Annotated in this window: 50 protein-coding genes and 1 tRNA gene (2 of these 51 running past the window's edge); 23 read left to right on the plus strand and 28 right to left on the minus strand. The window is 33.2% G+C overall.

Going from position 1 to position 57,671, the window contains the following annotated elements:
- Both topA and AWE51_RS01185 read right to left on the minus strand, forming a co-directional pair.
- Window positions 1-1,838, minus strand: partial view of a type I DNA topoisomerase gene (gene topA / locus AWE51_RS01180; protein ID WP_066308275.1) — the 5' portion only. Its footprint begins 670 nt before the window's first position; 1,838 of the gene's 2,508 nt are visible here — the first part of the coding sequence; it begins with the start codon at window positions 1,836-1,838; its stop codon lies off the left edge, out of view.
- Between the two features lie 107 nt (window positions 1,839-1,945).
- Window positions 1,946-2,725 (minus strand): hypothetical protein, encoded by a 780-nt coding sequence (locus AWE51_RS01185; RefSeq protein ID WP_066308278.1) that lies wholly within the window; start codon window positions 2,723-2,725, stop codon window positions 1,946-1,948.
- Window positions 2,726-2,854: 129 nt separating this feature from the next.
- Between AWE51_RS01185 and miaB the strand changes: the two genes are divergently transcribed.
- From miaB to AWE51_RS01225, 8 genes are all read left to right on the plus strand, one after another.
- Window positions 2,855-4,300: a tRNA (N6-isopentenyl adenosine(37)-C2)-methylthiotransferase MiaB gene (gene miaB, locus AWE51_RS01190; protein ID WP_066308281.1), complete on the plus strand. Its 1,446-nt coding sequence runs from the start codon at window positions 2,855-2,857 to the stop codon at window positions 4,298-4,300.
- 41 nt (window positions 4,301-4,341) lie between these two features.
- Window positions 4,342-5,598 (plus strand): sigma-54 interaction domain-containing protein, encoded by a 1,257-nt coding sequence (locus AWE51_RS01195; protein WP_066308284.1) that lies wholly within the window; start codon window positions 4,342-4,344, stop codon window positions 5,596-5,598.
- Window positions 5,599-5,642: 44 nt separating this feature from the next.
- Window positions 5,643-6,149, plus strand: coding sequence for an LptE family protein (locus AWE51_RS01200; RefSeq protein WP_066308288.1), 507 nt, complete (start codon window positions 5,643-5,645; stop codon window positions 6,147-6,149).
- A gap of 40 nt (window positions 6,150-6,189) precedes the next feature.
- On the plus strand, window positions 6,190-7,119 hold the full coding sequence (locus AWE51_RS01205) for a hypothetical protein (RefSeq protein WP_066308291.1): 930 nt from the start codon (window positions 6,190-6,192) through the stop codon (window positions 7,117-7,119).
- Between the two features lie 9 nt (window positions 7,120-7,128).
- The gene (gene secG, locus AWE51_RS01210; protein ID WP_066308293.1) at window positions 7,129-7,464 is read left to right on the plus strand and encodes a preprotein translocase subunit SecG; all 336 of its coding nucleotides are present in this window, start codon (window positions 7,129-7,131) and stop codon (window positions 7,462-7,464) included.
- A 150-nt stretch (window positions 7,465-7,614) separates the two neighbouring features.
- Entirely contained in the window at window positions 7,615-7,890 is a 276-nt protein-coding gene (locus AWE51_RS01215) for a co-chaperone GroES (RefSeq protein WP_066308295.1), read from the plus strand.
- 102 nt (window positions 7,891-7,992) lie between these two features.
- Window positions 7,993-9,633, plus strand: a complete 1,641-nt coding sequence (groL, locus tag AWE51_RS01220; protein WP_066308298.1) for a chaperonin GroEL — start codon at window positions 7,993-7,995, stop codon at window positions 9,631-9,633.
- A gap of 1,116 nt (window positions 9,634-10,749) precedes the next feature.
- Window positions 10,750-11,766: a zinc metalloprotease gene (locus tag AWE51_RS01225; RefSeq protein ID WP_066308301.1), complete on the plus strand. Its 1,017-nt coding sequence runs from the start codon at window positions 10,750-10,752 to the stop codon at window positions 11,764-11,766.
- A gap of 244 nt (window positions 11,767-12,010) precedes the next feature.
- Here AWE51_RS01225 and AWE51_RS01230 read toward each other — a convergent pair whose 3' ends face one another.
- The gene (locus AWE51_RS01230; protein WP_066308543.1) at window positions 12,011-13,486 is read right to left on the minus strand and encodes a helix-turn-helix domain-containing protein; all 1,476 of its coding nucleotides are present in this window, start codon (window positions 13,484-13,486) and stop codon (window positions 12,011-12,013) included.
- Between the two features lie 126 nt (window positions 13,487-13,612).
- Here AWE51_RS01230 and aceB point away from each other — a divergent pair, with 126 nt between their 5' ends.
- On the plus strand, window positions 13,613-15,211 hold the full coding sequence (gene aceB, locus AWE51_RS01235) for a malate synthase A (RefSeq protein ID WP_066308304.1): 1,599 nt from the start codon (window positions 13,613-13,615) through the stop codon (window positions 15,209-15,211).
- A 136-nt stretch (window positions 15,212-15,347) separates the two neighbouring features.
- On the opposite strand, the gene AWE51_RS01240 is transcribed toward aceB, so the two are convergent.
- Complete coding sequence (locus tag AWE51_RS01240) at window positions 15,348-16,106, minus strand: M15 family metallopeptidase (protein WP_232517318.1); 759 nt, start codon at window positions 16,104-16,106, stop codon at window positions 15,348-15,350.
- Between the two features lie 165 nt (window positions 16,107-16,271).
- Window positions 16,272-16,805: a DUF3347 domain-containing protein gene (locus AWE51_RS01245; RefSeq protein ID WP_066308307.1), complete on the minus strand. Its 534-nt coding sequence runs from the start codon at window positions 16,803-16,805 to the stop codon at window positions 16,272-16,274.
- Window positions 16,806-17,008: 203 nt separating this feature from the next.
- On the opposite strand from AWE51_RS01245, the gene AWE51_RS01250 reads away from it, so the two are divergent.
- Entirely contained in the window at window positions 17,009-17,464 is a 456-nt protein-coding gene (locus tag AWE51_RS01250) for a GAF domain-containing protein (protein WP_066308548.1), read from the plus strand.
- A gap of 11 nt (window positions 17,465-17,475) precedes the next feature.
- Here AWE51_RS01250 and AWE51_RS01255 read toward each other — a convergent pair whose 3' ends face one another.
- Window positions 17,476-18,516, minus strand: coding sequence for a UDP-glucose--hexose-1-phosphate uridylyltransferase (locus tag AWE51_RS01255; protein WP_066308309.1), 1,041 nt, complete (start codon window positions 18,514-18,516; stop codon window positions 17,476-17,478).
- Window positions 18,517-18,520: 4 nt separating this feature from the next.
- The gene (gene galK / locus AWE51_RS01260) at window positions 18,521-19,693 is read right to left on the minus strand and encodes a galactokinase (protein ID WP_082832266.1); all 1,173 of its coding nucleotides are present in this window, start codon (window positions 19,691-19,693) and stop codon (window positions 18,521-18,523) included.
- Between the two features lie 159 nt (window positions 19,694-19,852).
- Here galK and AWE51_RS01265 point away from each other — a divergent pair, with 159 nt between their 5' ends.
- From AWE51_RS01265 to galE, 9 genes are all read left to right on the plus strand, one after another.
- Window positions 19,853-20,539, plus strand: a complete 687-nt coding sequence (locus tag AWE51_RS01265; RefSeq protein WP_066308312.1) for an NUDIX hydrolase — start codon at window positions 19,853-19,855, stop codon at window positions 20,537-20,539.
- 35 nt (window positions 20,540-20,574) lie between these two features.
- Window positions 20,575-21,591, plus strand: a complete 1,017-nt coding sequence (locus tag AWE51_RS01270) for a GntR family transcriptional regulator (protein ID WP_066308315.1) — start codon at window positions 20,575-20,577, stop codon at window positions 21,589-21,591.
- A 345-nt stretch (window positions 21,592-21,936) separates the two neighbouring features.
- Window positions 21,937-25,002, plus strand: coding sequence for a SusC/RagA family TonB-linked outer membrane protein (locus AWE51_RS01275; RefSeq protein ID WP_066308316.1), 3,066 nt, complete (start codon window positions 21,937-21,939; stop codon window positions 25,000-25,002).
- A 38-nt stretch (window positions 25,003-25,040) separates the two neighbouring features.
- Window positions 25,041-26,639: a RagB/SusD family nutrient uptake outer membrane protein gene (locus AWE51_RS01280; protein ID WP_066308319.1), complete on the plus strand. Its 1,599-nt coding sequence runs from the start codon at window positions 25,041-25,043 to the stop codon at window positions 26,637-26,639.
- Window positions 26,640-26,736: 97 nt separating this feature from the next.
- Entirely contained in the window at window positions 26,737-30,084 is a 3,348-nt protein-coding gene (locus tag AWE51_RS01285; RefSeq protein ID WP_066308322.1) for a VCBS repeat-containing protein, read from the plus strand.
- A gap of 66 nt (window positions 30,085-30,150) precedes the next feature.
- Window positions 30,151-31,911, plus strand: a complete 1,761-nt coding sequence (locus tag AWE51_RS01290; protein ID WP_066308325.1) for a glycoside hydrolase family 36 protein — start codon at window positions 30,151-30,153, stop codon at window positions 31,909-31,911.
- Window positions 31,912-32,043: 132 nt separating this feature from the next.
- Window positions 32,044-33,690, plus strand: a complete 1,647-nt coding sequence (locus tag AWE51_RS01295; RefSeq protein ID WP_066308328.1) for a solute:sodium symporter family transporter — start codon at window positions 32,044-32,046, stop codon at window positions 33,688-33,690.
- An 83-nt stretch (window positions 33,691-33,773) separates the two neighbouring features.
- Window positions 33,774-34,559, plus strand: coding sequence for an HAD-IIA family hydrolase (locus AWE51_RS01300; RefSeq protein ID WP_066308330.1), 786 nt, complete (start codon window positions 33,774-33,776; stop codon window positions 34,557-34,559).
- Window positions 34,560-34,594: 35 nt separating this feature from the next.
- The gene (gene galE, locus AWE51_RS01305) at window positions 34,595-35,611 is read left to right on the plus strand and encodes a UDP-glucose 4-epimerase GalE (RefSeq protein WP_066308331.1); all 1,017 of its coding nucleotides are present in this window, start codon (window positions 34,595-34,597) and stop codon (window positions 35,609-35,611) included.
- A gap of 89 nt (window positions 35,612-35,700) precedes the next feature.
- Here the strand turns inward: galE and AWE51_RS01310 are convergent, their stop codons facing one another.
- The 7 genes from AWE51_RS01310 to AWE51_RS01340 all read right to left on the minus strand — a co-directional run bounded on the left by AWE51_RS01310 (window position 35,701) and on the right by AWE51_RS01340 (window position 43,495).
- Complete coding sequence (locus AWE51_RS01310) at window positions 35,701-37,821, minus strand: peptidylprolyl isomerase (RefSeq protein ID WP_066308335.1); 2,121 nt, start codon at window positions 37,819-37,821, stop codon at window positions 35,701-35,703.
- 177 nt (window positions 37,822-37,998) lie between these two features.
- Window positions 37,999-39,288 carry a hemolysin family protein gene (locus AWE51_RS01315; RefSeq protein ID WP_066308337.1) on the minus strand — a complete coding sequence of 430 codons (1,290 nt, stop codon included), beginning with the start codon at window positions 39,286-39,288 and terminating at the stop codon, window positions 37,999-38,001.
- Between the two features lie 3 nt (window positions 39,289-39,291).
- Window positions 39,292-39,483, minus strand: coding sequence for a hypothetical protein (locus AWE51_RS01320; protein WP_066308339.1), 192 nt, complete (start codon window positions 39,481-39,483; stop codon window positions 39,292-39,294).
- A gap of 96 nt (window positions 39,484-39,579) precedes the next feature.
- The gene (gene lptC / locus AWE51_RS01325; protein WP_066308341.1) at window positions 39,580-40,137 is read right to left on the minus strand and encodes an LPS export ABC transporter periplasmic protein LptC; all 558 of its coding nucleotides are present in this window, start codon (window positions 40,135-40,137) and stop codon (window positions 39,580-39,582) included.
- A complete protein-coding gene (locus AWE51_RS01330; protein ID WP_066308347.1) occupies window positions 40,137-41,507 on the minus strand; it encodes a tetratricopeptide repeat protein in 1,371 nt (456 codons plus the stop codon). The genes lptC and AWE51_RS01330 overlap by 1 nt, the downstream gene beginning before the upstream one ends.
- A gap of 15 nt (window positions 41,508-41,522) precedes the next feature.
- On the minus strand, window positions 41,523-42,767 hold the full coding sequence (locus AWE51_RS01335) for a porin family protein (protein WP_066308348.1): 1,245 nt from the start codon (window positions 42,765-42,767) through the stop codon (window positions 41,523-41,525).
- Complete coding sequence (locus tag AWE51_RS01340; RefSeq protein ID WP_066308349.1) at window positions 42,764-43,495, minus strand: type III pantothenate kinase; 732 nt, start codon at window positions 43,493-43,495, stop codon at window positions 42,764-42,766. The genes AWE51_RS01335 and AWE51_RS01340 overlap by 4 nt, the downstream gene beginning before the upstream one ends.
- Window positions 43,496-43,593: 98 nt before the next feature.
- Here AWE51_RS01340 and AWE51_RS01345 point away from each other — a divergent pair.
- From AWE51_RS01345 to AWE51_RS26330, 4 genes are all read left to right on the plus strand, one after another.
- Window positions 43,594-43,666: transfer RNA gene (locus tag AWE51_RS01345), tRNA-Phe, on the plus strand.
- A 931-nt stretch (window positions 43,667-44,597) separates the two neighbouring features.
- Window positions 44,598-44,780 (plus strand): hypothetical protein, encoded by a 183-nt coding sequence (locus AWE51_RS01350; RefSeq protein WP_066308352.1) that lies wholly within the window; start codon window positions 44,598-44,600, stop codon window positions 44,778-44,780.
- Window positions 44,781-44,825: 45 nt separating this feature from the next.
- Window positions 44,826-45,917, plus strand: a complete 1,092-nt coding sequence (locus AWE51_RS01355) for a DUF1611 domain-containing protein (RefSeq protein WP_066308354.1) — start codon at window positions 44,826-44,828, stop codon at window positions 45,915-45,917.
- Window positions 45,899-47,692: an alanine racemase gene (locus tag AWE51_RS26330; RefSeq protein ID WP_066308356.1), complete on the plus strand. Its 1,794-nt coding sequence runs from the start codon at window positions 45,899-45,901 to the stop codon at window positions 47,690-47,692. The genes AWE51_RS01355 and AWE51_RS26330 overlap by 19 nt, the downstream gene beginning before the upstream one ends.
- 117 nt (window positions 47,693-47,809) lie before the next feature.
- On the opposite strand, the gene AWE51_RS01365 is transcribed toward AWE51_RS26330, so the two are convergent.
- The 14 genes from AWE51_RS01365 to AWE51_RS01425 form a co-directional block, all read right to left on the minus strand.
- Window positions 47,810-48,112 (minus strand): co-chaperone GroES, encoded by a 303-nt coding sequence (locus tag AWE51_RS01365; protein ID WP_066308359.1) that lies wholly within the window; start codon window positions 48,110-48,112, stop codon window positions 47,810-47,812.
- A gap of 24 nt (window positions 48,113-48,136) precedes the next feature.
- The gene (locus AWE51_RS01370) at window positions 48,137-48,346 is read right to left on the minus strand and encodes a hypothetical protein (protein WP_066308362.1); all 210 of its coding nucleotides are present in this window, start codon (window positions 48,344-48,346) and stop codon (window positions 48,137-48,139) included.
- Window positions 48,324-49,376: a beta-1,6-N-acetylglucosaminyltransferase gene (locus AWE51_RS01375; protein WP_066308364.1), complete on the minus strand. Its 1,053-nt coding sequence runs from the start codon at window positions 49,374-49,376 to the stop codon at window positions 48,324-48,326. Before AWE51_RS01375 ends, AWE51_RS01370 begins: the two co-directional genes overlap by 23 nt.
- Before the next feature lie 49 nt (window positions 49,377-49,425).
- Entirely contained in the window at window positions 49,426-49,593 is a 168-nt protein-coding gene (locus AWE51_RS26830; RefSeq protein WP_198403784.1) for a hypothetical protein, read from the minus strand.
- 18 nt (window positions 49,594-49,611) lie between these two features.
- A complete protein-coding gene (locus tag AWE51_RS01380; protein WP_066308366.1) occupies window positions 49,612-49,962 on the minus strand; it encodes a cupin domain-containing protein in 351 nt (116 codons plus the stop codon).
- Window positions 49,963-50,324: 362 nt separating this feature from the next.
- A complete protein-coding gene (locus tag AWE51_RS01385) occupies window positions 50,325-50,891 on the minus strand; it encodes a helix-turn-helix domain-containing protein (protein WP_232517320.1) in 567 nt (188 codons plus the stop codon).
- Window positions 50,892-50,935: 44 nt separating this feature from the next.
- Window positions 50,936-51,283 (minus strand): hypothetical protein, encoded by a 348-nt coding sequence (locus tag AWE51_RS01390; RefSeq protein ID WP_157765995.1) that lies wholly within the window; start codon window positions 51,281-51,283, stop codon window positions 50,936-50,938.
- 168 nt (window positions 51,284-51,451) lie between these two features.
- Complete coding sequence (locus AWE51_RS01395; protein ID WP_066308376.1) at window positions 51,452-51,646, minus strand: cold-shock protein; 195 nt, start codon at window positions 51,644-51,646, stop codon at window positions 51,452-51,454.
- 907 nt (window positions 51,647-52,553) lie between these two features.
- Window positions 52,554-53,378, minus strand: a complete 825-nt coding sequence (locus AWE51_RS01400) for an SDR family NAD(P)-dependent oxidoreductase (protein ID WP_066308379.1) — start codon at window positions 53,376-53,378, stop codon at window positions 52,554-52,556.
- Window positions 53,379-53,383: 5 nt separating this feature from the next.
- Complete coding sequence (locus tag AWE51_RS01405; protein WP_066308381.1) at window positions 53,384-54,067, minus strand: histidine phosphatase family protein; 684 nt, start codon at window positions 54,065-54,067, stop codon at window positions 53,384-53,386.
- A gap of 9 nt (window positions 54,068-54,076) precedes the next feature.
- Window positions 54,077-55,144, minus strand: coding sequence for a phosphotransferase family protein (locus AWE51_RS01410; protein ID WP_066308383.1), 1,068 nt, complete (start codon window positions 55,142-55,144; stop codon window positions 54,077-54,079).
- Window positions 55,144-56,367, minus strand: a complete 1,224-nt coding sequence (locus AWE51_RS01415; protein WP_066308385.1) for an acyl-CoA dehydrogenase family protein — start codon at window positions 56,365-56,367, stop codon at window positions 55,144-55,146. Before AWE51_RS01415 ends, AWE51_RS01410 begins: the two co-directional genes overlap by 1 nt.
- Before the next feature lie 9 nt (window positions 56,368-56,376).
- A complete protein-coding gene (locus AWE51_RS01420) occupies window positions 56,377-57,138 on the minus strand; it encodes an SDR family oxidoreductase (protein ID WP_066308388.1) in 762 nt (253 codons plus the stop codon).
- Between the two features lie 79 nt (window positions 57,139-57,217).
- Window positions 57,218-57,671, minus strand: partial view of a Crp/Fnr family transcriptional regulator gene (locus AWE51_RS01425; RefSeq protein ID WP_082832267.1) — the 3' portion only. The gene runs 101 nt beyond the window's last position; 454 of the gene's 555 nt are visible here — the last part of the coding sequence; its start codon lies off the right edge, out of view; it ends in the stop codon at window positions 57,218-57,220.

Consider the following 57,671-nt stretch of genomic DNA (forward strand, 5'->3'; position numbering starts at 1 on the left):
GTACCTATCTGTACCATAGGACCAAATTTACCTAAACGTACACTTACCGGTTTGCCTGACGCAGGGTCTTCTCCTAAAATACGCTCCCCTACTTCTCGTTCTGCATTTTGCGCAACATCTTCTACTCGCGGATGAAACTCGTCATAAAATTCTTTCATGACATTTGTCCAGTCTTCCTGACCATCTGCTATACCATCAAAATCCTGTTCTACTTTTGCTGTAAAATTATAATCCAAAATACCAGCAAAGTGATTTACAAGAAAATCATTAACCACCATCCCAACATCAGTCGGAATAAGTTTACCTTTATCGCTACCTACTTTTTCTGATAGGTTTTTTTCGTTCACTGCATCTCCAGAGAGTACCATTTGAATATAATCTCTTTGCTCACCTTCTTTAGCTCCTTTTTCTACATAATTTCTATTCTGGATGGTAGAAATCGTTGGTGCATACGTAGATGGTCTTCCTATACCAAGCTCCTCTAATTTTTTAACCAGTGCTGCTTCTGTATATCTACTTGGAGGACGAGTAAATCGCTCTGTAGCCGAAATATATTTATTATAAAGAACTTCTTGAACTTTCATTGCAGGAAGAATACCTTGTTGTTCTTCATCCTCATCATCATTACCTTCTAAATACACCTTTAGAAATCCTTCAAATTTGATCACTTCTCCATTTGCAGTAAATTGCTCAGTATGATTATTTGATGCTATTCTTACATTTGTTCTCTCAAGCTTAGCATCACTCATTTGCGAAGCAATTGCTCTTTTCCAAATCAACTCATACAGTCGTTGTTGATCATAATCCACCTGAACACTATGCCTAGAAAAATCGGTTGGTCTTATTGCTTCGTGAGCTTCTTGCGCCCCCTTAGACTTACCTTTATATTGTCTTGGATTACTATATTCATTTCCATAAGCAGAATCTATCTCTGCTTTTGCTCCTTTTTGAGCTTCATCAGAAAGATTAACGCTATCAGTTCTCATATATGTAATCAAACCTGCCTCATACAATCGTTGAGCCATAGTCATGGTCTTACTTACTGAAAAGTATAATTTTCTTGAAGCTTCCTGCTGCAATGTTGATGTTGTAAAAGGTGGTGCAGGTGATTTTTTTGCAGGCTTAGTAGTAAGATCTGCTACGTTAAAAGAAGCCCCTATATTTTTATCTAAAAAAGATTTAGCTTCTTCTTTAGTCTTGAAATTCTTAGGCAATTTTGCTTTAAAAGACTTACCAGCTTCATTAGAAAATTCTGCATCGATTCTATAAGAACCTTCTGGTTTAAAATTTAAAATATCACGTTCTCTCTCAACAATTAAACGTACAGAAACAGACTGCACTCTTCCTGCAGACAATCCTCCTTTTACTTTACGCCATAACACGGGAGACAACTCATACCCTACTAGTCTATCTAAAACACGTCTAGCCTGTTGCGCATTAACCAAATTATAATCTATCGATCTTGGGTTTTCAATAGCCTTTAGTATTGCTTTTTTGGTTATCTCATGAAAAACAATTCTTCTTGTTCTCTTTTCATCTAGCTTAAGGGTTTCTGCCAAATGCCATGCAATGGCCTCTCCTTCTCGATCCTCATCACTAGCTAGCCATACCATCTCGGCTTTCTTAGAAAGATCTTTTAGTTTTTTTACTACTTCTTTTTTGTCTTTTGAGACAATATATTTAGGTTTAAAACCTCCATCAACATCAACACCCAACTCCTTAGAAGGTAAGTCTGCAATATGCCCAAAACTGGACGCTACCTTAAACTCTTTTCCAAGAAATTTCTCTATTGTTTTAGCCTTAGCTGGTGACTCTACAATCACTAAATTCTTAGCCATAGTCCTTTAATTTCTGACCACAAAAGTATATCAATTTTTTGATATCAAGATTCATTATCAAAAAATTAGTTTAAAAAAAACCTGCCGATCAGCAGGTTCTTTAATTTTTATTTTACAAATAACGTCTGTTCCCCCTCAGGCTCACCATGTTCAAAACCAACTGTATCTTTATACACATAATATGATACGACATAAGAGAAAAACATTGTGAAAATAATTCCAACATAACATGCTATAACCCCAAGTGCTGACAACATTCCTGAAATAAATATCAACCCAAAAAGAACAAGCCAATATTTATTTCCCAATTTAAAAGCTGCCTTAATAATATCTCCAACACTCATCTCTTGATTGAAAATAAAAATAGGGATAACTAACTGAAACGGTACCATCACATAAAATATTGGAAAGTAACATGCCAAGGTAGCTAACAATGCTATTCCCATAGTCGCTAGAGAAATCAGTATAATTTTTCCGAAATGTTGTTTTGCAATTGTAAAGTACCCTCCTATATCATCATTCGTATTTAAATCTATTTTTTTTAACGCTTTTAAAAAATGCCCATAAACAGAAAAGTTTAAAACCTGGAGCAGAAAAGACATTATAAATATGACTAAAACCCAAATCACAATCATTACAGGTGAAATATCTTCAAAAAATGATGGTTGATAATACGGGTCTCCTGCATTTTGAATCATTTCTATATAACCAGGTAAAACAGGAACATATACAATCAATAAAAAAGGAATCATTATTACCAGACTAATCAAACTATGTGTTACTCCCATAGAAAAAGTTTTTTTGTACAATTCAAAACTTTTAGATAGTACCTCTCCAAAATCTGGTTTTTTAGAGTTTTCAATTTTATTAAAAATAGGATGCTCCATTGCTAATGATTTTTTAGTTAGAACACAAATGTATATTTTTTTCAAAAAAACCCATGACACTTTGTCATAAATCGTATTAAAAATTATCTTTGCACACTATTTGACCTTAATTGGTAAGGAATTATTTTTATGGAGAAGATCATTGACGAAAGCATACAAGGGCAATCACTTGACCTTGAACAAAAAAAGGAAAATCAACGAAAGCTTTTTATCGAAAGCTATGGTTGCCAAATGAATTTTAGTGATAGCGAAATTGTTGCTTCAATTTTAGCCAAAGAAGGATTCAACACTACTCAAAACCTAGAAGATGCGGATTTGGTTTTAGTAAACACATGCTCTATTCGTGAGAAAGCAGAACTAACCGTTCGAAAACGGTTAGAGAAGTACAATGCTGTTAAAAGAACAAATCCAAAGATGAAAGTCGGCGTACTAGGATGCATGGCTGAACGTTTAAAAAGCAAGTTTCTAGAAGAAGAAAAAATAGTTGATCTGGTTGTTGGTCCAGATGCATATAAAGACCTACCTAATTTAATTGAAGAAGTTGACGCAGGTCGTAATGCCGTAAATGTAGTTCTTTCTAAAGAAGAAACTTATGGAGACATCGCTCCTGTTCGTTTACAAAGTAACGGTGTATCTGCCTTTGTATCCATTACTAGAGGGTGTGACAACATGTGCACATTCTGTGTTGTACCTTTTACCAGAGGAAGAGAGCGTAGTAGAGAACCACAAAGCATTTTAAAAGAAATCGACGAACTAGTAGCTCAAAATTTTAAAGAAATCACTTTACTTGGACAAAATGTTGATAGCTATTTATGGTATGGTGGAGGACTAAAGAAAGATTTTGTAAAAGCTTCTGATTTTCAAAAAGCAACTGCTGTAGATTTTGCAAAGCTACTAGATATGACTGCACAACGTCATCCAAAACTCAGGATTCGTTTTTCGACGTCTAATCCACAGGACATGACCCTAGACGTTATAGAGGTAATGGCAAAACACAAAAATATTTGTAAACACATTCATCTTCCGATACAAAGCGGTAGTGATCGTATTTTAAAAGAGATGAATCGTTTACATACTCGAGAGGAGTACATTAAATTAATCGATAATATCAAAAAAATAATCCCTGATTGTGCTATAACTCAAGATATGATTATTGGTTTTCCAACAGAAACAGAAGAAGACCATCAGGATACATTATCATTACTAGAACATGTTAAATATGAACATGGATATATGTACGCCTATTCAGAAAGACCTGGTACTTTGGCAGAACGCAAATTAGAAGATGATGTCCCTGAAGATGTAAAAAAACGAAGACTGGCAGAGGTTATTGCAGTACAGAGAAAGCATTGTGCTTATAGACATGAAAGCTATATCGGAAAAACTTATGAAGTTTTAATTGAGAAAGAATCCAAAAAATCTGATCAACATTGGAGCGGAAGAACAACTACAAACATTGTAGCCATTTTTCCAAAAGGAGAACACAAAATTGGTGATTTTGTAATGGTACGAATAGATGATTGTACTAGTGCAACTTTATTAGGTGAAGCAGTAGGTATATCTCAAAATAATTAAACTTTACTTAAGACTAAAAGAAATCGAATAAAAAACATAAGATGGAATCAATTCAAGCCATAAAACAACGATTTGGGATCATAGGAAATGACCCTAAACTAAATCGTGCGGTAGAAAAAGCCATCCAGGTAGCTCCTACAGATATTTCAGTTTTAGTTACTGGAGAAAGTGGTGTCGGTAAAGAAAGTATTCCAAAAATTATACACTCTCTATCTCATCGTAAGCACGGAAAATACATAGCGGTAAACTGTGGTGCTATACCCGAAGGAACCATAGATAGTGAGCTTTTTGGACATGAAAAAGGAGCTTTTACAGGAGCAACACAAACACGAAATGGTTATTTTGAAGTTGCCGATGGGGGAACCATATTTTTAGATGAAGTAGGAGAACTTCCACTAACCACTCAAGTGCGTTTATTAAGGGTTCTGGAAAATGGCGAATTTATAAAAGTCGGATCTTCAAAAGTTCAAAAAACAGATGTTCGAATTGTAGCTGCAACAAATGTAAACATGTTCGAAGCTATAAAAAAAGAGAAATTTAGAGAAGATTTATACTACCGTCTTAGTACTGTTGAAATTTTACTACCGCCTCTTAGAGATCGAAAAGAAGACATTCATTTATTATTTAGGAAATTTGCCTCTGATTTTGCAACCAAATACAAAATGCCTACCATTCGCTTAGCAGATGATGCTGTTGGATTACTAGAGAAGTATCATTGGAGTGGTAATATCAGACAATTACGCAACATCGCAGAACAAATATCAGTCCTTGAACAAAACAGATTAATTTCAGCCATCACGCTACGTAGTTATCTACCAAACATAGGTAGCAATTTACCAGCAGTAATTTCTTCTGACAAAAAAGAGAGTGACTTTAGTAACGAAAGAGAAATATTGTACAAAGTTCTTTTTGATATGAAAAGCGATCTTAATGATCTCAAAAAATTAACAATGGAGTTAATGGAAAGCGGCAATAATCAACAAGTACAAAAAGATAATGAGAGCTTGATACAAAAAATATATAGAGAAGAGGAACAAGATATTAGATTTGAAGATACGACTGCCCCTACAGCAGAAGTACTACAAATACCACCTCCAACTATTCAAGAAACCGAAGAAGATAAGTATCATTTTGCAGAAGAAATTCAAGAAGAAGAAACCTTATCGCTTCATGACAAAGAACTAGAGTTAATTAAAAAATCATTGGATAGACATAGAGGAAAACGCAAAGCCGCTGCCGAAGAGTTAGGTATAAGCGAACGCACCTTGTATAGAAAAATCAAGCAATATGATTTATAATAAACTATAAATTAAATATGTCACACAAAAGCACCAGTAATTTAATGAAAAAAATAAAATACACCATAGTAGCAATAGTTGGATTAATACTACTTCAAGGATGTGGTGCATATTCCTTTAGTGGGATTTCAATAGGTCCTGAAACCAAAACTTTTCAGGTGAATTTCTTTCAAAATCAATCTCCAAGAATTTTTCCGGGAGCAGATCAAACATTCACTAATCAATTACAAGATTTAATCCTTAATCAAACCAATCTTGATCTTGTTACTTCTAGTGGAGACATTATTTACGAAGGAGAAATAGTGCAAGATTATGTTTCTCCTAATACAGCAACCTCTCAAATTACTGCCGCTCAAAACCGATTAACAATAGCAGTAAATATGCGATTTTATGACGCCAAAGATTCTAAACAAGATTTAGAACAACGTTTTTCGTTTTTCTTTGATTACCCTGCCGCTGCATCTGAAAATGCAATACGAGATGAGGCGCTACAAGTTATTTTTGAACGTATCACTCAAGACATTTTTAATGCCACGTTAGCCAGATGGTAAATACGATGAAGTACACAAAAAACAAATAAATCAATATAGTTTGAACACTAAAGAACTCACATATTTATTAAAAAACCCTGCTCAACTTAGCAAAGAACAGGCTTATTCTCTTGAAAAAATCTCTCGTGAGTTTCCCTATTTTCAATCTATAAAACCGCTGTTACTAAAAACATTAAAAGACAACGAAAGTTTTAGATACAATCAAGAACTAAAGACTACAGCAGCATATACAATAGACAGAACAGTTCTATTTGACTTTATAACCTCTGATCTTTTCAAAAAAAATAACGATCAAAATGTTACCCCAAAGAAAACCAAATCAGACATAGATGTTGTAGATCCAACAGAAGTCAAGGTATTACAAAGAATGGCTATGGATGATGCCGTTAGAATGAAAATAAAAGAAGCTGAAGATGTTTTAGACCCTGCTTTATTTGCTGCCAGAAATGAAGAAAGTCTTTTAAACCAAATTTCTAAAACAGAAGAAATAGCATCAGAAGCAAATGAAGAAAAAAAGAGCAAACAAGAAAGCAAAACCACCGAGCAAATATTAGGGATAAACAAACCTCTTGATTTTGACAAAAAAGAGACACATTCTTTTGCCGAATGGCTAAAGCTAAGCTCTTTAAATCCTATAGCCCCTGAACCTAAAAATTCTGAAACAGAAAAAAAAGAAGACAAGAAACTGTTAGATCAAAAAGATAAATTTGATTTAATCGATGAGTTTATTGCTAGCAACCCTAAGATCAAACCTGCAATAAAAAATGCACCTACACGCAATTTAGCTAAGCAAAACGTCGTTCCTACAGATGAATTAATGACCGAAACTTTGGCTAGGGTTTATCTTGCTCAAAAAAATTACAAAAAAGCAATTCAAGCTTATAATATATTAATTTTGAAAAATCCCGAAAAAAGTGGTTTCTTTGCAGACCAAATTCGCGCAATAAAAAAATTACAAGAAAATAAATAACAATATATAATGACAACGTTTTCAATCTTTTTAATATTAATCGTTATCGTATCTTTTCTACTAATAGTAGTAATCATGGTACAGAACCCTAAAGGTGGAGGTTTATCTTCTTCTTTTGGAGGAGGAGGAACACAACAACTAGGAGGTGTTAAAAAAACAACAGACTTTTTAGATAAAAGTACCTGGACTTTAGCCACACTTTTACTAGTGCTTATCTTATTATCTAATATAGATTTGATGGGTGGAAATAGTATCCAAGAATCAAAGGTAAATACTGACAATGTTCAAATAGAAACTCCTGTTACTCCGGATGCTCCTGCTGCGGATGATGACAGTAACGAATAGTATTTTTCGAAAAAACAACAATATAAATGTCGACTTGTCATACAGTCGACATTTTTTTATTTCAATTTGTCAGTATACTGTTACTGGCATAATTTCTGAAATAAACGCTTCAAACATTTCATTTAAAATTTAAAAAATAAACTAGTCACAATGGGAGTAAATATTAAACCTCTTTCAGATCGTGTGGTTGTAGAACCACTTCCTGCTGAAACACAAACGGCTTCTGGATTATTCATTCCTGATTCTGCTCAGGAAAAACAACAAAAAGGTAAAGTAGCAGCTGTAGGTGCTGGTAAAAAAGACCACGAAATGACCGTTCAGGTTGGTGATACTGTTCTTTATGGTAAATATTCTGGTACAGAATTAAAATTAGATGGAAAAGACTATTTAATCATGCGCGAGGACGATATTCTTGCAATAGTTTAATCGGTAATCACAAAAATCAAATTACAAATTCCATCTTTTTCTTCGACAACTCAAGAAATCAAGTTTTGGAATTTAATTTTTTAAAGTTTAAAAAAATAAATTATGGCAAAAGATATAAAATTTGACATAGAAGCACGTGACGGTATAAAACGTGGTGTGGATGCATTAGCCAATGCAGTAAAAGTAACTCTAGGACCAAAAGGACGTAATGTAATTATCAGTAAATCTTTTGGCGCTCCTACTGTAACTAAAGATGGAGTTTCTGTAGCAAAAGAAGTTGAGCTTGAAGATGCTCTTGAAAACATGGGAGCTCAAATGGTAAAAGAAGTAGCTTCAAAAACCAATGACCTTGCTGGTGATGGTACGACTACTGCAACCGTATTGGCCCAAGCAATTGTAAAAGAAGGACTTAAAAACGTAGCAGCTGGTGCCAACCCAATGGATCTTAAACGTGGGATTGACAAAGCTGTAGAAGCTATTACTGCTGATCTTGCAAAACAAACTAAAGAAGTTGGTGATTCTTCTGATAAAATTAAACAAGTAGCTGCTATTTCGGCTAATAATGATGAAACTATCGGTGACCTTATCGCTCAAGCTTTTGGCAAAGTAGGTAAAGAAGGTGTAATCACTGTCGAAGAAGCAAAAGGTACTGATACTACTGTGGACATCGTAGAAGGTATGCAATTTGACAGAGGATACCTTTCACCTTATTTCGTTACAAATAGCGAAAAAATGACTGCTGATCTTGAGACTCCATACATCTTATTGTATGATAAGAAAATTTCTGCTATGAAAGATTTGTTACCAGTGCTTGAGCCTGTTGCTCAAACTGGGAAACCTCTTTTAATCATTGCAGAAGATGTAGACGGAGAAGCATTAGCTACACTTGTAGTTAACAAATTACGTGGCGCATTAAAAATAGCTGCTGTTAAAGCTCCTGGTTTTGGCGACAGACGTAAAGCTATGTTAGAGGATATCGCTATTCTAACTGGAGGTACTGTGATTTCTGAAGAGCGTGGGTTCACATTAGAAAACACTACTATTGAGCACTTAGGTACCGCAGAAAAAGTAGCTATTGACAAAGACAATACTACTGTAGTAAACGGTTCTGGTGCAGAAGATTTAATCAAAAACAGAGTAAATCAGATCAAAGCTCAAATAGAAACTACTACTTCTGATTACGACAAAGAAAAACTACAAGAGCGTCTTGCTAAATTAGCAGGAGGTGTAGCCGTGCTATATGTAGGTGCTGCTTCTGAAGTAGAAATGAAAGAAAAGAAAGATCGTGTAGATGATGCATTACACGCTACTCGTGCCGCAGTAGAAGAAGGAATTGTTGCCGGTGGTGGTGTTGCTTTAGTAAGAGCTAAATCCGTACTAGGTGACGTGAAAACTGAAAATGCAGACGAAGCAACAGGTGTACAAATTGTAAACCGTGCAATTGAAGCTCCATTAAGAACTATAGTTGAAAACGCAGGTGGAGAAGGATCTGTAGTTATTGCCAAAGTACTTGAAGGAAAAGCTGATTTTGGTTATGACGCTAAATCAGAAGCATATGTTGACATGCTTAAAGCAGGGATTATTGATCCTAAAAAAGTAACACGTATTGCTTTAGAAAATGCAGCATCTGTATCAGGAATGATCCTTACAACAGAATGTTCATTAACAGACATCAAAGAAGAAGCTCCTGCTGCAGGAGGTGGTATGCCACCAATGGGCGGAGGAATGCCTGGTATGATGTAATCAGCAATGAATCGAAATAAGGTTTTAATTCTTATTTACAAATAACAATAAAAACCCATCTTGGTAACTTCAAGATGGGTTTTATTTTGTTATGACTTTATGGTTGAAATTTATAAATCCCAAGAATCTTTTCTTGCATACCAGTCCACCTCTACACTAACTTTAAAACAAATAATCTTTAATACCTTAGAACTTATGAAGAAAAGCATTTTAAATTTAGAAGGCGTGAAAATAATTAAAAAAAAAGCGCAACGCCAAGTTAATGGTGGATCAGGTTGCAATTGTGGTAGCCATGAAACATCGCCTGGATCGTGCCTTTGTCACACGAGTGTATAATAGTAAAGTATTGTGTATGTGATGTAAAAAACATTACATACACAATGTTTCTTTTTTAAAACTACTTTTACGAATATTTCTTTACAATTTCCTGAACTAAAGCGGCAGTTTTCTTATGTTTTTTCTTGACCAACAATCGTTTTGGCGGTGCAATTCTTACTTCACAATCCATTATCCAACATAATCCATATCTAACTCTCTATAATTTTATTTGAATTTTTAAAAGACAAGGCAACACTTTTCCACCAATTTAAGGTACTACTGCATCAATAAAATTCATAAATTAAATAACACTAAATCCAAGTTTCTGGTTTCTTTTAAAAGATCAAAAACTCTATACTAAACATCCTCATCAAGGTCGAATAAATAACTCATAACAATTACACCCTTCCTCTGTTTGCCACTAATACCTTTCAAAAACTTGATTACAACGTATTTACCTACAACTTAAACTAGGATAAAAAATCTTGTTCAACCTCCTAAAAAGCAATACCCCTTAAAAGATTAGTTGTAATTCCTCTGGATTTTATTCTACGCAAAGTTCTTTTTAAGTTTTAATAAACAATGCATTCCTCTAACTTTATTTTAGAGCGATAAATTATTAGAATAAGAACCATGAAAAAATTCAAATACTCATACAATTCAATGTGAAATATTTCAGAAAAAAGTTAACCTTATAAAAAAAAAACGATTTTTCTCGAAATTTAGGATAGGGTAAATCTAAAATGAAGTGTTCTACAATTAACAATCAATTTAATATATCACATAAATTCAAAATGTATGAAAAACGATTTTTTAAAAGGAATTCTGTTAATTGCTATCTCACTATCATTAACATATTGCTCCAAAGATAGTTCAACAGAGGCAATACCTGAAACACAAAACACACAACAAAATCCTAAAGTCTACCGAAACTGTGGCACCTCAGAACACATGGCAAAGGCTATTGCCAAAAATCCCAAATACAAAAACACAAAAAATGCTATTGAAAAGCAAGTTAAACAGTATGAAACAGACCTAGAAAATGGCGCAAAACAAAGAAACATTACATTCACTATCCCAGTAGTTGTTCATGTAATTTACAAAGACAAGAAAGACAATATTAGTAAAGAACAAATACAATCGCAGATTGACGTACTTAATCAAGATTTTAGTAAAAAAAATACTGATGCTGGTCAAGTGCCTAAGTCTTTTTCTTCTTTGGTTGCTGATGCTGGAATACAATTTAAATTAGATAAAGTTAACCGAGTATCAACCAAAGTGGATAGATGGAATGGAGATGATATGAAATCATCTAAAAAAGGTGGAGCAGATGCTATTGACCCTAAAACTAAATTAAATATTTGGGTATGTAAAATAGCTCTCGATCGTGGTCAAGAAATTTTAGGTTTTGCATATTTTCCGGGTACTGTAAACTCAAAAATTGACGGTGCTGTAATCCAACCACAATTTTTTGGAACTACAGGTACGGTAAGCGCACCGTTTAACAAAGGAAGGACAGGAACTCATGAGATCGGGCACTGGCTAAATCTAGAACATATGTGGGGTCCTGACGCAACGAATAATCAAAAGCAATGCGATCTTGACGACGCTGTTGCTGACACACCCAATACTGGTGGACCCAATTTTGGATGTCCAACATTCCCCACAAAAAGTTGCAAAACCACAGACATGACTATGAATTATATGGATTATGTGGATGATAAATGCATGTACATGTTTTCAAAAGGCCAGAGTAGCAGAATGCGATCTACACTTGTCAAAGGTGGAGCAAGAGTAAGTTATGTCTCTAAATAAAAACCTTTATACCATTACATAAGTAAATAGTATTTAAAAAAAGAGGGCGCCTGAAGAGTATTAACCTTCTCAGTCCATCACATTGCGCTAAGTCAAAATGCATTAATTCCCGATTAGTATATACTGCGGCTTTGAAACACACTCAGGGCGATAAAAACGATAGAGAAATAAACTTTTCAGCCTTCCTCTTTTAAGCAAAATGATCCCGCCTTTCTATTATGAACAGTTTTTTTGAAAATATAGTCTAAGAATATTTCTTTACAATTTCCTGAACTAAAGCTGCGGTTTTCTTATGTTTTTTCTTGGCCAACAATCGTTTTGGCGGTGCAACTCTTACTTCACAATCCATTATAGAACATGACTCACAAGTAACACCCACCTGTTCTTTTGGTATTTTAGCGTCTTTTACAAAACCTATTTTTTTCTCTAATGCAGATGAGATTAAAAACCCTATCCCAATACTTCTATAATAATCTTTTCTAAAAGGATCTTTTGTTGCCGATGTAAACACCAAGTATTGTTGGTCAGTATCTGTATAATCAGAAATCTGAATATCAAAAGCATATTCTAAATCATTATTAGCAGTCCTTTGTAATGTCTTAATAGCCATCCAACGTCTACAATAATGCTCATTTACCTCATTTGCATGAGGTTGCTGTTGATGCGTAATATGCAGTTCTTTAACTAAATTAAACTTTTCTACTCCTAACTTATGCGTAAACCTAAGAAAGAATACATTTTGCATTCCGAAATCTTTAGGAAGAATATTCGTAAGTCGTTGATAAAAAGATTCAGGAGAAGCATTATATAATTTCATAACCTTATGAAATGCTTTCTCTGAAAATTTATTTAACACAAAAAGCTCCTTAAGATGTTTCTTAAGATGATTTCTAGGAATAATGAGCGCTCCCGCAAAGTACGAGGCATAGAAATTATGCAACACCTCTTCAAAATTATCATAGCGTATCCATGAAAACGTATAAGGCCTCTCTTTAATTTCTAAATACTGATATCCCAATTCTTTGGCATAAATAAACGTCTTTTGAGCTTCATCTACTCTATTAGACAATAAAAGTGTTTTAGTAGAAGGCACAAATACAGATCGTAAATTATCCAATTCATCTTCTTCAGGGATACCTTCATTATTAATGGTATACCCATACTCTTCTTTTAAAATTTCCTCTAATTCAACAGAAGTTATTTTTCCATCAAGATTTAGTTGATACGAATTGGCAAATTTTATTGCCTTATCCTCAAAGTCCTTAAAAAAGTTATTATGAGCCTCTTGATAAGAGCGCAGAGAAGCCAAATAAAAGCCTTCTCTACTCATATTGTAGTGCTGAGCAATCTCAATAACCGTACTAATAAATGCATTCACCTTAGAAGGAGCATTTGCTATTATATCAATAAGATCACTTTGTTGTATCCCGAATAACTCTAAGGGAATCTCATCTAATATTCCTGATTGCAAAATTTCACCTATCGGTGCTAAGTTTTTATCCAATTTAAGTGAAACCAAACTATCATATGGAACATCTAGTGTCTCAGCAAGTTTGATAATTTTATCTGTTTTTGGGTATTTTTTTCCCTTTTCAATTTCATTTAAGTACGACTTTGATAAGCCACACAACTTTGATAAGCCAAATAGGGATAAATCCTTTTCGGTTCGTATCTGCTTGATTTTCAGACCAAAAATCAATCTAATATATTCTTCTGCTATTGCCATAATATCAAAAATAACACTTTTCGCGTAATTCTGGAAAAAAGAAAAAATTCACTTTTAGCGAACGTTCGCTTGTTTTATTAAAAACTTTTTTTTAATATTGTTCACTCAAACGATATAGTTATGGAAATACAGACAAACCTTAGTCAGAAAATTAGCTTCTCGAAAGAAGTTAAAAACTACCATCCTGAAATCTTAACTGATGGTGCACTGACCTTTTTAGAAGCCTTACAAGATCGTTTTAATGAGAGACGATTAACGCTATTAAAAAACCGTGAGTGTCAACAACAGTTGTTTGATTTAGGTACGTATCCATCTTTTCCGGAGAACACAAAAGAAATTCGCAATAGCGAATGGTGTGCTGCTCCAATTCCAGAAGACCTACAAGATCGTAGAGTCGAAATAACAGGTCCTGTAGACCGAAAGATGGTCATTAATGCTTTAAATTCAGGAGCCAAAACGTTTATGGCCGATTTTGAAGATAGTAATGCCCCGCTTTGGGAAAACTGCCTTCAAGGACAAAGAAACCTTAAGGATGCTGTCAACAAAACTATTTCCTTTTACAATCCAAAAAGAGACAAAACCTATCAGTTAAAAGAAAAAACCGCAACATTAATCGTACGCCCAAGAGGTTTACACCTTAATGAAAAACATCTTTTAATCAAACAACAAGAAACAAGCGCCTCTTTATTTGATTTTGCACTTTATCTATTTCACAATAACGAACAATTAAAAGAAAATGGTACTGGCGCATATTATTACTTACCTAAACTAGAGCATTTTACAGAAGCCATCTGGTGGAACGATGTCATTGATTTTTCAGAAGAATATCTTGGCATAGAGTCTGGTAGTGTAAAAGTGACCGTTCTTGTTGAAACCATTACTGCTAGTTTTCAATTAGATGAGATTATCTATGCTCTAAAAGATCATATCGTTGGGTTAAACTGCGGAAGATGGGATTACATCTTTAGTTATATTAAAAAATTAAGAAATCATAAAGGTTTTGTAGTTCCCGATCGAGCACAAGTAACAATGACCAGCCCTTTTATGGATGCTTATAGTAAATTAGTTATACAAAGATGCCATAAAAGAAATATCCTGGCTATTGGCGGAATGGCTGCTCAAATCCCAATTAAAAATAATGAAGAAAAGAATACTGCAGCTTTTGCTAAAGTTCAAGCTGACAAAGAACGTGAGGTAAAAAACGGACACGATGGTACGTGGGTAGCACATCCTGGGCTTGTAAAATTAGCAATGCAGGTTTTTGACAAACACATGCCAACATCTAATCAAATACATGTTAAGCGTAATGATGTTGTAATCACAGAAGATGATCTTCTGGAAATCCCTAAAGGCACAATTACAGAAAGAGGAATTCAAGAAAATATTAATGTAGGAATCCATTATATTGCCAATTGGCTTAGCGGAAACGGTGCTGTTGCCCTATACAACTTAATGGAAGATGCTGCCACTGCAGAAATTAGCAGAACACAGTTATGGCAATGGCTAAAAAACGAAGTATCCTTAGAAGACGGAAGAACATTTAACAACACGCTATTTCACATCTTTTTTGAAGATGAATTAAAAGTTATCCAAACACAAGTAGGAGACACATTATATGAAACAGAGAATTATCAAAATGCAATACAAACATTTTATAAACTAGTTACCTCTGATGAATTTGAAGAGTTTTTAACTACTAAAACATATCAATATTTATAAAAATATCACACAAATCATCTACTAATACTATGGAGGGTAGTATGGAAATTGAACAATTCTAATTTTTTCCGATTTTACAATTGTGCTCAAAACGGCACCTGCTATATGTAGGTGTCGATTTTTGTTAATCGTATTTTTAATCGCAATCCCATCTAAAATCCGAGATTTTATAGCCTTGATTGCTTTTAAAATTATAGTGCCACCATTCAGTTTTTATTGTTTTGAAACCGTGTTTTTCCATAGTAGTTCTTAATAATTTACGATTAGCAAGAACTTCTTTAGAAAGTTTAGTATATGCATGGTGTGCTTTTTTTCCAAAATGATCAAACTTTGTACCCATATCTATCGCTCCACCGCCAGATCTAACCAAAGTAATATCAACAGCTGCTCCTTTATTATGAATAGAGCCACCTTTAGGGTTTGCTACATATCCCGGATTAGGAAATATTTTCCACATTTTTTTCTGCACACTGTGTGGTCGGTAGCAATCAAAAAACTTAATCCTATACCCTTGTTTTTGTAAGTCGTTATTTGCTGCGATCAATGCCTTAGCCACCTCATCTCTTACCAAACATTTAGCACAATCATACACCTGCTTTTTAAGAAAATTATCCTTAGTAGCGTATTTCATATCAAATACAAAGTCATCAGATATTTTCGCAATATTCACAAAGTTACTTCGCTCTTGCACACGTCTAACACTTTCTCCCGCAGATAGACCTTCTATAGAGTCTTTTTTTCTATACAAACTCTGTTCTACTTTTTCTCCTCTCAACCGCAGTGCTTTAGCTTTCTCCAGAAGAGCCATTGTTTGACTTTCCGGAGCTACCTCGGTAGTAGTACACGACACTAAAATCATTAAGAAAATTAATGCCATTAGTTTTCTAATTACCATAAACGTTATTGTTTTATCCCAATTACAACAATATCAAGTCATTTAACACAATTTCTCCCTCAAAAAATTGACAATAGCAGACTTGGTACTTTTAAATATAATCAATATTTCTTATTAATTACCAAACAAATATACTTTACTTGATAATAACACTCTACAACCCATTTATTTAAACGTGTTTTTTACATCTCCACAAACAAGCATTGATTTTCCAAAATATGGATTTCGTATCTCTTCAGAATCAGATAACCAATACCCTCCTGCTCCATCAAAAGCCATCGGACAATATTGTTTATACACCTCTCCTGAATTTATCTTTGTTTTACTAATTCTAAGCTCAACCTCTGATGAAATGGTCACAAAAAAATCTCTTTGTTTCTTAATATCCTTTGTAAGAGAAATAAGTTTTGCAGTCGCTTTTAATTGTTTATTCTCTTTCGAATCATCCAGAATATTTTGTAGTTTTTTTGATTCTAATTGCACCTGCTTACTATCAGAATTCACCAAAGCCCCCTTCATAACTAGATATAAACCATAGATTTCTTGAACTTTCTTATCAGAGAAATCTACTTTTGACTTCGAATCTGTTGCATTAAGGTCCACTTTACCGTTTACCACAACAGGTTCTTTTTTATCCTTATTACAGGACAAAAATAATATTACAATCACAAAAGACAACACTTTAAACAATTTACTCATAAGCTCTAAACTTTTGATATTATGTATTATATCTCAGATATTTTATTTAACCTAGTATTTAAAAATGTGTAAATTTACTTTATAAATACATACGAGCTAAACTTATTTTAGGTTTTTACTAGGATTTTTTAACAAAAGAATATCATAAAAAACAATCCTTGATTTTAAATATTTTAAATATTTTTGCCGGAAAAATTGAGGGAATGCAATTAGAAGATTTAAAACCCGATGTAACGGGCATACTTACCAATGAAGATGTATCAATAACCGAAAGACTTAATCAAATATGTCATTTCTTAAAAGATAACGTTGACCACTATGACTGGGTAGGTTTTTATTTTAAGAATGGAGACAAAGACGAATTAAAATTACGCACCTATGCTGGATTAGAAACAGATCATGTAATTATTCCTTTTGGCAAAGGAATTTGTGGTCAGGTAGCTGTTTCAAACGAAAACTTTGTTGTCCCTGATGTAAAGGCACAAGACAACTATATTGCCTGCAGCATTAACGTAAAATCTGAAATCGTTGTTCCATTATTTAAAAATGGCGAAAACATAGGGCAGATCGATATTGATTCTGACACTATTGATCCATTTAAAAAAGAGGACGAACGCTTTCTAGAGTTTGTAAATCAAGAAGTCTCTAAAATACTTTAACATTAAAATTATTACAATACAGTAGTATAATGCTCATCACTTTGAGATCTAATCTTTTGTGCTGCTTGTTCTGCTGTGATATCCCTTTGAGGATCTGCAAACATTTCATACCCCACCATAAATTTCTTTACTGTTGAAGATCTTAATAATGGTGGGTAGAAAGACATGTGCATATGCCATTCTTCATATGAACCACCATCGGTAGGAGCTTGATGAATCCCAGCAGAATAAGGAAATGAAGTCTTAAAAACATTATCGTACTTAGTGGTTAATTTTTTAATGATTTCTGCAAAATTATACGCCTCTGTTGTTGTTAATTCACTTATATCCTTAACCTTTCTACGAGGTATAATCATTGTTTCATAAGGCCAAACTGCCCAATATGGTACAAGTGCAACAAAATCATCATTTTCGATAAGAATTCTCTCCTTCAATGCCAATTCTTGATCTAAATAAGCTCCTAGAAGAGATTTTTTATGAGTTTGCCAAAACTCTTTTTGTCTTTCTGTTTTCTTCGAAATTTCGCCCGGAATAGATCTTTGTGCCCAAATTTGTCCATGCGGATGCGGATTACTACATCCCATTACTGCTCCTTTATTTTCAAAGATTTGCACATAATTTATACCTTCTAATTCTCCTAACAAAAGAAACTCTTTCTGCCACAATTGTACAACATCAGTAATTTCTTCTACCTTCATTACGGGCAGCGTAAGCGCGTGATTAGGAGAAAAACAAATTACTTTACAAATACCACTCTCGGATTTAGCTTTTAACAAACCATCTGTAAAATCTACTTCTGGCACTTCTTTTAGTAAAGCCGCAAAATCGTTGGTAAAAGAATATGGTTTCTTATAATCGGGATTTACTTCTCCGTTGGCTCTGGTATTAGTAGGGCACAAGTAACATTCTGAATCATAAGATTCTTGAGAAAATTTTGCAGGTTCTTCATTCTTTCCCTGCCAAGGTCTTTTTGTTCTGTGGGGTGATACTAATACCCACTCTCCAGTTAATATATTATATCTCTTATGAGGATTATCATTAAAATCTTGCATTATTTTATTTTTGTATTGATGTTCCTTGACTCGGTACTGTTATAAACGAAGTTAAATCAATATTAAATTGCTCTTTATATGCTTTTTTGACAACAGGTAAATATGCATCTATGTGATCTTTGTGAATTAAATTGATTGTACAACCACCAAAACCACCACCCATCATTCTAGATCCAATGATTTGGTCATTGCCTTCTGAAAAATCAACTAAAAAATCCAATTCTTTACAACTTACTTCATACTCATACTGAAGTCCTCTATGTGACTTATACATGAGATTTCCAAACATTTCTAAATCACCTTTTTCTAAACATTCTGAAGCCCGAAGAACTCTATCATTCTCTTGTATAACATACAATGCTCTTCCATAAAGTTTAGAAGACAACTTATCTTTATACTCATCTAATAAACTCTTTGTAACATCTCTTAAGGATTTTACCTGTTTATTTTCTTTGGCGATTACAGAAATTACTTCTTCACATTCTTCTCGACGTGTATTGTACTCACTAGAAGCCAGATTGTGTGACACATTTGTATTCAATAATAAAATTTTATACGGTTCAAAATTAGCATCTATCAATCGATGTTCTTGATTTTTACAATCTAATAGAATGACTTTTTGATCTTCACTCATTACCGAAGCAAATTGATCCATAATCCCACATTTTGTACCAACGTAAGTATGCTCAGCTCTTTGTGACAGTTCTACCAGAGCAATTTTTGGTAAATCAAGATTAAAAAGCTCATTAAGCCCAAAAGCTAAACCACATTCTAAGGCAGCAGAAGAGCTTACTCCCGCGCCAATTGGCAATTCACTTTTTACAATGCAGTTAAAACCTTTTACCCCATTTGTAATCTGAAGTAATTCATTTATTACGCCTAGGATATAATTCTCCCATTCTACAGTACTAGGAGATACATTCTCTAAATCAAAAACTAAATGTTTATCATACGAAACGCTATATACATTACATTGAGATTCTGAACCATTAGCTTCAAAAGAAAATACAATTTTTTTATCTATGGCCGTAGGCAACACAAAGCCATTATTATAATCTGTATGCTCCCCTATGAAATTAATTCGCCCTGGAGACACTACTTTTAACTCTTCCTTAAAATTTGAAACAAACGATTTATGTTCTCCACTCATTTCCTCAATAGATTTATCTTTTACCATTTTAAATTTCTTAACATCAAAAATGAAATTACACTGTTTTTTTCTATAAAAAAAGACAAATATAATAAATGTAAAAAATACGTTTATTATATTAGAACTATATTTTTCCTTATTTTGTCATTAAAACCAATAAATACATGAAAACACACTTACCACACAATGGACTTATATAGTAATAAAGATAAATTTTACGTTGCCGTGGATTGTATAATTTTCGGTTTTGATAATGAGAAATTAAAGTTACTAGTTTTTAATAGAAAAATAGATCCTTTCATAGGCTCATTGTCATTAATTGGTAGTTTTGTAAAAATTGGTGAAAGTGTTTCGGATGCTTCTATACGAATTCTAAAAGAATTTACTGGCTTAGAAAACGTTTACATGAAAGAGCTAAAAACATATAGTTCTGTTGATAGAGATCCTGGATATCGTTGTATTTCTGTTGCCCAATACGCACTAATTTATGTGAATGACACTATTAACAAGTTAGTAGAAGAAAAGGGCGCTAAATGGTATGAAATAGATAACGTTCCCGAATTAATACTGGATCATAATGAGATGACTATTGATGCTCTTAAACGTATCGAACAGATTGCCCGATATAAACCAATAGGGTTTGAACTATTACCAAAGAAATTTACTTTACCCAAATTACAAAAACTTTATGAAGCGATTTATAGAAGGAAATTAGATCCTCGAAATTTTAGAAAAAAAATTCTTTCATTCGATATTATCATAAAATTAGAAGAAAAAGATCGAACAGGTTCTAAAAAAGGTGCTTTCCTTTATAAATTTGACCATACCAAATACAAAAAATTACAAAAATCAGGATTTGATTTTGAAATATAATATCCACCTAAATTTTTGATAAAAAAAACAATAAAATGCAATCGCTTTTAGAAAAGATATACAACCTACAGGACATTCACACCATATCTAAGCATGAACAAATCGTATTAGGAATCATTGATGCTATAGATGCTGGAGTTCTCAAAGTTGGCGACAAATTACCATCTATCAACCAAATGGTAACAGAAGTTGGATATGCTCGAAAAACATTTGTAAAAGCATATACCGAGTTAAAAGAACGAGGACTGGTAGAATCTAAAAACCTAAAAGGATATTATATTATAAGTGAAGAAACGAACGTCACACTAAAAGTTGCTTTAATACTATTTGCCTACCATAGCTTTCAGGAAGATTTTTACAACACATTCAGAAAAGAGTTAGGAAAAAAATATCATATCGATATATTCTTTCATCACACCAATCTTACCCTTTTTAAAACTATAATGGATAATATTTCGCGTAAATATGGAATGTATGTAATTGCCCCTATACAAGCTCCTGAAATAACTCCTCTTTTGAAAAAAATACCTGCTGATCGATTGTTATTAATTGATCGCTATTTAAAAATGCCAAAAGATTACTCATATATCAGTCAAGAATTTGAAGATATCACATATCAAAAGTTAGTTGAACTAACACCAAGAATCAAAAAATATGATCGCTTTGTACTTTTCTTCAAAGAAAAATCAGATTACCCACCTCAAATCCTATCTGCTTTTAATAGATTTATAAAAGACTATAATGTAAATGGATCTGTGGTAGAAAATTATGAATCAAATACACTAAAAAAGAAGACCGCATATTTCTCAATTGGTGATAACCACCTTTGGAAAGTACTAAAAGATGCTCGAAAATCAGAGTACCGAATGGGTACTGATATTGGTATTATTACTTATAATGATAATATTATTAAAGAAATTGCTTTTGGAGGAATCACAACAATTTCGACTGATTTTGAAATTATGGCAAAAAAAGCCGCAACTTTTGTCAAGGAACGTAATTTAATTCAAGAAATTACACCAACCTATCTACGTCAAAGAAATTCTTTATAGTTTTTTTGCTTACACAATCAATCAAAGGCATAAACCCTTAAAAATCAAAAAGAAAGGGATTTACGCCATTTCACCGAAAATCAATACCAGTTAATCAATAACTCAATTTTCCTAGAGAAAGTATTTTCTTACTATTCCTAAAAAAACAGATGTTAAAAAATCATAATATTTTAACATAATAAATATGATATTCTTTATTTTGTAAAATAAAAATTAATTTTTTCTAAAATATTATTCTATATTTGCACAGTAGCATAGTGTATCATAGCATGAATTATACTAGTACACTTATACACTTTCTAAATACTTAAAGAAGTTAAATTTTTATCAACAAACACAAATCGTATGGATCAAAAAACATTCACTGGTTTTATAATGTTTTTATTCGGGCTCATCACTACTGTTTATTCACAACAAACAGTAACTGGTACAGTAACTGAATCACAAGGCCCTTTACCTGGGGTAAACATTGTAATAAAAGGGACCCAAAATGGAACAACCACAGATTTTGATGGTAACTACACATTATCAGATGTGAACAATGATGCTGTTCTAGTCTTTAGTTATATTGGGTTTATAACCAAAGAAGTTCCTGTTGCGGGACAGACAATAATCGATGTTACATTAGAAGAAGATGCAGCGGCCTTAGACGAAATTATAGTTGTAGGTTATGGTACGCAGTCAAAACGAGAAGTCACTGGGGCAATTTCGCAGATAAAATCAAAAGATATCGCCCAAGTAGTTGTAGCAAACCCAACCGCCGCTCTGCAAGGTAAATTAGCTGGTGTGCAAGTTGAAAGTGCAGGTGGAGCTCCTGGTAGTGCAACAAATGTTTTTGTAAGAGGGGTTAGCTCTTTAACAAATTCTTTTCCGTTATACGTAGTTGATGGTACAGTAGTAGATGATATTGTCTTCTTAAACCCTAAAGACATTATCGATTTACAAGTATTAAAAGATGCTACCTCTGCTGCTATTTATGGTACAAGAGCTGCAAATGGAGTAATTATAATTACAACAAATAGAGGTAAAAAAAATTCGTCTCCTACAGTTAATGTTGATATTAGAGGCGGGATAAATACCCAAGCTAAGGAATTAGATTTATTAAACGGATCAGAATACATTCAATTTCTAAATCAAAGAAGAGTAAATGACGGACTCGCTGGAAACATAGTAGATCCAGGAATAGATACCGATTTTCAAGATTTAACTATTAATTCTGGAGCCATACAAGATTATGGGTTTAATATTTCTGCGGGTAATGACGATTCTTCGTATTACTTTTCTGCTAATTATTATAATGAAGAAGGTTTGTTGATTAGTGAAGATTTCCAGAGAATAAATGCTCGTCTAAACAGTCAATTTCAAATAGGAAAGTTTAAAATTCAAGAATCTTTTGCATTTGCCGAAAACACCTTTACCAGAAACCAATCTTTTGGTAACCAAGGTCCAACATTACCTATCCTTAACGCATTTAATCCAAATAACGAAGGAGGTTTTGAAGCAGTAGATGGCGATATTTATGGTGTAGGTGGTACAAATAAATTTGCACTTGCCAATCTATTAGATGACGAAAATACAGAACGTAACTTATTGGGTAATATTAATATTGCCTATGAAATTATTGATGGTTTAACCGCTAAAGTAAACTTTGGTGTAGATTATAAAAACATCTATCGTAATACATTTCTACCAACTTTCTTTCAAAGTAACACAGATGCTACCAATAATTTAAACGAAGCAAATGATCTTACTGAAGTGAGAGCAGAGATTTTATCAACCAATGTTGAGCCAAATCTTAATTATAAAAAAGTATTTGGTGATCACTCAGTTGATGTTTTATTAGGTGGAGCACGTCAGGAGGTAGATTTCAATTCTCTTGCTGTTTATGCTCAAGGACTACCAAGTAATAACATTAGAAACATAGGTAATTTTACAGATCAGGTAGAAAACACTGGTGGAGGTAAATTCTTATCACGTTTATTTTCTTATTATGCAAGGGTAAACTATAAACTTAAAGATCGATATTTATTTACTGGTATCGTAAGAAGAGATGCAACTTCTAGATTTTCCTCAGATGATGATCTTAATACCGGAGTATTTCCTTCTTTTTCTTTAGGATGGGTGGTTAGTGAAGAAGATTTTTGGCCAGAAGATGGATTTATAAACACCTTAAAACTAAGAGGTGGTTATGGAGAATTAGGATCACAAAACATAGGAGATTATGTATACCAATCTGTCTTAAATCCAACTTCTAATGTTGCTTTTGCTAATAATCCTGCCCAAGGTTTCTCTATCACTTCTTTGGTAGATGAAAGTATAAGTTTTGAAACCTCGGCAACAACAAACATAGGTGCCGATCTAACCATGTTTAATAATTCTATAAAGCTAAGTTTAGATTATTTTAGCAGAAACAATGAAGACGTATTACTAGCTGTAGACATACCGTCTACTACAGGGTCAGGAGCTCCTGTTATCCAAAATGCGGCTGCTATTAACAATAAAGGATTCGAACTAGAAGCGAGTTATAAACATGATACCGGTAGTGATTTTACATTTGATATCGGTCTAAATATAGCAGCTATTACTAACGAATTAACCGAAGCTCCAAACCCGATTCTTGGGCCGATCATTAATGAAGAACAAACAAGAGTAAATCGATACGAAGAAGGGCAACCTTTAGGTTTTTTCTTTGGATTTGAAACTGACGGAATTTATAATAGCCAAGCCGAAATAGACAATGATCCATTTTTAGCCAATGACCCAGACAGAAGAGCATTACTTCAACCTGGTGATTTTAGAAGGGTAGACACTAATGGTGATGGTAGAATTGACGAAAGTGATAGAACTAATCTTGGTGACCCTACTCCAGATTTCACTTATGGTATTAACTTTACTGGTAATTACAAAAAATTTGATTTTGGTTTATTTTTTAACGGAGTTCAAGGAAGTGAGATTTATAATGTTACCAAATTTTTTGGAGTATTCTTTGCTGATGATAATAAATTTGGGTTAGTACGGGATGCATTTACTCCCACAAACACAGATACCAACATACCAAGAGTATCTAACTTAGATCCCGCAGGTAACCAATTACCTTCTGACTTTTTTGTAGAAGACGGCTCTTTTTTCAGATTAAAAACTTTAGAAATCGGGTATGATTTAACAGATGTAATCGGCTCAGAATGGGTTAAAAGCGGAAGAGTTTTCTTCAATATGCAAAATGTATTTGTGATTACTGGATATTCAGGATACGATCCAGAAGTAGGTTCTACTTCAGGGGCACAAGCAGATGCTGATACAGGTTTCTTTGGCTTTAGAGATGTAACAAACCCAATTTTGGGTAGAGGTTTAGACGTTAGAGCGCAACCAAGACCTAGAACATTTATCATGGGACTTCAATTTTCCTTTTGATACACAGATGTATAAAAAAATAATTAAGCTATATAGTTATGAAATCAAAAAATAAATTTTTCACCATTTTAATACTAACAGGTCTCCTGCTGGTTGTAAATGGTTGTAATGAAGATAAATTAGACCTTTCGAACCCAAATACTGTAGCAGAACCTGAATTTTTTCAAAACAATGCAGATTTTAGGTTGGCCGTAAACGGAATGTACCACCCCATAACAGCAGTACTTTTTTGGGGAAGAGTAATACACACAGGAGCGCTACTTCGCTCTGATGCCTTTAATATTGTTCCTTTTCAGCAAAACACAACAATGTCGACTCTAGAAGGTCAACCGGGTATTGCGAGATGGTCGTCGGACATGTTTCCTCAATTATATCAAACCATATTTAGAGCAAATACCATTATTGAAAAAATCAACGAAACCAATGTTCCTAGCGAGACAGATAGAAACGAAATTTTAGGGCAAGCCTATTTCATGAGAGCATTTGCGAATTGGTATCTTGCTAATCTATGGGGAAATGTACCATTAGTGATGAAAGTACCTAAAACCAGAGAAGATTTCTTCCCCCAACCTTCTAATCAGGCCGCTATAAATGAAGCTATCGTTAATGATCTTACCGAAGCTTTTAATAGATTACCTAATTCATGGCCTGATGCAGAAAAAGGAAGACCTACTGCAGGTTCAGCACTTGCACTACGCGGAAAAACACATCTATACATGAAAGATTACCCTAACGCCGTAGCTGACTTAAGAGCCGTAACAACAGATTTTAGTTATGCTTTACTACCTGCGAGTAGATATGAACAGAATTTTACTGAAGAAAATGAAAATAATGAAGAATCTGTTTTTGAACTTCAGTATTTAGGGCAAGATAATTTTATTTGGGGAACAGATATTCCTGGAACAGGAACGCAAGGTCATTATTTAATTGATTATTCTCCACCAGAATTGAGTCCTGATAATGGGCATTTTATAAATCCTCATATTTTACAAGTATTTGAAGATAATGGTGATACTGTAAGACGAAATGCAACTATAGCGTTTGATTACCCAGGAGCCACTGGATACGGAGGAGTACCTTTTACAGAAGATTTTGCTGCAGATATCGCAGTTGCTAATACCATAACCGATCCAATGGGTAACGTAGGCGTTCCTGCCTTATTTACCAAAAAATATGCTGGTTTTGAGCAAGGTATGCGTGCAGAAATACCTGTTTTAGGACAAACCATAGGAAATAACTGGAGAATCATTAGGTATGCCGATGTATTATTAATGCTTGCCGAAGCCCTTAATGAAAATATGGCAACTGCCGAGGCGATTCCATTTATTAATCAAGTAAGGGAACGATCTGGCATTGCCCCGCTGGCATTAACATTAGATAAAGCCGCAGTAGAGCAAGCCATTATAGATGAGCGTATCATGGAACTAACAGGAGAAGGACATCGATTTTTTGACTTAGTACGCTGGGGGATCGCAGAAGATGTACTAGGTGCTGGTTCTACTATTGCTGCAGGACGTCATCCAAAATCATTAGCTGGCCCAACCGCTGTTTTTACAGTAGGACAAGATGAACTTATATGGATTCCTGTACCAGAATTACAAGCTAATCCTAACCTAAGACCTAACCCAGGTTACTAAAATATTGTTTGATTATAATTGTATTTGTTTTTAGTTACCGGGCCAATCTTTATCGATTCGCCCGGTATTAAAAAGCCACCTAACTTATTATTTCTTCTTGAAAAGACTCTTTTATCATATCATATTTATCATTGTACTCCTAAGTTGTAAAAACGTACAAAAGAAGCAATACTTATTTACCTATGTCCCCCAAAATACTTCAAACATACACTTTGAAAACACAATTACAGAAAATGATAAGATCAATGTAATTGATTTTCAATATTGCTATAACGGAGGAGGCGTTGGAATTGGTGATTTTAATAATGACGAATTACCCGATATCGTTTTTACTGGAAACCAAGTCTCTAGTAAACTATACCTAAATCTTGGTGGTATGAAATTTAAAGATATTTCTGAAATCTCTAATTTCACAACAAATACCTGGATCACAGGTGTTAGTATTATTGACATTAATACAGATGGCTTTGATGACATTTATCTAAATGTAGGCGGTGCGGATTGCCAAAACGACTGCAACAATCTATTATTTATAAATAACGGCCTTAATTCCTATGGTATCCCAACTTTTACAGAACAAGCTTCTATTTATGGTTTAGACGATGGTAATTACAGCCAACAAACTGTATTCTTTGATTATGATCAAGATGGCGATTTAGATGCATACATAGTTCATAACGGAAACACAAAAAGAGACAGAAATATTCCACTACCCAAAAAATATTTCCCTGAACACTTAGGGGATTATTTAATGGAAAATCGAATACATAAAAAAACTAAAAGACCACAATTCATTAATGTATCAGATAGCTTAGGAATTACACATAAAGGGTTCGGCTTAGGAATTGCAATAAATGATTTAAATAATGATAACCTACCCGATATTTATGTAAGTAATGATTTTATAACTAATGATCTAATCTACATAAACAAAGGAAAAAATAGCGATGGCATACATCTTGGTTTTGAAGAAATGAATAACCAAATCGTATCTAAACAAACATATAATGCCATGGGTGTGGATGTAAGTGATATTGATAATGACGCTCTTCCAGACATTATGGTTGTAGATATGCTTCCAAAAGATTACGAGAGACAAAAAAAGATGCTTGGTTTAAATAATTATGACAAATATTTACTTTCACAACGCAACGGCTATACTCCACAATATATTCACAATACGCTTCAACTACACAACGGTATTTCGAATAATAAGATAATACCCACATCAGAAATAGGATATGCATCTGGTGTAGCAAGTACAGATTGGAGTTGGACTCCGCTAATTGCAGATTTTGATAATGATGGCAAAAAAGATATTTATATTACCAATGGATATGTAAAAGATATAACCGATTTAGATTTTATCAATTACTCTGGTCAAAATAACACCTTTGGAACTCCACAAGCCAGAAAAGAAAAACTTAAAAAATTTGTGGACGAATTACCCGGCATACATCTTCCTAATGTTATGTACCAAAACAGTGGCACAATAGCGTTTGATGACGTTTCTTCTGATTGGATAAAGGATAAAAACTCCTTTTCTAACGGAGCTGTTTATGCAGATTTAGACGTGGATGGAGATCTAGACTTAATAACAAATAATATTAATAGTCCTGCTTTTCTTTTAGAAAATCACAGCACTGAAAAAGAAAAAAAATACTTAAGAATTAAACTAGAAGGTACTCTTCAGAACAAAAAAGCAATTGGAGCCAAAGTAACACTATGGGAGAATGGACAAAAACAAGTTCGTTATCAATCTGTAGTACGAGGATACCTTTCTTCTGTAGAACCTGTACTTCATTTTGGTGTTAACACAAACAAAATTGATTCTTTACAAGTGATTTGGCCTACCGGAAATGTAACAGTGATCAAAGACGTTTTAAGTAATCAAGTCATTACTATAAAACCAACAAATCTTGCTTTACAAAATAGAATTCCTGAAGTAAAAAGACTATTTACTAGAGAACATAATCGTATAGCATTTAAACATCAAGAAAACCCTCTAAATGATTATTTATATCAATCCTTATTACCCCATCAATTTAATTCGAACGGCCCATGTATTGTTGCTGCCAACATCAATAACATTCCTGGTGATGAAATTTTTATAGGTGGAAGCAAGAATAAAACTGGTCAATTTTTTAAAGAGAATAATAAAGGAACATATATTCTTACCCAAGAACTAGAATCTAAATATGAAGATACTGCTACTCTTTTTATAGATATAGATAATGATGGAGATCATGATTTATATATCGGCAGTGGTGGAACAGATGCAGCAACGAATATAGATTTATTACAAGATCGTATCTACTTAAATGATGGCTCAGGAAAATATACACTTTCAAAAACAGCACTAGAAAATGTCACCACTAACACTTCCTGTATTACACCAAACGATATCGATCAAGATGGAGACTTAGATATATTTATAGGAGGTGGTGTATCCCCTGGTAAATATCCACTTAACACCCCTAGTTATATCTTAACAAATACTAATGGCGAGTTATCTATTAATAATAAGATATCTTTTACTCATAAAGGGATTGTCACTGATGCTATCTGGGAAAACATTAATAACACTAGCTCAAAAGAACTTATTGTAGCGGGGCAATGGATGCCTATTACTATATATAACGTCCAAAACGAACAAGCAAAAGAAATAAAAATAAAATGGCAAGACACCGAAGGAAAGGCCATTAAAATGTCTGGATGGTGGAACACTATTACTAGTGCTGATTTTGATAATGATGGAGATCAGGATATCATCGCCGGAAATCAAGGAGTTAATGGTTTTATCAAACCTGTTTTCAACAAACCCGTATATGTATATGCCGAAGATTTTGATAATAATGGTAGTATCGATCCAATAATGGCTCAGTATTTTAAAACTGATACTGGTATTGCTTTAAAACCTATTCATACCAGAGATGATATTATGAAACAACTGGTAATTCTGAAAAAGAAATATGGCACTTACAGTGAATTTGCAAAGGTTTCTTTTACAGAACTATTAAATGTAACAGATCTAGAAAAACAAACCTTAAATGCTACTATTTTTGAATCCATTTATGCAGAAAACATTGGAAACAACACTTTTGTAGTGCATAATTTACCTGATGTATGTCAATTATCACCTATTAATGATTTTTTAGTCGAAGATTTTAACAACGATGGCTTTAAAGACGTATTGATCGTAGGAAACAATTATTCGGCAGAAGCAAACTACGGAAGACATGATGCCATGACTGGAATTTACTTAAAGGGATCTAAAAATGGATTTATTCCTCTTAAAAATTCAGAGAGCGGTTTTTTAGTTCCAAAGCAATCAAATCATATCATAGCCACCAAAAATAAGAATGACGAACAACTAGTAATTGCCACACAAAACAATGATAGTATTAGAGTATTTAAAAACTCAATGTACACTTTAAAAAATTAACCATAAAGAATAATATTGACATCAGTGAATTCGACTCACTAAGTCAATGAAATAAAACTATGCTAAATGAAGGATGTAATTACTCACAATATTGAGGTAATAGGAAAAACTGAAGCGTTCAATGTAGCCATAACCACAAACTATGAAAGCAACGGGGTTTCAATATATACAATTACCTGTTATGCAGACTCCAATTTCACACCACACCCTATCACTCTAAAATGGAAAATACCTGCAATTAATGTAAAAGGAGTTTGGAAACCAACTACGGATTTTTCAAAAAGAATAATGGATGACTGGGAATTAGATCATATGGAATCTAGAATTTCTGTAGACTCTCCTATAATTTCTCTTTTTGGACACGATGACAACAATATTCATACGTTTGCTTGTTCTGATCCCATTAATACAACTGAACTAAATGCGTTATATAGAGAAGAGGACAATTATATGTATTGTCATATTACTTTATTTAAAGAAAGACACCATGATATAAGAGAATATCAAATACAATTGCGTGTTGATGAGGAAGATCAGCATTTTTCTAAATCTCTAAATAATGTTGGTGCTTGGTGGGGTAATATTGAACATCTTAAACCTATTAAAACTCCAGATTTAGCAAAAGTACCCGTGTATTCTACATGGTATCAGTTTCATCAAAAATTAGACACCGATGAACTTATTAAAGAATGTGAAATTGCTTCAAAACTAGGGTACGAATTAATCATTTTAGATGATGGTTGGCAAACCAAAGATGAAAATAGAGGATATGATTTTACTGGAGATTGGCAACCAGAAAGAATCCCTAAAATGCAAGAATTTGTAGCATCTGTTCATAAAACAGGGATGAAACTTGCGTTGTGGTATTCAGTTCCATTTTGCGGAAAACACTCTAAAGCATATCAAAAATTCCAAGGTAAATTTCTTACCGAAGAACATCGATGGGCACCTGTATTTGACCCCAGATATCCAGAAGTTCGAGCGCATTTAATACAATTGTACACCAATGCACTAAAAGATTGGAATATTGATGGATTTAAACTTGATTTTATTGATGAGTTTAAAGTATACCCTAGTACAACTTTAACCAAAGAAAACGGACGAGATTTTTCTTCTGTAAATCTAGCTGTAGATCGTTTAATGACTGATGTAATGGCCGAATTGCATGCTATTAACCCAGAGGTAGTGATCGAATTTAGACAAAAGTATACAGGACCTGCTATGCGTAAATACGGCAATATGTTTAGAGCATTTGACTGTCCGGGTGATTCTGTTATGAATCGTGTACGAATTGCAGACCTCAAAATGCTATCTGGTCGAACTGCAGTACACAGTGATATGTTCACTTATCATCATAACGAACCACTCGAAATTAAAGCCCTTCAACTAGTAAATACTTTATTTGGAGTGCCTCAACTTTCTATTCTACTACAAGAAGCTTCAGATGAAGAACTAGCTATGATAAAGTTCTACACCCAGTATTGGAGGGAAAATGTAGAAATATTATTAAATGGCGATTTTGAACCTCAAAAACCATTAGCAAATTACCCTATTTTAAAAGCAGGTTCTGAAAAACTAACTATTATTGGAGTTTATGATAATTATATCATTGACTTTAAGGAGAAAACAAATCGGATAGATATTATAAATGGGCAAAATACCGAAAAAGTAGTTTTGAGCAGCACCGACAATCATGGAGCCTATAATTGTTCTGTATATGATTGTACTGGCAAAAAAATTAATGATTGCAAAGTAATGATTCTTATAGGAGTAGTACAAATAAAAGTCCCTCCTTGTGGTCTAATTAAGTTAGAAAAAAACATATAAACACAGAAATGCTTTATATTAGTATTTCATAAAAGTCTATATACATAATACCAATTATATATAAACGCCTATACTAAACATCATATCGAAACCTCTATTTTAGTTTAACTTTTATTAAATACAACATTATTCATGGGAATCATTTCATTTATTGCATTTACGTTAGCCGTGGCGATATACGCTTGGTGGAAAACTAGAGGTACAGACGAGAAATCGGCTGATGGTTATTATCTAGGCGGAAGAAGCTTAGGGGCAATAACAATTGCAGGATCATTATTATTGACAAACTTATCAGCAGAGCAAATTGTAGGGCTTAACGGGCAGGCTTTTTCTGAAGGTATCCTGGTAATGGCATGGGAAACCCTAGCCGCTATTGCAATGATCATAACCGCTATATGGTTATTACCCAGCTATATGAAAGGTGGGATTACTACAATTCCCGAATATGTAGAAAAACGATTTGATCATCAGACCAAAGCAATACTTACAGCATTATTTTTAAGTGGCTATGCTTTAGTATTATTACCATCTGTATTATATTCTGGTTCTTTGGCATTTAGTACTATGTTTGATATCCCTGGAATGCTAGGGATTTCGCAACGAGCAGCTATATGGATGTGCGTATGGGTTATAGGACTTATAGGTATGGTATATGCCATTTTTGGTGGTCTAAAAGCCGTAGCAGTATCCGATCTCGTTAATGCTGTTGGTTTATTGACTGGTGGATTATTAATTCCAGTTTTTGGACTTATTATGGTGGGAGATGGTTCTATGATCGATGGAGTTAACACACTATGGGAGCATAATCCAGACAAATTTAAAGTACAAGGAGGTCCAACCGCATCAATACCCTTTGGTACAATTTTTACAGGAATGATGCTTGTACAAATGTTCTATTGGGGTACCAACCAAGCTATTCTACAACGTGTTTTTGGAGCAAAAAGCTTAAAAGAAGGTCAAAAAGGGATGATATTAGCAGCATTAATTAAGTTCTTAATACCCGTTATAGTTGTTCTTCCTGGTATAATTGCTTGGCATTTGTTTGATGGAAATTTAGCAAACCCCGATGAGGCGTACCCATCACTTGTTCGTAAAGTACTACCCCCTGCTTTTGTTGGTTTTTTTGCTGCTGTGCTTTTTGGAGCCGTTTTAAGCTCTTTTAATAGTGTCTTAAACAGTAGTGCTACGCTTTTTGGCTTTGATCTATATAAACAATATTTTAAGAAAAGTGCCAATGAGCAGGAAGCTGTTAAATCTGGTAAAATTTTTGGAGTAATTGTTGGTATATTTGGTATGGTACTCGCTCCTTTTATACTTGACGCTCCCAATGGATTATTTGCAAGAATTCAAGAATTTAATGGATTCTACAGCATTCCTATTTTAACAGTTATTGTCATAGGTTTTTTCACCAAACGCGTTCCTCCAATTGCGGCAAAAATTGGAGTGATTTCAGGTTCTGTGCTATATTTAATTAGTCAATTTGCAATTAAACCAATATTAGTTGCCAATGCCTTAGAAAAAGCTACAGCTTCAGGTATTACAGATGAAAATGCTCTAAGCCTTATAGAAGCAGAAGCATATCCTCATTTTCTTCATGTAATGGCCATTTTATTTGTCTTAAACATTAGTATTATGCTTATTATCGGAAAATTGTATCCTAGAGATTCTGATTATGTACAAAAAATAACAGATGATGTAGACGTTACCCCATGGAAGTATGCATTTATAGCGGGGGCTGCAATTACAGTTCTGGTTATAAGTACATACTTAATTTTTTAATACACTATTAGCTTTTCTGTTATGTGGTGAATCCATAACTTTGTTTTTACAACATAAGTCATTTATAACCACAAAAAAGAAGAATGAGGAAAGGCTTTTTAATTGACATGGATGGTGTCATTTATAACGGAAACGAACTAATTAAAGGAGCAGATGTTTTTATAAAAACACTTCAAGACAGAGAGATCCCCTTTTTATTTATGACTAACAATAGCCAACGATCACCAATCGACGCTGTAAATAAGTTACTAGGTATGGGGATTTCAATAAAAGAAGACAACGTGTATACTAGTGCCATGGCTACAGCATGGTTTTTAAGTTTTATGAAACCAAACGGCACTGCTTATATTTTAGGCGAAGGAGGTTTGATAACAAGTTTACATGAAAACGGATATTCTTTAGTAACCTCAGATCCTGATTATGTAGTTGTAGGCGAAGGTAGAAATTTCACTCTAGAGATGGCGAATAACGCTGTAGACATGATTTTATCAGGTGCCAAACTTATCGCAACTAATTTAGATCCTTCACCAAAGAAAAAAGGTTGGTCCAATTTAGGGATTAAATCAATCGTATCAATGATAGAAGAGGCCACAGGAAAAAAAGCATTTAGTGTTGGTAAACCTAGCCCAGTTATGATGCGTGCAGCTAGAAAAAAATTAGGCTTAACTACAGCAGAAACTATCGTTATTGGCGATACTATGGATACTGATATTCTTGGTTCGATACAAATGGGGTACAACACGATACTAACATTGTCAGGAGTTTCTAAAAAGAAAGATCTTGCAAATTATGCTTTTACTCCGGATATGATTATAGAATCACTTGATGAAATAGACCTAGATGCAGTCATAAAAAAATTTACTGATTAGAAAACATAGTGCTCATAAAACAAAAATTATAATAGATGAAAGTATTAGTCACAGGCGGGTTAGGGTTCATTGGATCTCATACCGTTGTAGAATTACAAAACAAGGGGTTCGAAGTTGTAATAATTGATAACTGTTCTAACTCATCTCCAGAAGTACTTAAGGGAATTACTTCGATTACAGGAAAAGAACCAATTTTTGAGCAGTTTGATCTAAGAGAAAAAAGCAAGGTTCAAGATTTTTTTAAGCGTCATGATGATGTGCAAGGTGTAATCCACTTTGCTGCGTCAAAAGCTGTTGGTGAAAGTGTAGAAAACCCATTGTTATACTACGAAAATAATCTTGCAACACTAGTATATATACTACAAGAACTAAGCATCAAAGCTTCTTCAAATTTTATCTTTAGTTCTTCATGTACCGTATATGGGCAAGCAGACGAATTACCTATTACTGAAAATGCACCTGTAAAAGCAGCTGAATCTCCTTATGGGAATACAAAACAAATCGGAGAAGAAATTATTAGAGACACCTGTAAAGTAAATACCAACCTTAAAGCAATAGCACTTCGTTATTTTAATCCAACCGGTGCTCACCCTACAGCGGCAATAGGAGAATTACCTATAGGAGTTCCTCAAAACCTTATTCCATACATAACTCAAACTGCAATTGGGCTTCGAGAGCAACTTTCTGTTTTTGGAGATGATTATCCAACACAAGATGGAACGTGTATTAGAGATTACATTCACGTTGTAGATCTTGCCAAAGCTCATGTCATTGCCTTACAACGACTTTTAGAAGATAAAAACAATTCTAATTACGAAGTTTTTAATGTAGGTACAGGTACAGGAAGTACCGTCTTAGAAGTTATCCAGTCTTTTGAAAAAGTTTCCAAACAAAAACTTAACTATAAAATTGTTGCTAGAAGAGAAGGTGATATAACAGCAGCATATGCTGACACTACTAAGGCTAATGAAGAACTAGGTTGGAAAGCAGAAAGTAATCTAGATGATTCGCTTAGTTCTGCATGGAAATGGGAGCAGAAAGTTAGAAGCTAACGAACAGCTATTTACACAATATTCAAAATAAAAAAATCCGGAAGAAAATTTCTTCCGGATTTTTTTTATCTTTTATTTAGTTTTATTAACTAGTAGAATTTAGCTCTTTTATCTTCGATCTCTGCAGCTTCTTTAAGTGCTTCAAATACCTTAGAATTAACTAAACCTGATTGCGCCTTTGTTGCTTGTACTGCATAACTCATATATGTATCTAAACCACTAGCAGGTGTACTTTTGGTTACCTCGATAACATATACTCCATTATTACCTACTATAGGACCAGAAACAGCTCCTATTTCTAAAGCAAAAGCAGTACCAACTACTTTTGGCTCTGTTCCTGCACCACTAATTGTAGGTGTTTTCATGTTTAATGCTGAAGCTGTTTTCACAGTTTGACTAGCACTACTAGCAATATTTTCAATAGTTGATCCAGAAATTTTATTTTTAAGCATTTCTACTTTCTTTTCTTTAATCAATATCGGTTTAACCACTGCACTACCTTCTTCAACACTCATATTACCTTTTTCAGATTTCCCTGTTAATTGAGCTACAATATATCCTTCTGGCACATCAAAACGTTTTATCTCACCTACTTTAACCTCTTCTTTAAACGCCCACTGTACTACAGATCTTTGACTTCCTACACCAGGTATATTTTCATCTAATTCTTTAATTTTATTTACTGGTCTTACTGCTAATCCATTTTCTTTAGAAACTTCAGCAAAATCTTTATCTCTAGCAGCAATTTGGAATTTAGTTGTTTCTGTAAAAATAGTATTGATTGTTTTTTCGCTAGGTTCTATTTTCTGAGCTACAGTAGCAACCTGAATAGCTTTTTGCTCATTCTTTTGATCCTCTATACGTATAACATGATATCCAAATTGTGTTTCAACAATTCCTTGATCTCCAACTTCATTATCAAAGCAATAATCATTAAAAGCAGGAACCATTGCTCCAGGAACGAAATATCCTAAATCTCCTCCTTTATCTTTGTTTGAACTATCAGAAGAAAATGCCGCTGCAAGTTCTGAAAATTTATCTTTATTGCTTTTTATTACATTAGCAATACTATCGGCTAATGTTTTTGCTTCTTCTTTAGTACGTTTTGTATCCCCAGCTGTACGAAGTCCTTCCCAAGACACTAAAATATGACTTGCCTTAACAGAATCTGGTATCTGCTTCTGAGCAATTACTTTAGATAACTTAACATACTCCCCATCTTTATAAGGCCCATACACTCCACCAATAGGTAGATTATAAATTGTATCTGCTACAGAAGTAGGTAAATCTTTTTTAAATTTAAAACGACTATCAAATTTAATAGCAGAATATTGATTAATAAATTGTTCTGCATTTTCAACATTTTTAAAACCTAGTACGGTATCGTTTGTTTTTGTAGCTTCAGAAAATTGTACTTTATCATCTAATAAAGCAGCTACTTTGGTCATAATCTCACTTTCATCTTCTGCACTTGCAACTTCTTTAAACAAAACATAACTAATATTTCTTGAAGCTTCTGCCTTATATTGTGATGCATGTGCATCTATATAAGATTTGATTTCAGCATCAGAAACAGTAACTTCTGAATCCTGAATACTTGAAAATGGTAATTGAACATATTTTATATCCACATTGTCATTTTCCATCTTATATGCTAGCTCTCCTTCTTTTAAAGTAGAACCAACTCCTGCTTTGATCATATTTAAATATGTCTCTTCTACAGCACCTTTACTTATAGAAGTTTCATAATCTAACCACTGCTGATATGCTTGAGGCGAAGTAGCTTTCACATTTGCCACATATTCTTGCATTTTAGCTTTATCAAAAACACCTGCTTCATTTTGAAATGTTGGGTTATTCGCAAGTGATTCTTCTAACAATTGATTAACCTGATCTTCACCGACTTTAATCCCTAACTCTTCAAACTGTTCTTGAAAAACAACTTGACGTACTTCTTGATTCCAAACATAATTTACAGCTTGAATACTAGATCCGTTTCCTCCAAAATTTCTAGAAGCTGCTTCTACTTTTTTCGCAAATTCTGTTCTATCAATATCCTCTCCATTTATTGTAGCGATTGTATTCTCTGCTTTTTGAGAAATTGCACCTCCATTACGAATCAAGTCTGCTAGTACAAAAGAAAAAAGTGCTAGGGCTATGATTACAATTAGAAAAATGGAGCGTTGTCTGATTTTATTTAAAACTGCCATGGTATTTTATAATAATTCATTGAAATATAGTGGGCGAAAATACCATTTTATTGTAATAATACCAATTAAAGATTAAAGAAATAAAGGTTTGTTTTTTTAACTAAAAACAAATACGGTTTTAACACATCTATAAGACAGTAAACCTATTGTCGAGAATTGTTTTTATCTTTTAAAAGATTAATCAATAGACAATATTTCAAGTTCTATGATTTCAATTTTAGTGTTTGAAGTTTCTTTAATTTTAATCTTAAAATTATCTATAACCACAATATCGTCCTGTTCTGGGATTTCTTCTGTATGATTTACAATCATTCCCCCAAGAGTCTCATAATTTTCACCTTCAGGTAAATTTAATTTGTAGGTTTCATTAATATAATCTACTTCTATTCTTGCTGAAAAACGATATTTTTTTTCTAATAACTGCTCTTCAATTAATTCTATTGAATCATGTTCATCTTCAATTTCTCCAAAAAGTTCTTCAACAATATCTTCAACGGTAATAATACCACTGGTGCCACCATACTCATCAATAACCACAGCCATACTTTTATGTTTCTTGGTCAAAAGATTAAGAACATCTTTAACAAACATCGTTTCTGGAACAAAGACTACTGGCATTAAAATAGAACGTAAAGATTTAGGTTTTTTAAACAATTCAAATGAATGCACATAACCAATTATATCGTCTATAGTGCCATTGAAAACCAATATTTTTGACAACCCTGTATCTATAAAAAGTTTACTTACTTCTTCTATAGATTGAGATTTTTCGACAGCCACTATTTCTGTACGAGGAATCATGACTTCTCTAGATTTTACATCTGAAAAATCTAAGGCATTTTGAAAAATCTGTATTTCACTATCCACTTCGTCATGTTCTTCTACAGTTTCCATCTGCTCACTTATATAGTCTCCTAATTCTGTTTTACTAAATGCCAGTTGCACCTCATCGCCATCGGTTTTAAAAAATTTTTTCAACACAAAATCTGATACTCGAATGACAAACCAAGAAATAGGAGAAAATATCAAGTAAAAGACATATGACGGAAATGAAAACGCCTTAAGTAATGTATTTGAATAGATTTGAAAAAAAACTTTGGGCAGAAACTCTGCCGTAATTAAAATGATCCCTGTACTAATTATTGTATGAGTCAATAACCTAAGCTCTGTAACAGCATAATCAAACATCCAAAATTCTGACGGCAAATACGATTCGAATACATCAATCAATATATCCCCCATATAAATACCATACACAACCAAAGCTATATTATTACCCACTAACATTGTAGCAATAAACTTTGAAGGCTTTTTCGTTAATCGAGTAAGAATATTCGAAATAAATCCTCCTTGTTTTTTTTCAATTTCAATATGAATTTTATTAGAGGAAACATAGGCTATTTCCATACCCGAAAAGAAAGCCGAAAGGATAAGTGAAAGTACAACAACGATGATTTGGAATTCCATGAATCAGTCTTTGTTATTGGCATCAAACTTCTTCCTAAAATTCCTTTTAAAGAAAAACATAAAAACCGCTATACATGCAAAAACGATATACATATAACTTCTACCTTCTCCTGATCCCCAGTCTGCATATGCTTGATATAAAAAGAAACACATTATTGCCAGATAAGCATATTCGAAGAACTTAAATACTTTCATGTTCTTATTGTTATATTTTTAGGTGATATGTAAAAAATTAAATTTGGTGCTAAGCTACAACAAGAATATATATTCTCATACAGTAGATTAGGAGAATTAATCTTCTATAAGAATTACACCATCGTTAATTCTTGAATTCAATATAGTAAAATCCTGATTAGCATCAAAACCATCGGCTTCGTTAATATTACCGTCTGAAAGGTAGCTTTTATACGGCTGATCTGTAAAAACCCAGTTTATGCTTTTATCCCAATAGAGTTGTTTTGCCTGCAAATGTGTACTATCTGCAGTTTGAATATCAACATTTCCTCTCATATCTATCAAACCTGTTTGTTGATATGAAATTGCATAATCTGAAGTAATCACACTAACTTTTCCTTCTTTATCTATGATATCCAAAATGATCCCTTCTGGAAATTCATAATACCCAAAAGATTTATTCGTAAAATCAAACACTCTAGGCGCCTTTAATATTGCCGTTAATCTTCCGGAATCGGTATACTTAAGGTTTAAATCAAATCCTTCGGCAATTGGAGCTTCTTCAGACATTAGATATCTTGAGCTACTGCGAGTATTTGAATTGCATGAAAAAAACATTGTCACAGCAAAAGCTATGACAATGTTGAATAATATATGGTATTTTTTGTTTTGCATTATAGCTTAGGAACTCTTACTGTTTCTCCAATCCAACATCCGATAGATACAGAACTAACACCAGGGTTATTAAAGATATCCGTTTTTGATGGAGCCTTAGCTTTATAATTTGCAGCAGTCTTACTTGCTGTTGATTTTAAACTAGGATCAACCTTACCTGCTCTTCTTGCATAATTTTCTGCCAACCAATATACTGCTCTTTTACTAAAAACATCTGTACCACAGTTATTAGCACTACTTGCGATCATTGACGCAATTCTAAGATATGCAGTACCCATAGAAGGTCTATATTTTAAAGCTTTTCTGTAATACCCTCTAGCTTTTCCTTTGCTTCCTTGCTTTTTCAAAACTTCAGCGATTCTAAAATACACTTTAGCTTTATCACTGCTCTTAGTTTCTAACTCTGCAGATTGATTAAAATACTTTAATCCGACAGAAGTCTTTTTGTCTTTTAAAGCTAAAATCCCTAAGTAATAAGCTGTCTTAGCAGAAGGATCTGCTTTATGTAAAGCTTCTACAAGCTTAAAGAACAAAGGATCATCTGTACACTCTTTTGAGGACATTCTACTTGCTGCTCCTTTTAACCAGTTTATATCGGTCTTTTTAGCTTCAAACTGACCTGTATATAAAGGTATTAAGTTTTTACAATCTGCAAGTTCACCAAGTTTTTGGTTTACTCCAGCTTTTACCTTACTATAATTCGATAGAATTTTTCCTGATCTGCTTAGTTTTTTCTTTTCTTTAGAGCTTAAAGCAGTACCAGATTCTTCTTTTTCTGTTAATTCGGCAATAATTTTTGCTTTTTTACTTTCTTCGTCTTCAATTTTTTCAATCACGCCATCATAAAGATCAAAAACATCTTGAAGTTCTCTTTTACCTTTTTCATGTAACTCAACTAGCAAATAAAAATAAGTATATACATTTTTAGGATTACTCACATTATCTTTATCTTCTGTCCAAGCTTTATCTAACTCTGCATATTGCGTATCTATTGTACCTATTTTATTATCAAACATTATTTGACCAATAGCACCATGCATGTTCCCTATCTTGGTTTTTGAAGGAAAATATTGAAAACGTTCTTTAAGTAATGTTATAAGCTCATTAGCTATGGTTTTTTTATCAGCCGCTGCTGCTTTGTTCAGTTTGTCCTTTAATAATTTCTCTCCAAATTGATATGTAGCAAGGCTATATGTTGGGCATTCTTTTCTTACTTTCCAAAGAGGCTCTTCAGCCGCTTGATAATTTTTCACTTTAGCGTGCTCATAGGCAATTGAAGCCGTGGTTGCACAGTCTGTAGCTTGAGCACTAATACTACTAGTACTTAAAGCTAATCCTGCTGCTATTGTAAATAAAAACTTGGTATTCATAGCTGTAAAATTGTGTTAATTAAATTTTATTCTTCTAAACCATTTGTCATTTAGTGACAAACCTATAGATATATTAAAAAAGTCTTCTTTTACTAATCCTAAATCAGTTGTCCCTCTTTGACCATACTCTATGCCTATATTGGCATTAGAGAATAATCGTCCTACAGGTAACCCTACTCCAAAAGATATGCCAAACTCATCAATTGAAGTGTTATTGATATTTAATCCCGTTTCTTCATATCGAATACCTGCTCTATAAACTACTCTTTTAAAGTAACTTGTTAGCGAGTTATATTTAGGGATGTAAAAACCTCCAACTCTAAATTTAGCGGCATTCTCATATGCTACATTATCCTGAATAAACACCGCATTAGAATAATCACCTACATCTAAATACGTGTATTCGGCTCCAACAAACCATTTTCTTTTCTCACCTATACCACTACCAAATTTAAACTCGGCAGGGATATCTATATCATTATTACCTAAATCTGTTTCTTGTCTATCTATCACTGTTTCTCGTCCATCCGTGGTTACTAATACTGAAGATAACTCTCTAGTACTATCAGCAGTAAGATTATAAGACGGTGTAGAAACAACAGATGCAAACAACTCTAACTTATCAGTTATCATTCTTTTATAAACCACTCCTAAAGAGACACTAAATGCGGATAGATCCGAATTCGTAATTTCTCTAGTATCAAACTGTACAGTCGGTCGTGTTAATATTGCCTTATTCTCAATATTTCCAAAGTTATAATTAAAATCCATACCAACACTTAGATTCTTGTTAACTTTGAATCCCGCAGCTACAAACACTTTGTTCAGCCCTCCTGTTCCAGTAAAGCGTTGCTCTGAATTATCACTTTCTACAGAATTAAGCTGAAATCCAACAGATGTTAAAGGGATAACCCCAAAACCAAAACCAAATTTTCCTGCAGGAATACCTATCGCCAAATAATCTAACGAAGCATTATCTCCAGATGATGATTCTGTACTATTACTTATTTTAAAATTACTATATGATGTACCAAGGGCATAAGTTGTTAACTTAAGTTCTCCAAAAGATGCTGGGTTTTGAAGGTTTGCATGAATACTATCTGTAAAAACGCTCAACCCCCCCATAGATCTATTCTCAACCGTTCCTTTAAACTTCTGGATTCCTATTCCATAAAAAGAATATGGTGATGAAGTACCTTCCTGCGCATAAGATGTTAAGGTTACAACCATTAACATGACTACTAAAATCTTCTTTATCATCTACTATTATTAAAAACTAAAATGTAGTTTAAACCCTCCAACAAAAAATTGGAAGTGGCAAATATGCCATTTTTTAATCTTTTAGACAAAAAATGTGCATCTCCTCCGGTTAAAATAACTGTTAAATCAGAATAAATGTTGCAATATTCTTCAATTACTCCATTAATTTCATGTAAAATTCCATTTATTACGCCAGAATGAATGGCTTCTTCTGTACTATTCCCAATAGTATTTTCTGGGTCTTTTAATGTTAGCAACGGTAATTTTGCTGTAAAGTTATTCAGACTACTATATCTTAATCGGATTCCTGGCGCTATAGCTCCTCCTAAATATTCTTCTTTTATATTTTTAAAATCATAGGTGATACAAGTTCCAGCATCGATTACTAAAACATTTTTTTGGGGAAATTGATCCACTGCCGCCGCAACCAAAGCCAATCTATCGATTCCTAAAGTTTTTGGTGTTTTATATAAGTTTGTAAAAGGCATTTCAACCAAATGATCTACCACTATAGTATTAAAAAGAGCTTTAATATGAACAATAGAGCTTTTAGGTAAATCAGAAACTGAAGAAATAATTGCATTTTTAAGTAAAGGGTATTTTTTTTTTACTTTTTCAATTTGCGGAATAAGCCCCTCTAGCTTAACTATCTCTTTATAAATAATTTCTGATGTATCAAACACTCCTATTTTGGTAAATGTATTACCTACATCTATGATAAGATTCATGTCTATTTTTATAAGTTGCAAAAATACAAAACGATTTTTTTAAAATTTTCTTTTGAGTATTAAAAAAAGGGTTCTATATTTGCATCCGCTTACAGCAAGGTGCCTTAGCTCAGTTGGTAGAGCAAAGGACTGAAAATCCTTGTGTCCCTGGTTCGATTCCTGGAGGCACCACCTTAAAAGCCCAAACAATATGTTTGGGCTTTTTTTTGTATTTAAAACATTAATTTGCAATCACTTGTGTTTTTAAAGGATTTTTTCGTTAGATTTTACGACTTATCCAATCGCTGCTGTTTATTCGTGAGCCCATAAAAATAACGAAAAACTTATTAAATCTTTCTCATAAAAGACAATCTAAGAATAAACCTACCTTCTCTGGGGAAAAATGGGAATTAGATGTTCAAAATGTAAAACCCTAATAAGTATTACAGGAAAATACACTTTAAAAAGGAATAAAGGTATCTTATCGTTTTATGAATGCCCAAAACGGTCATTTTCCTCGAAGGACATTTTTTCTAGATGGAAGAGATATGTATTTGCTAAAAAAGTTTATCCTTATTACGATTCTAAATTAAAGACGAAAACTTTGGAAAGAAATAGCTGTTAACTCCCTAATGTTTAAGACAGTTTTTTACAAAAAACTAAAAACCTATGATTTATGTAATATTCAATTCCTATTGTATAACCTTACATCAACTAATTATAAAGATCTTTGTAATAAATTTTATAAAATGAAAACATAATTGTTTTCAGAAATGAATACTGAACGCCCTAGAATTACCAAAATGATAATGCATGCGAAGTATTTGATAGATACTACAAAACATTTCAGGTAATAAAAAGGCAGAAGTTAAAAATTCTGCCTTTCTTAAATAAAATCTCAAAAAACTAATGTTTTTTGGTAAGAAAGTATTAAAACAATACACAAATCAATTTTAATATAAAATGGCAACACATAATCAATCTGGCTCTTAAAGCCATTCGAACGGATTCTTTAACATTGTCATTTTTTTGCTGATTCTTTTTATCCTCAGGGACTGTTTATTAATAAGCTAATTCTCTGGGGATCAAAAGAAATAAAAACAAACCTCTTCTAATATTAATTATGAAACTAAATAAAAATATAGTTCTAAAATTTGAAGTAGGTGATACGGTATTTACTAAAATAAACCCTAACATTTCGCTGATAGTAAAACGGTATATTGATGGAATCTATTACTGTGGATTTCAAAATGATCCTGATAGATGGGAACTAGGTTTGTCTGCAAGAGCATTAGTCGGAAGTTAAACTCTGTCTAAAATCGATTCCTTTTTATCTAAAATCACTAAAATTATGAAAACATCAGCAATTGTCTATTGCGAAAATGAATTTGGCAAACTGGATGGCAAAGTAGCAAATGGTCTTGTAAGACATTCTGAAAAGTATAAAATTGTTGGTGTTATTGATAGCACAAAATCAGGTATTGACGCAGGAGAATATCTTGATGGAATTAAAAATGGGATACCCATATTCCATAATTTTAATAAAGCCATTGAAGTATTAGACAGCGTTCCAGAATATTTTATTTACGGAATTGCTCCTCTAGAGTCATTACTTAGTGACGAAGAAAAAAAAATTGTGTACACCGCCATTAAGACTGGAATGCATATTGTAAATGGACTTCCAGAGTTTCTTTCAGATGATGAAGTTTGTATTCATCTCTCAAAAAAATATAATGTATCTATTTTTGATGTAAGAAAACCTCCTGCTAAAAAAAATCTTCATCACTTTACAGGTCAAATAAGAGAAATTCAAATTCCTGTTATAACAGTATCTGGAACAGATTGTGCAGTTGGTAAAAGAACTACAGCAATTAAGTTAGTAGAAGCCCTAAAAAATGAGGGATTAAATGCCATCTTCATAACTACAGGCCAGACAGGAATACTTCAAGGTTCAAAATATGGTATTGCGATAGATGTTCTAAGTTCTGGTTTCGCGACTGGAGAAGTTGAAAATGCTATTCTGGAAGCACTCAAAGAACAACCTGATATTATTGTAGTAGAAGGTCAAGGAGCACTTAGTCATCCAGCATTTACCTCTTCGAGCGCAATTATTCGAGGTGCTATGCCTAAGGCTATTATCCTACAGCATCCGCCAAAAAGACGTACCAGGTGTGATTTTCCCAAAATTCCTATGCCAACACTTGAAAGTGAAATAAAAATGATAGAAATTTTCTCTGGATCCAAGGTAATAGCTATTACAATCAATCATGAAGATATGAATGACCAAGAAGTTGAACATACAACAAAGATTTATGAAGAAAAATATCAATTACCTGTTACTGATGTTTTAAAAAGCGACTGCAGTAAACTGGTAGAAAAACTTAAAGAAATATTTCCTGATTTAATTCGTGTCAACCCAATACTATGTCAACCCCAAGAATAGATATTAATCTTCGCAAAATTGCTCATAATACTAAGGTTTTAAGCTCCCTTTTTGGATCAAAAGGTATAGACATAATTGTTGTTACCAAAGGAGTATGTGCGCATCCACATATTGCAAATATTTTGGTAAAAAGCGGAGTTAAAATTCTTGCCGACTCAAGAATAGCCAATATCAAAAAAATGCAGAAGGCCAATGTGAAAGCCACTTTTTTATTGATTAGGACTCCTATGATAAGTCAAGCAGAATCAGTAGTGTTGGATACCGATATGAGTTTAAATTCAGAGTTGTCTGTTATAAAAAAAATTTCAGAATTTGCTATACTACATGGTAAGATTCATAAAATCATAATCATGATCGAATTAGGAGATCTGCGAGAAGGTATTATGCCATCACAATTAGAAAACACGATCAAAAAAGTATTAACTTTAAAAGGCATCAAACTTGAAGGAATAGGCACAAATCTTGCTTGTTTTTCGGGAGTTAAACCCACAGCAGAAAAGATGAATATACTGTCTGCTATTGCCACTAGTATTGAAAAAAAGTTTCACATTAAACTATCGATAATTTCTGGTGGAAATTCGGCTAATTATAATTGGTTCAAAACTACAAAAGATGTTGGAAGGATAACTAATTTGAGATTAGGAGAATCTATATTTTTAGGTAATGAACCTTTAACCAGAAAACCTATCCCAAAACTCTATCAAGATGCTTTTATGCTGGTAGCCGAAGTTATAGAATTGAAAAACAAGTCATCAGTACCAAATGGAGAGATCGGTCTGGATGCTTTTGGAAACAAACCAAAGTTTAAAGACCAAGGCATGATACGACGTGCTATACTGGCAATGGGGGTTCAAGATGTAATGGTGACTGGGTTAACGCCAAAATTGGATATTGAAATCTTAGGAGCAGGTGGTGATCACATTATAATCAATGCCAAAAAGGAGGACTTAAAAGTTGGTAGTGATGTATCATTTACATTAAAGTATGGCGCATTAGTTACCGCTATGAATTCATCCTATATTTCTAAAAACATTATCACTCCTATAAGTGCAAAGGAGTATTGCGCCATAATAGAAGAAAAAGATAGGTTGCACAAAAAGAATACCGCTATTATGCCGATCAAAGAAGATTACACTCCATTGATAAGTCTCCAGGATTCGGATTTTAATTTAATATTTGAAAAGTCCATTCAAAAAAACTATCGGTATTTGGTTAGAAAAGAGGTATATAAAAAAATAGGTCGAATCAGTAAGCTTCTGGATGCTCAGGGCAAAAAACTAATTATCAGATCAGCATGGAGATCATTTGAACATCAGCAAAAACTATGGGATCAAAAAACCAGTTTTATGAAAAAGAAATACCCTAAAAAAACAGCAGAAGAAATTAACGAAATAGTGTCAATGTTTATTGCTCCAAAAAGGCAATCTACCCATTCAACAGGAGGGGCCGTTGATGCTCTGATTTATGATTTGAGAAAGAAATGCGTAATGGATTTTGGAACCAACAATGGACTGCATATTGATTTAAATAAAAAATGTTATCCTAAACACCCTGATATTAATGAAGAAGCAAAGAAAAATCGCAAACTTCTGATAAAACTCTTTGAAGATGAAGGTTTTGTATGTGACCACAAAGAATATTGGCATTTTGACTATGGTAATATTGGTTGGGCAGTAGAAAAGAATAAGGAATACGCTAATTATGGTATTTTAAAGGCGTCGTATGTACAATCGACAACTCTTAATCATCCAGATAAAGTGTTCTATTATCTTTAGATATGTTGTATACTCAATTCAATAATCTTTTCTCGTTCTATACGCTCGTAGCACTTCAACTAAAATATGTTTGGACCCATTTATATCTTCTTTTCTCATATATCTGTTTCACTATTCTTATATAAGTTTTAACGTATTTGGCTGAATAATACCAAAAATGTCTGACTCTTTCATAATAAGCGCATCAATACCTTGAATAGTAACCTGATTTCCAGAATATTTACCATATAATACGGTATCACCAACTTTTACAGTCATAGGTTCATCTTTTTTACCCTTTCCTACGGCTAGTATAATCCCTTTTTGAGGTTTTTCTTTAGCTGCATCAGGAATAATAATACCTCCCCTTGATTTTTCTTTTGCTATATCTGCTTTTACCAAGACTCCATCGGCAAGTGGTTGAATTTTGAATTTATGCATGATCTTTTTATTAATTATTATGATTCAATAAGTTTGAAGCTCTGCAAAAAGCGATTCTAGCTCTACTCTGGTTTTCTTAAGTTTAAGAGCAAGGCTATCAAGCATCATTTCTTTTTGATCATCTCTAAAGTCAAAATCCTTGTCAGATAAAAAAGTAAATCTTCGTTTGAGCATTACCTTTTGTTCTCTCCAACTTCTTGTAATATGTGTTTTAGCCATTTTTTTTGTTTCCATTAAGTAATTGCCTAGTTATTTGAGTTGGTGGATTTATGATTGTTCTTGGATCTAATAAGACATTTATTTCTGTAGAAACATCAGGCTTTGGAATGAGATTAAGACTAATACTTTTAGCATCATTTTTTATCTCATCTGTTTTTAAAATTTCTTCTAAAATCTCCAATATAGATTCATCTACTCCTTCATCGAATTTTTGGGCAAAAAAGTTCTCTTCCTGCATTAAAAAGTCAATATCTAATCCTGTAAAAGTTTTTGGTTTCACATTGACATCTCCATCAGCTAACCACATCACAGCTCTTTTATCATCATTAATAATTGTTTCTTTGAATGAAGTATTCATTAATATAGTTTGAAAAAATGATTCATTAGCAATTAGGATCTTATCATAAAAATCTTCAAATTTTTTCACTTCTGGACTATGACAGATAAATTCGCAACATGATCTGGTCAATATCATCCATTGTCCCCCGACATAAGAGGTCACATTTTTCATAAAAGATCTTTTATAAGGTACACCCAAAAAGCCAACATCTATCTCTTGAAAATAGTTTTCGACACGGCTCAGCGTATCAGGGCGTACTCTAACTTGACTTACTATTTTTATGAAGTTTTTACTTTTATTTCTATTCAAAAAATCAAGAATAAAATCTTGTGATTTTAAGGGGAAATCCTGACCGCTTAGATTAATAAAGAAATCCCATTTGAGACAGCGGTTTAAGAGATACTTCATACCATTAAGTTGGGATTGAATCCTATTATATTTTCCTCTGTCTATGGTTGTACTTTTCAAGAAATAAGCATTGGAATAATCTTCCAAAAAAGTTTTAATATCCCTTATTGTATTGATATCAGTTTTTTGATTGATAAGAATTAAGTAGTGGTTTTCTGGATGATGAATGGCTTTAAACAGTCGTTTGAACTGTTTAGGAAAATGTTTAACTAATATGAAGTAGGCAATCTTTATCTTCTTTCTTTGGGTGTTAAAATCAAAGCTTTGCTTTTTTGGTATACCTAATTCTTGGGTCATTTTATATATGTGTTATTTTGTTCTTAACTTTTGTCATTTTAAGTAATCATTATAAAAGCTCTCTTTCAAAAAACACTACTTCTTTTTTCTTAGTATCTTGGGCATACGTACAGTAATATATTCGGCGGTAGTATAACCGCACAATTAATTTAACCTCGGGATTTACCTTAGCATAAACCGTATCACCTGGTTTGAATTTACTTTCTTGACCTACCATATGCTTTATATTTAAATTTTAAATACTCATATCTTCATAACCACTCTTAATGATGGTTGACAGCATTTTAAAACGCTTATTGGCCTTTACTACATTCTTTGCATGAGCGGGGATAATAATTACCTGACCAGTTTCTATTGTACAAGATTTTTCATTAATAATAATCTCAGCTTCTCCATCTATAATTTGAATGAGACTATCAAACGGAGATATTTTTGGAGGTAATGCTTCTCCTGTATCAAATGATAAAATAGTTACAGTCCCTGTTTTTTTCTTCAGGATTGCTTTCATAACCACAGATCCAGGAATATAGTCAACAGTATCAGTTAATGCATGCGTACAAGATTTTTCTAATTCACTATTTTTCATTGATAAGATGTTAGAAGATTAAGACTAACGAGGAGAAGCTAATCTAGATGGTTTCTTTCGCAAACCTTAATCATCACTCCTTTTTTGTTTTCTTTTTGCCGCTTTTGCTGCTCTTTTTTCCTTCAAACTTTTTGCAGGTGCTTTTTTACCTGACTTGGCTTTACCTTCTTTTTCTTTTGACATGATTTTCCGTTCTTTTTAGATTATAAACAACATACCCATTAAGGGTATTTAGATGTATACAAAAATCAGTCAATTAATTACTTATTGCGTTACATCAGGTTAAACCTACTTTACATATATCACACTTTTTTGTAATATTTAGAAATGAGGACATCTAGCCAGTTATACGATAATATCAATTATAAATCTTCAAGGTTTTGCTTACGTTTTTCCTTTAGTTGCTTATAAAATGTAGGTGTTAATCCTGTGATTTTTTTGAATTGATTAGATAAATGCGCAACACTGCTGTAGTGAAGCTGATGTGATATCTCAGTAAGATTTAATTCATCATAAATAAGCAATTCTTTAACTTTTTCAATTTTATGGATAATAATAAATTGCTGAATGGTAATGCCCTTTACTTCAGAAAAAATATTTGCTAAATATGTATAATTATAGCCAACTTTTTCACTTAAATAATCAGAGTAATTAACTTTAGGCAATTCATCTGTGTAATGTATCATTTCGATAATGACATTTCTGATTTTCTCAATTAGAATACTTTTTTTACTTTCCATCAATTCTAAGCCCGATGTACTTAGGTTTTTCTTTAATTGAATACGTTGGTCTATAGTTATATCTTCTAATAGTTCAATAACACCTAATTCTAAAACGACATAACGTAATCCAATTTTTTTCAGTTCTTCTTTAACCAAAAGTTTACATCGTAAACTGACCATATATTTAATGAATAATTTTGTACCCATGTTTATAGAGATATTTATTTTATTATGAGAATCAAGAATTTATATTATTCTTGAAAATGTCGCCTAGGCACAAGCTTTTGCAAACGTAGTATAGTTGATATTTCTCTACTCCTTTTTTCCTCAATAATTGTATCCTTAGTAAACGAGATGATGAAATTTTCTCCGACATATGTATTGATATGTAATGGATACTTTTCAAGTATAACAGACAGAATTTCATTAATCACCAATGTTTTTTCAAATCCAGATGCAGTTTTATAACAAAACGAATAACCGTCCTCAACCTGCCCTTGATAAATCCCCTCTAATTGTCTTATCTGATTTATTTCTTGGGAAGGAGAAATAAAAAATGAATTCAACAGTATTAGGAGTAATTTTATTCGTGTTGTCATTTTTTGACTTTTGCAAGGAGTTTTATTTTTAGAATATATGCTTAAGTAACCCCAATTAGGTTTAAATTTGGATCTTAGATAATCAAAATTTATATACATCATAAGTATAAGACATAAAAAGCCATCTTAAATAGATGGCTTTTTAACATTTTGGTGATACAAGATCTGTTATTTGATCAATTCAACATTGACCGCATTCATTCCCTTTTCACTTCTTTCTGTCGTAAATTTTACGTTATCGTTCTCACGAATTTCATCTATAATACCACTTTGGTGAACAAAGATATCCTCGTCCGAATCTTTGAGTTTAATAAAGCCAAATCCTTTGGCACTATTAAAAAATTTTACTGTTCCTTCTTTCATTACTTAATATTTATTTGATACAATTATTTATCTCGTTTCTTCGTGTTTTTTTGAAATGTTGGAGTTTATTATTTGTGGGGAATTTAGATTTTTTAATACTATCTCTTTCGTTTTAAGCTCATTTGTATATAATTCGGGAACAGCACATAAACATAAAAACCTAGAAACAAACAAAAATGTCCAATTCTAAAAGCTTGCCTCACGTTGAAATCAGGACCCAAATTGACGCTACTATACTTAAATTTTGTTAAAAAAAATTTGCAATATTGTCGAGAAAAAAGAGAGCAGAAAAAGAAAATTGAATCTGGTAAAACAAGATTAAATTGGAGCTTTCGGAATTTTAACACAGTAAAGATACCTTTAATTCGAATACCATCTCTAAATCATATGTTAAATACTGGCATATCATATTTCATGATTTAAAAATAGGAACAATTAACAGTTAATATCTATTAGTTGTTGGAAATAATTATCATTATTTTAAAAATAAGATCCATGTATAAGCAGATTGTTCACAAAATTAGAAAACCAAACCTCTTTCTAACATAATTTCTTTTGAAAGCCATGCTATATAACCGTGCTTTTATATCAAAGAATCCTACTAAATATCACAAAGAGTTAATCATCATGTTTTTACAAAGAACCAAAATCATAGTTCTTTCGGTTTCCTTAGCCTAAAGAGCAAACAACTAATATGTATTTATTAACTAGCATAATATTACGTAAAACAGGATTTTTAATAAAAAACTGAACACCTATTAATTAGCCCTCAATCTTGTATTATAAAGTTCGATTCCATTACTAGAGGTACCACCTTAAAAGCCCAAACAATATGTTTGGGCTTTTTTAATTCAAAGTTCTAATTTTTAAATATTTAAAACCCTTTAGAGTTTGATATGACTAATTATCAAGATCGAGTTAACTTTGCCATCATTTTCTCAAATTGTTTCTCGACCAGTTTTGGAAACCATTTTTTAAAAAAATGATTTCGCTTTGCGTCATAAGGGTGTATGATCTGAAATTTTCCTTTTGAAGCCTCATGCAGTGAAACCTCAGCAAGTTCATCTGCATTTGTTTTAGAGTATTTCATTTGTTTTTCTGCAAAGGCTTTAAAATCCTGTGATCCTTTTGCACTTTGCATTACATTACTTCTGAAAAACGTTGGTGTTACAACACTTACATGAATATTACTTGACTTTAACTCATGATAAAGTGTTTCAGAAAGCGAATACACTCCAGCTTTTGAAACATTATATGCCGACATTCCTGGACCATTAAGAAAACCAGCTGCACTTCCTATATTAATAATCAAACCCTTCTGTTGTTTTTGCATCATTGGCACAAAATGATGACATCCATAAAACGTCCCCAATAGATTGATACGAATCATTCTTTCCCAGTTTTCTAATTCATAATTTTCAAACAACGCTCCATCTCCTATCCCGGCATTATTGATCAATACGTCAACTTTTGGAGAGTATTCTTGTACTTTGTTAAATACATTACTGTACTCGTTAGTATCACTAACATTTAGGGTATATAAATGAACAGTAGCTGCATTTTCTAATGATCGACTTGATTGTTCTAAGGTTTCTCTATTAATATCAGAAAGATGAAGTGTCCATCCATTTTTTGCTAGCAGTTTGGCATATGCTAAACCAAGTCCACTGCCAGCTCCTGTTATAAAAGCACTCTTATTAGGGTATGATCTATTTAATTTTTCCAATTTCATAACTGTTAACGATAGGTAATTAAACTTGATTCAGATTCTAAATGACTATACTCATTATAAGTACTTAATGAGAGTCCACTTTTACCAACCAATATCTTTGTAATACTTGTATTTACTATTTTTCCTTGAAGGCCCATAAATTGTTGATCTCTTAATCCTAAAAGTTCTAACATAACTACAGCTATAGGACCCCCAGAAGTAAACACCCAAGCTGTTTCTTCTTTTTCTAAACGTGTTGCTAATTCATTTACGCTAGACCATACACGTTCTTTAAAATCAGACCATTTTAAGATATAATCATGCCTATCGTTCATCCAATCTTTGATTGAGTTGTTTAATAATTGTTGAAGCGTTCTTGTAGGATGAGTTTGATTCTTAATATAGCGAGCTAATTCATCAAAGTTTTCAAAATCTGGTTGATGTTTTGCGATTAACTCCATATGATCATATTCATTCCAACAACCATCTTCTGTATACTTTATATCAAGATCAACTGCTTCTGTAGCATGCAATGCAGTTTCATGATGGCGTTTCATACTACCCCCTAAGACATAAGCCGGAACATTTTTTCTTTGTTTTAAAACTTCTCCCAGAATGATCGATTGTTTGACACCTATTTCTGAAAGTTGGTCATAATCCCGTTTTAAGAAACTTGCCTGGCCGTGTCGTATTAGATAAATTACAGACATATTAAATTGCTATACATTTTTTTGCTTAATAACATTCTCGCATGTTTTTATTAAGTACCAAGATGCGATCCAAAAGTTCTTAAAGGCTTTATTTTTGGTATACCCTTTTGAGTAGCGATAATAAATTTGCTGAACTATTCCGGCGAGTCTAAATAAACCGTATACTCTGTAAAAACGAAAATCATCTACTTCTCGCCCTGTTTTTTGACAATAGTAGGTTATGATCTCTTCTCTGGTAAGCATTCCAGGAATATTACTAGGTTGTCTTCTCATTGATTTTGCAAAAGATGTATCATTATCCTCTATCCAATATGCCAAGCTGTTTCCTAAATCCATCAACGGATCTCCTATAGCAGCTAATTCCCAATCTAATACTCCTAAAACATTTGATGGATCAGAAGGGTCTAAGACAACATTGTCTAATCGAAAATCGTTGTGAATCACACAAAGTTTTTCTTCCTTAGGCATATTTTCTTCTAGCCATTTCATCACCTTTTTCCCAGAAGGAACATTCCAGGTCTTAGCATTAGCATACCGTTTATTCCACCCTAAAATTTGTCGCTCGATGTACCCTTCTCCCTTTCCTAGACCCTCTAAGCCTTCTTTTTTATAATCAACTTGATGCAGTTCAATCATTTTATCCCAAAAAGAATAGCAAATTTTTTGAACAGTAGCTTCATCCCAATTAACTTCCTTTGGTAAGTTTTTTCTAAGAATAATACCTTCTAAGCGTTCCATAAGATAGAAAGTAGACCCTAAAACAGATTCATCTTCGCAAACGGCAAGCATTTCGGGCACATATTGATAATGTGGTTTGAGTTTCTTTTGAAGGTGAAATTCTCTAGGCATATCATGGGCTCCTGCAGCTTTTTTACCTAATGGCGCTCTTCTTAAGATAATATCATCTTGTTCAAATTTCAATCGATATGTCCAATTAGATGCACCACCCGAAAACTGTGTAACAGTGGGTTGATCATTAATGGTTGGAATATTTTTTTTTATCCATGGAAGCAGTTTCTGTAAATCAAGTTCTTCTCCTGAACGTTGTTCTTTCTCTAAATCTTTAACCTTAGACATTATGTAAGATATTTTTTAAATTCAAGTCTGGAAATCATACGCATGTGCACTTCATCTGGTCCATCTGCTAATCGTAAGGCTCTTGCTTGTGCAAAAAAACTACTTAACGGAAAATCATCTGATAATCCTGCACCACCATGAATTTGCATAGCCATATCTGTTACTTCTTGTAATACATTTGGCGCTACTACTTTGATTGCAGAAATTTCGGTCATACTATTTTTTACTCCTTCATGATCTATTTTCCAAGCGGCATAATGCGTAAGTAGTCTAGCTTGATCTATGGCTATACGAGCTTTGGCAAATCGTTCTGAATTTCCTCCTAGCTTTGCTAAAGGTTTTCCGAAAGCATGTCTAGTTCCACTTCTAATAATTGCTAATTCCAATGCTCTTTCTGCTGCTCCGATACAGCGCATAGAATGATGAATTCTACCCGGCCCTAGTCTTCCTTGAGCGATAGCAAAACCAGCTCCAAATCCCATAATTAGATTTTTCTTAGAAACACGTACTTCTTTAAAATGTATTTCTCCATGACCAGCAGGTGGATCATACGCACCAAAAGTATTTTGCATACGTATAATTTCTACTCCTGGAGTATCTAACGGCACCAAAACCATACTGTGCTGTTTGTGTTTCTCCTGAAACTTATCGGTTTTACCCAAAACTATAGCCAACTTAGCATCGGGGTGTCCCAATCCTGTTGACCACCATTTTTTTCCGTTTATTACTATTTCATCTCCATCTTCTTCAATAGAAGTTTGAATATTTGTTGCATCAGAGGAAGCTACTTCTGGCTCTGTCATACAGAAAACAGATTTTATTTCACCACTAAGCATAGGTTGTAACCACTTACTTTTTTGCTCTTCACTTCCAAAATGGTACAGCACCTCCATATTTCCGGTATCTGGCGCATTACAATTAAAGATTTCTGCTGCGTTATACACACGTCCCATTTCTTCTGCTAATGGAGCATACTCTAAAACACTTAATCCTTGCCCAATTTTATTGTCTGGCAAAAACAAATTCCATAGACTTTCTTCTTTAGCCAATGTTTTTAGTTCACTCAACTTTGGATGCTCTGTCCATTGGGTCCAGTTACCATCTGCATTATTCTTTTTGTTATATAGTATTAATTCTTTTTCAAAAGGGAATACATGCTTTTTCATAAACGCTTTTAAACGTTCTGTATATTCTTTCGACTTAGCTGATAAGTTAAAATCCATAATTGATAATTAAAATTTTCGTAACATTTTTAAAGGCATAAAAGGCATAATAAGTTTAATAAAATACCATGGCCAATAGGGAACAAAAGTCTTTGCTTTTTCTTTGTTTATTGATTTAACCAAAAGCTTTGATCCTTTGTCAAGTGCAATCATAAAAGGAGGAGGTTTCCCTACTGAGTCTGTCATTTCAGACTCTATATATCCTGGAAATATAGTCGACACCTTGATAGGTTTATGAAGCACATCAACTCTTAATCCTTCGGCTAAACTTTTTACACCCGCCTTGGTAGCTGCATAAACAGTCATTGCTCTTGGGTATCCTCTAAATGCAGACATCGAAGAGATCAGTACAAGATGCCCATGATTTTGCTCTCGAAAGATCTCCATTGCAGCTTCCATCTGGCTAATGGCACCACAAAAATTAGTCATTGCCGTTTGCATATTTTGTTTCGCATATCCCTTACCAAGAGAAGCTCCTTTACCCATACCGGCATTAATGATAACACGATCTAAGGTTTCTCTACTGTTTTTAAAATCTACTTCAAAGGCTTTAAAAACTTTAAATACATCTTCTTGCTTGGTAACGTCTAAAGCTCTCAAGAAAACATGAATGTTAGGATTCAGTTCTTGTAATTCTTTTTTAAGCAATTCAAGTTTTTCAACTCTTCTCGCACATAAAGCTAAATTGCATCCTTGTTTTGCAAATTCTATAGCCATTCCTTTGCCTAATCCAGAACTTGCACCGGTAATTAATATATTTTTTCTTGTCATTGTTATTCAACTCTAATGATCTCAAAATTAGAGAGAAAATATGTTTTAACATTTCACCTATGTTAAAAAACAGACGATATTATGTAGTATTAGCTCTTATCCTACTAAGACTTTGTTGTGTGATCCCTAGGTAACCTGCGATATGACCAAGCTTTGCACGGTAAAAAATATCTGGATACGTTTTTATTAATTCATGATATCTTTCTTCTGCACTTTTAACCTGTAAGTAAATAGCTTTTTTACCAACCGCCATCATAATTTCGGTCATTACTAACCTCCCAAACCGCTCTAAACTATGGTATTCTTGAAACATTTCTTCTAATTGCTCATAAGAAATTGCTCTCACAACAGTATCTTCGATAGCTTCAATTCCTAAAAAACTAGGCTCACGTTTAAAAAAACTTTGTGCAGCAGTTATAATCATTTCTTCACTTGCGAACCAATTTGTGACATCTTTTCCCTTTCGATCATAATAAAAACTACGTAATAATCCTTTTCGTACAAAGAAGATATAATTGCATGTTTTACCTGCT

It is taken from the genome of Aquimarina aggregata, assembly GCF_001632745.1.
Lineage (GTDB): Bacteria > Bacteroidota > Bacteroidia > Flavobacteriales > Flavobacteriaceae > Aquimarina > Aquimarina aggregata.

Coding starts and splice junctions, on each gene's coding strand:
- miaB (WP_066308281.1), top strand. CDS start 2,855: ATGGAGAAGATCATTGACGAAAGCATACAAGGGCAATCACTTGACCTT.
- AWE51_RS01250 (WP_066308548.1), top strand. CDS start 17,009: ATGCAATTAGAAGATTTAAAACCCGATGTAACGGGCATACTTACCAAT.
- AWE51_RS01290 (WP_066308325.1), top strand. CDS start 30,151: ATGAAGGATGTAATTACTCACAATATTGAGGTAATAGGAAAAACTGAA.
- groL (WP_066308298.1), top strand. CDS start 7,993: ATGGCAAAAGATATAAAATTTGACATAGAAGCACGTGACGGTATAAAA.
- AWE51_RS01340 (WP_066308349.1), bottom strand. CDS start 43,495: ATGAATCTTATCATAGATGTAGGTAATACATTTACCAAAATAGGAGTG.
- AWE51_RS01200 (WP_066308288.1), top strand. CDS start 5,643: ATGAAAAAAATAAAATACACCATAGTAGCAATAGTTGGATTAATACTA.
- AWE51_RS01420 (WP_066308388.1), bottom strand. CDS start 57,138: ATGACAAGAAAAAATATATTAATTACCGGTGCAAGTTCTGGATTAGGC.
- secG (WP_066308293.1), top strand. CDS start 7,129: ATGACAACGTTTTCAATCTTTTTAATATTAATCGTTATCGTATCTTTT.
- AWE51_RS01355 (WP_066308354.1), top strand. CDS start 44,826: ATGAAAACATCAGCAATTGTCTATTGCGAAAATGAATTTGGCAAACTG.
- AWE51_RS26330 (WP_066308356.1), top strand. CDS start 45,899: ATGTCAACCCCAAGAATAGATATTAATCTTCGCAAAATTGCTCATAAT.
- AWE51_RS01270 (WP_066308315.1), top strand. CDS start 20,575: ATGCAATCGCTTTTAGAAAAGATATACAACCTACAGGACATTCACACC.
- AWE51_RS01365 (WP_066308359.1), bottom strand. CDS start 48,112: ATGCATAAATTCAAAATTCAACCACTTGCCGATGGAGTCTTGGTAAAA.
- AWE51_RS01275 (WP_066308316.1), top strand. CDS start 21,937: ATGGATCAAAAAACATTCACTGGTTTTATAATGTTTTTATTCGGGCTC.
- AWE51_RS01255 (WP_066308309.1), bottom strand. CDS start 18,516: ATGCAAGATTTTAATGATAATCCTCATAAGAGATATAATATATTAACT.
- AWE51_RS01335 (WP_066308348.1), bottom strand. CDS start 42,767: ATGATAAAGAAGATTTTAGTAGTCATGTTAATGGTTGTAACCTTAACA.
- AWE51_RS01315 (WP_066308337.1), bottom strand. CDS start 39,288: ATGGAATTCCAAATCATCGTTGTTGTACTTTCACTTATCCTTTCGGCT.
- AWE51_RS01380 (WP_066308366.1), bottom strand. CDS start 49,962: ATGAAAAATAGTGAATTAGAAAAATCTTGTACGCATGCATTAACTGAT.
- aceB (WP_066308304.1), top strand. CDS start 13,613: ATGGAAATACAGACAAACCTTAGTCAGAAAATTAGCTTCTCGAAAGAA.
- AWE51_RS01375 (WP_066308364.1), bottom strand. CDS start 49,376: ATGACCCAAGAATTAGGTATACCAAAAAAGCAAAGCTTTGATTTTAAC.
- AWE51_RS01300 (WP_066308330.1), top strand. CDS start 33,774: ATGAGGAAAGGCTTTTTAATTGACATGGATGGTGTCATTTATAACGGA.
- AWE51_RS01240 (WP_232517318.1), bottom strand. CDS start 16,106: ATGGTAATTAGAAAACTAATGGCATTAATTTTCTTAATGATTTTAGTG.
- lptC (WP_066308341.1), bottom strand. CDS start 40,137: ATGCAAAACAAAAAATACCATATATTATTCAACATTGTCATAGCTTTT.
- galE (WP_066308331.1), top strand. CDS start 34,595: ATGAAAGTATTAGTCACAGGCGGGTTAGGGTTCATTGGATCTCATACC.
- AWE51_RS01400 (WP_066308379.1), bottom strand. CDS start 53,378: ATGAAATTGGAAAAATTAAATAGATCATACCCTAATAAGAGTGCTTTT.
- AWE51_RS01385 (WP_232517320.1), bottom strand. CDS start 50,891: ATGGGTACAAAATTATTCATTAAATATATGGTCAGTTTACGATGTAAA.
- AWE51_RS01330 (WP_066308347.1), bottom strand. CDS start 41,507: ATGAATACCAAGTTTTTATTTACAATAGCAGCAGGATTAGCTTTAAGT.
- AWE51_RS01370 (WP_066308362.1), bottom strand. CDS start 48,346: ATGGAAACAAAAAAAATGGCTAAAACACATATTACAAGAAGTTGGAGA.
- AWE51_RS01320 (WP_066308339.1), bottom strand. CDS start 39,483: ATGAAAGTATTTAAGTTCTTCGAATATGCTTATCTGGCAATAATGTGT.
- AWE51_RS01410 (WP_066308383.1), bottom strand. CDS start 55,144: ATGTCTAAGGTTAAAGATTTAGAGAAAGAACAACGTTCAGGAGAAGAA.
- AWE51_RS01415 (WP_066308385.1), bottom strand. CDS start 56,367: ATGGATTTTAACTTATCAGCTAAGTCGAAAGAATATACAGAACGTTTA.
- AWE51_RS01405 (WP_066308381.1), bottom strand. CDS start 54,067: ATGTCTGTAATTTATCTAATACGACACGGCCAGGCAAGTTTCTTAAAA.
- AWE51_RS01265 (WP_066308312.1), top strand. CDS start 19,853: ATGGACTTATATAGTAATAAAGATAAATTTTACGTTGCCGTGGATTGT.
- AWE51_RS01390 (WP_157765995.1), bottom strand. CDS start 51,283: ATGACAACACGAATAAAATTACTCCTAATACTGTTGAATTCATTTTTT.
- galK (WP_082832266.1), bottom strand. CDS start 19,693: ATGGTAAAAGATAAATCTATTGAGGAAATGAGTGGAGAACATAAATCG.
- AWE51_RS01395 (WP_066308376.1), bottom strand. CDS start 51,646: ATGAAAGAAGGAACAGTAAAATTTTTTAATAGTGCCAAAGGATTTGGC.
- AWE51_RS01195 (WP_066308284.1), top strand. CDS start 4,342: ATGGAATCAATTCAAGCCATAAAACAACGATTTGGGATCATAGGAAAT.
- AWE51_RS01295 (WP_066308328.1), top strand. CDS start 32,044: ATGGGAATCATTTCATTTATTGCATTTACGTTAGCCGTGGCGATATAC.
- AWE51_RS01245 (WP_066308307.1), bottom strand. CDS start 16,805: ATGAGTAAATTGTTTAAAGTGTTGTCTTTTGTGATTGTAATATTATTT.
- AWE51_RS01215 (WP_066308295.1), top strand. CDS start 7,615: ATGGGAGTAAATATTAAACCTCTTTCAGATCGTGTGGTTGTAGAACCA.
- AWE51_RS01310 (WP_066308335.1), bottom strand. CDS start 37,821: ATGGCAGTTTTAAATAAAATCAGACAACGCTCCATTTTTCTAATTGTA.
- AWE51_RS26830 (WP_198403784.1), bottom strand. CDS start 49,593: ATGGTAGGTCAAGAAAGTAAATTCAAACCAGGTGATACGGTTTATGCT.
- AWE51_RS01225 (WP_066308301.1), top strand. CDS start 10,750: ATGAAAAACGATTTTTTAAAAGGAATTCTGTTAATTGCTATCTCACTA.
- AWE51_RS01280 (WP_066308319.1), top strand. CDS start 25,041: ATGAAATCAAAAAATAAATTTTTCACCATTTTAATACTAACAGGTCTC.
- AWE51_RS01350 (WP_066308352.1), top strand. CDS start 44,598: ATGAAACTAAATAAAAATATAGTTCTAAAATTTGAAGTAGGTGATACG.
- AWE51_RS01185 (WP_066308278.1), bottom strand. CDS start 2,725: ATGGAGCATCCTATTTTTAATAAAATTGAAAACTCTAAAAAACCAGAT.